Genomic DNA, 57,671 nt, shown 5'->3' with positions numbered 1-57,671 from the left:
CGCGTAGCGGAAATGCTCCTGCCTGACGGCAAACCGGAATATCGCAGACTGAAAATGTTCCTTCGCTGCCTGAACTGCGAATGGAACGACCCGGAGGTCATGGATACCGTATCAAACTCCTCATATTGGAACAAAATCGTCGTATTGGCGGCGCAGGAAGACCCCGGATGCTGGGGCACTGCGCTCTACATGTTGGACGATGCCACACAAGTATCCCCCGCCGACCCGAGAGCCCTTTACCTCAAGGCACAGCTACGCTTCAACTTGGATGCTCCAAAACGCACCACGACGGGATACATGGACGACAATTTCATGTTCGATGAGTTTTTCGAACCATCGGCCGATGACCCCACGGTGAACAGTTTCGGGGACAAACGTATAGACTGGGGATTACCTATGGTACAATGCTGCCTGAAGGATGAGCGCAACCTGAAATACATGCTCAACGACGGTACATTCAACAAGGAATACCGCAAAGCGTTCAAAAAATACTGGAAAAAACTCAAAGCCGATCCGGAACAATGCCGCAAGATATTGACCGATTTGGAGAAGTCCGCAGCCCCCCAACAAGCAGCGCAGCCGGCAATCCCCGGAGATGCCGAAAATGGCGGCGCAACTACGGGGGAACAGGACATAGGGACAGGAGACGCACCCACAACCACCTCGTCTGCCGAAGCGGCATCCGGAACGGAAATCCAGACCAACAGTGCCGACACGGCCAGTCCGCCTGCCATACCGGTACAACAACCCGCCGCAACACCCATGGAGGAATGAAATGAATATGAAAAAGGCATTATAGGTTCAAGATGACATAAACGGTTGGTAAAGAATAAAATGGCATAAAACAAAGGCAAAACAATATAACGAATACAAAACATGATGATGTACGAAAAATATACAATAATATGCACATGCCTATGCCTGTGGTACATATCACCGGGACAGGCGCACACGATGGTGACAGCGGTACGGCCTGTTGTGGAAACACCCGACAGCACGGCGACATCCTCCACACCGGAAACAGCCGACACCACTGCGATACGGCCAACCACGGAAACACAGGTTTCCACGGCAGTATCCACCTCCTCCAAACCCAAATTGGACCACACCGTGGATTTCAACCCCTTAGACTACCTGTACTCAGACCGTTACGTGGAAAAAGGCGATACTTTCCGCAACCGTTTCCTTGACCACCTGTACGTAGGATTCACGACAGGCTTCTCGCAAGTATCCCCAAAAGGCCAGCGGGCCATGAAGAACGGGATACCTTTCGGTGGCGTGGTTGGGTATGACTTCAACCGGCTACATGGCCTACGCGCCACGCTATTGCATACGAACTACGACATGAAGGACGGCAATGGTACCGTGAAACAATGGGAAGCCAATATAGACTATGTATTTCATCTGTCCGATTACCTTTATGGCTACGACAAACGACGCATATTCCGCATCTCTCCGACTCTCGGCGTGGGCTATATACATTCCGTTTTCCAAGGGGAGCTCGCTTCCATTTTTAAAGGACAGGCAGGTATAAACGTCGGTATAGGTCTCGGACGCAACGCCAAGTTCTTCATAGAACCGTTCTTTTCCGCACTGACCGACCAAGCCGACCATTCCGGCCATACGAACGTGTCAAAGTATGACATACAATACGGTGTGAAAACCGGCCTGACGGTCAATATGGATAATACCAATGACTTTTATAACAGCGAGGTGGTCTATACACGTGGATTTTTCTACGAACTGGCACAAGGTGTGACTTTTTATGACAGCGACGATTTGGGCTTCTTCAAAACGACCGGCACGGGCTACAAGATTTCCGTGGGCCGGTGGTTCGACCCCATCGTGGGACTCCGCCTCTCGGCCACGGCTTCCGAATATTATTGGAGCTACAACACCACGGCATCCACCGAAGCCCGCCCCTCCTACGAGACACGTTACAAGGGCAGCATGTTTGCCGGACGGCTCGAAGGATTGGTCAATCCTCTCAACTTCTTCCCCTATTGGCGGCAAGTACGCCATCCGTTTGAGATGAACATCGCCGTGGGAGGCGAATACGGTTGGCTGACCAAATACATCCCGGGAACGGATAACGGCCTGAAATGCAACTACGCCGGTTTCACAGGTGCCGCCACTTTCCTGTACAGCATGGACAAAGAAACTTCTTTTTTCGTGGAGCCCCGTGTGGTGGTGGCCAACTTCCGCGAACCATACGTGAATGTGGATCGCGAAGCATCCTTCACCGAAACTTCGGCCTCCATATCGCTCGGCGTGCGCGTCTGTGCAGCCAACCGGAAAGAACGCGCCTCGTGGCCCCCTTACATCTTCGAGCCACGCCTGTTCTCCGGCGTGCAAGTAGGAGGGCTAAAACACATGCGTTCGGTGAACACCGTGGGCGACTTCGCCCTGAACTACTCGGGACAGTTCTACGTGGGCTACCACCTCGGGCCTTACGTCTCACTCAAGGCTGCCATAGAGTATGAAACCCTCAACGAAAACAAGTATGGGAGTTATGTGGTGGATTTCATGGGCGTGGAGAAACAATTCACCGCACTATGGCAATACCGCTACAACCTGCTGAACATCAAACTGGCCTATATGCTTAATTTATCCAACGTCTACCAGAAATATGACTTAAACCGGAAGTTCAACCTCTTCGTGGAAGGCGGTGCCTTGTACAGCAAGTGCATGTCGGACAATGCCCGGATATACAGCGGCGAACTCGAAGTGGGTTCCTCCCCCCGTCCTCTGTCCGCCGCGAACCCTGGCGGAGCACCTGCATTGTTGCTCGGTGCCGTGGCGCAATACCGTATCAACGACCAATGGAGCCTGCTACTCGAACCGGAAGTCCATTATTACTTGAAAAACGGTTTCATCGGTGGTGAAGTATTGTCACCGTTCAATGACATAGTGGCCAAGGTTAGTCTCGGCACAAGCTACACATTTTAATAATTGTTTCTAACAGAAAAGAATATCCGTGAGGTTATCATTCATAAATTACATAATAAAAGACATCCCTTGGGTGGATGTCTTTATTTTTTCACGATATGCTCTTCATGACCCTGCAGAAACTCTCGAAGGAAGCATCGAGGCATCCCAATTGATAAGGAGCAAGATGCAAGGAGAAGGTACCCTTCACCGGCGTCAGGTCGAAATACAGCTTGGCCACGCTGGCCAGATTGAACGACAAGGCATCGCCTTTTTTCATCAGGAATTGGCAACAACGCACCAGAAGATCGCGTTCATGCTCCAACTGACGCATACACTGGAATAATAAATAATAACAGGACATTCCTCTGCCCTGCAACAAATATTGCACACGTTCGTGCGACGTATCTACATGAAGGCTTCCGAATAAATAAGACAATTCCTCCGTATCTTCCCCGAAGACCTCCACCATAAACCGGATGAATTTGGCACGGTCCAATTCCGTCCCGGCATCGTTCAGGAACTCCGCTACCGGCACATAGCCGTCTTGCCGCAATGTAAAACCGGTTTTTTGCTTCCGAAGGGGAACGGACTTGAGCAAAGTCACCAGAAAAGCTTTGGAATTACGCACCAACAGGAAACAAAACGCTTCCCAAAACACCGTATCCGAGACACGAGGCATGATTTGCATGCTGATGATTTCACCGGCCATACGGAACTCGCGATGGGACAAGCCGTCCAGATACACAGCCAATCCGTCCCAATCGCCCGACTCGAAATAGGATTCAAGACGTGCTAAAATCAACGGATTATAATATTTTCCATACGCCATAAGCCCGATAAAATAAAAAGGCGAAACTTTTCCGGTTTCGCCTTTGTGCTTTTTGAGCCTCTTGTCGGATTCGAACCAACGACCCCGAGATTACAAATCACGTGCTCTGGCCAACTGAGCTAAAGAGGCGGGTGGGAAAGCTTACTGCATCGCGCCGCTACAACCAACTACCCTTGCTGCGATCAAGCCCTGGGGGATTCGAAGGGAGCTGGCCGTACAGGACTTTCCCGTTTGCGGTTGCAAAGGTAGGAACTTTTTCTTTCCGTTCCAAACATTGGTATATACTTTTTTAATGCATTCCTGAAATAAAACTCATTTTCAACCGCTTAGATTTTACAAAAATAAAGAAGTTTAGTTCGCCGTATTCCGCTAATTTTTCGTATTTTTGCACGCTAAATGTAATATATGTCATAATGAATGCAATAAGCTACAAGCAACTCCGTGCTTTTGCCGCCCAATACGGTGCCGTGGTGGGCCTGATGTGGATTGTCAGTTTTGCTTTTTATATTATCGGGTTGACCCGTCCGCTCGTAGGCAACGTGGGTCTCATCATCGGATTGTTGTCCGTGGTGACAGCCGGTTTCCTGATACGGAAATTCAGAGGTGAAGTGTTTCCCCTTCGTTTCGGCCAGTCGTGGTGGATGGCGACGCTGATTTTCATGTATGCCTCCTTGCTCATGGCGGTGGCCCAATTTGTTTATTTCCGCTACATCGACAACGGATTGCTCCTCCAGACTTATTCCACCATCATGCAACAGCCCGAGGCTGTAGCTATGATGCAAAGCATGATGCCGGGAGAGGACGTGGCCGAAGTCAGCCGCCAAGTCATAGACCTGCTTAAAAGTATCTCTCCCATACAACTGACTTTCGAATTCTTAGTATATAATCTCATGTTCGGCTTCCTACTGGCCATCCCCACCGCGTGGATCGGATTGAGCGGAAAGAGCCGTACGACTCACAGTCAAAACCGATAAATATGGATATTTCAGTCGTAATTCCTCTCTTCAATGAAGAAGAATCCATCCCGGAATTATATTCATGGATTGAACGCGTAATGAACGCACACGGCTTCACATACGAAGTCATTTTCGTCAATGACGGCAGCACCGACCGTTCTTGGCAACTGATTGAAGATTTGCAGGAAAAGCATAGTTGCGTGAAAGGCATCAAATTCCGCCGTAACTATGGAAAAAGCCCTGCCTTATATTGCGGCTTCAAGAAAGCGGAGGGCGACGTGGTCATCACCATGGACGCCGACCTTCAGGACTCCCCCGACGAGATACCGGAACTTTACCGTATGATTGTGACAGACGGATTCGATTTGGTGTCGGGATACAAGCAAAAACGATATGACCCGTTGTCTAAAACGATCCCTACCAAACTGTTCAACGCCACCGCACGCAAGGTCAGTGGTATCAAAAACCTGCACGATTTCAACTGCGGATTGAAAGCTTACCGCAAGGAAGTCGTGAAAAGCATTGAGGTCTATGGGGAAATGCACCGTTATATCCCTTATCTGGCCAAGAACGCCGGTTTCGACAAAATCGGGGAAAAGGTGGTGCACCATCAGGCGCGCAAGTACGGCAAGACCAAATTCGGCGGCCTGAACCGCTTCTTCAACGGTTATCTGGATCTGATTTCCCTTTGGTTCCTATCCAAATTCGGGGTCAAACCGATGCACATCTTCGGCTTTTTAGGTTCTATCATGTTCATTTTGGGTTTCATTGCCACAGGGGTTATCGGCGTGAACAAGCTGTATGACATGTATTGCGGCAACGACTACCGTTTGATTACCGACTCACCCTACTTCTACATCGCGCTCACTACGATGATACTGGGTACGCAACTTTTCCTGACCGGCTTCTTGGGAGAACTCATCAGCCGCAATTCGCCAGAACGCAACAATTACTTGATTGAAAAAGAAATATAAAGATTACATCTTTTGAAGATGAAGAAACTAAAAGGTATAACCCTCACGTTGGTTTGCATCAGCATTTTCATTGCTGCCGTTTCCTGCGAATCTACCGACTGCCCGATAAACAATGTCGTTTACAGTACGTATGGATTCTATGCCGCCACGGATGAAGGGGAAAGCAAAATCCAAGTGTTGGACACACTGACGGTCACGGCTGCCGGAACGGATTCCATTTTGATTAACCGCCTGGTACGAGGAAGCGAAGTGGAACTTCCGGTAAGTTACAGTGCCGCAACCGACACGCTTATCTTCCACTTCACCGATACGGTGGGCCGTACGCGGAGGGACACCATTTGGATTGACAAAGAAAACATTCCGCATTACGAATCCCCTACTTGTCCGGCTTCGATGTTCCACCATGTGACCGCCGTCCGTTGGACCCGACTGCTTGTAGACTCCGTTTCAATTGTAAATCCGAATATCAATTATAATGTATCCGAGAATTTTAAAATATATTTCCGTAGCGGTAATTAGCCTACTTCTCCCTTTCGCTTCCTACGCTCAACAAACCGACAACAAGGAGCCTCAGGAAACCGTAGAAGACCTGACGAAAAAGGAAGCACCCATATTCGGAGGAGTGGCCCTGTCAGGCGACCTTGTAGGTGTCATTATGAAATCCCTCAATTCGGATTATTCGCAAATGGAAGTGGCCGCACATTTGAATTTCAAGGAGAAATATTTTCCGGTTTTTGAATTGGGATATGGGGAAAGTAACTGCGAGGGTGAGGAAACAGGCAATACTTACAAAACCAAGGCACCTTATTTCCGCATCGGTATGGACTACAACTTTACTAAAAAGTGGTACACTGGCAACCGGTTGTATTTAGGCTTACGTTATGCTTTCACGTCTTTCAAATACGATATAAGCTCCCCGGGATTCGCCGATCCGGTGTGGGGAAACGAAGTCCCGTTCGTGTTCAACGGGCTTTCGGCCAAATCCCATTGGGGAGAAATCGTGTTCGGCATAGAAACACGGATATGGAAAATTTTCCACTTAGGATGGAACGTACGCTATAAAATCCGCATGAGCCACAGCGAGGCCCCGCAAGGTTCTCCATGGTATGTGCCTGGTTTCGGCAAATACGGCAATTCATGTATCGGTGGAACATTCAATATCATATTCGACATTTAAACCCTGGCAAAAACATGCAAACATGTACATCACAGAAGCTATACTAATAGGATTGGCACTCGCCATGGATTGCTTTGCCGTAAGCATCACTTCAGGTGCTATTGTCAAGCACATCGTCTTGCGCCCAATGTTGGCCATGATCCTTTCGTTCGGCCTCTTTCAGGGTGCAATGGTATTGGCCGGTTGGTATGTCAGCACACTCTTCAGCCGTTTTCTGGCTCCCATAGACCATTGGATTGCTTTCGGATTGCTCTCTGCCGTCGGTATCCAGATGGTTCGGGAAGGCTTCGGGAAAAAAGAGGAAACCAAGTTCGACCCGCTAAGCTATAAAGTCATCCTTACACTGGCCGTAGCCACAAGCATAGATGCCATGGCCGTAGGAGTTTCCATGGCTTTTATGCCAATAGGTAGCAGTTGGGACACCATCGCAATGCCAACCGTCCTCATTGCCGCCATTTCGTCTGCCCTTACCATAGCCGGATTGGGAACAGGCATATTCATCGGACGCAAGATACCATGCTCCATGGCACCCGCCGGAGGTCTTATCCTGATAGGTATCGGTATTAAAATCATTGTAGAACATTTAGGTTTATGCTCATGAACGATAAAAGAAAAAAACTACGTTGGCAACTGCCATTTCTCATCCTGTTGGTTATCGGCACGATATATGCCATACGCAGCCCACACTCCAATATTCCTTTCCAACGGGAAGAAGGAGCAGTTTTCGGCACGTTTTACCACGTAACCTACCAATGCGATTCCAGTCTGCAAAAGGAAATTGAAGCCGAATTACGAAAAGTGGATGTTTCCCTCTCTCCTTTTAATAAAGAATCGGTCATCAGCCGAATCAACCGGAATGAGGAGGTTACCCCGGACAGCATGTTCGTCCACGTATTCCAACTGGCCAAAACCATCAGCAAACATACCGACGGTGCATTCGACATCACCGTCGCCCCGCTAGTCAATGCCTGGGGATTCGGCTTCAAAAACGGGCAGAATCTCACTCCGTCACAAATCGACAGTATCCTTTCGTTCGTCGGATTTGAAAAAGTGGCTTTGGAAAACGGAAAGGTCGTGAAACAGGATTCTCGGGTAATACTGGATTGCAGTGCCATTGCCAAAGGATACGGCAGTGATGCGGTAGCCCGCCTGTTCGACCGTAAAGGCATCCGGAACTACATGATTGAAATCGGAGGGGAAATCGTGGTGAAAGGACTCAGTCCCAAAGAGCAAAAATGGAAAGTGGGCATCAATAAGCCCATAGACGATTCATTGAATGTCAACAATGAAATCCAAACCATACTGAACGTCACGGACCTCGGTATCGCGACTTCGGGAAATTACCGTAACTTCTATTACAAAAATGGAAAAAAGTATGCACATACCATAGACCCGCACACAGGTTATCCTGTGCAGCACTCCATCCTGTCGTCCACCGTAGTGGCCAAAGACTGCGCCACCGCCGACGCATACGCTACGGCATTTATGGTCATGGGATTGGAACAGGCTAAAAAGATATTGCAGTCCACTCCCGACATACAAGCTTACCTTATCTATGCGGACGAGAAAGGGAAGAACCAAGTGTACACAACTCCGGCCCTCCAAACGATGATGGCCCGATAAAACAGACATATATGGAAAACTTTACATTGGACACTTTGACCGCCCTGCCATTGTTTCAAGGCATCGGAAAAAGTGAATTGGCACAATTTTCCACGTCTGTCCCTCACCGGATCGTCCAATATGCCGAAGGAGAGAACCTGGCAGAACAGGACCACCCCTGCCGACAGTTGATACTGGCTTTCCGGGGCACCATCGAAATGCGTACCCGGTCGGACAACAACCGCTTCGCATTCTACGAACGGCTACAATCGCCAGTAGCCCTGCAACCGGAAGCCCTGTACGGCATTACTCCACACTACACGCATACTTATACAGCACAGACAGACATACGCGCCCTGATCATTCCCAAAGACGGAGTGACCTTGTTATTCAGTCGTTTCGAGGTATTCCGGCTTAACATGATCAACCTCTTGTCCTCCTATATTTACCGTCAGGGAAGATGGCTGTGGCATAACCTTTCAGGGAATACGGAGAAACGTATCGTCAATTTCATTCACTCCCGCAGCGTATACCCTGCCGGGGAAAAAATTTTGGAAATCAGCATGGAAGACCTCGGATTACAAATCAATGAGCCACGCATGAATGTGTCACGTGCCCTGAACCGTTTACAGAAAGAAAACTTAGTCTTATTAAAAAGAAGGAAAATTATCATACCAGCCTTGGAGAAATTGATCCAGGCCTTCTAAAAATACAAGTATCGACATGGACATCATACAAGAAAACAAAACCGAAGAAAGGAAAAATCCGTTTTTCAGCTCTTCCTATGGAACGCCTCACGACACGGCACCTTTCAACCAAATACACCTCGAAGATTTCGAACCGGCTTTCATGGAAGGCATACGGCAAGATGACGAACTGACGGACACCATCATCCAAAATCCGGAACCTCCCACGTTCGACAATACCATATCATTCAGCGTTCCCGACAACCTGCTGAGCCGGGTGAGCAATGTGTTCTTCAACCTGCTGAGCGCGGAAACCAACGACGAGATGGACAATCTGGCGCAGAAAATGTCACCGATATTGACGGAACATGCCAACAACATCCTGCTGAACGAGAAACTGTTCGCCCGGGTAAAGGCAGTGTATGAAAACCACCGTGAATTGACGCCTGAAGAACAAATGCTTTTAGACAAGAGTTACGACGGCTTCATACGCAACGGGGCTAACCTTACGGCCGAGGACAAAGAAAAGTTCCGCGCACTCAGCAAGGAACTGAGCCAGTTGACTTTGCAATTCTCACAGAACAACCTGAAGGAGACCAATAAATTCCAACTCCACCTGACTGACGAAAAGGATTTGGCCGGCCTTCCGGAATCTGCTGTCGAAGCTGCCGCATTGGCAGCCAAGGAAAAGGATTTGGAGGGATGGGTCTTCACCCTGCACGCCCCGAGCTATAACCCATTCATGACCTATGCTGACAACCGGGAACTCCGCCGGAAAATGTATATGGCACGGAATACCCTCTGCACGCACGACAACGAATACAACAACCTTGAAATCGTCAAGCGTATTGTCAACCTGCGACGCGAACGGGCGCAACTGTTGGGCTACCCCACATACGCAGACTTCGTATTAAAGAAACGTATGGCTGAAAACAGCCAGAATGTCTACCAACTGTTAAACGACTTGTTGGAAGCTTACCTGCCCACGGCACGGGAAGAGGTAAAAGAAGTGGAAAGAAAGGCACGTGAAAAAGAAGGAGAAGACTTCGTGCTGCAACCTTGGGATTTCGGTTATTATGCCCATAAACTGCAATTAGAGAAGTACAATCTGGATGCGGAAATGCTACGCCCGTACTTCGAACTGTCACGCGTCAAACAAGGTATCTTCGGACTGGCTTCCCGCCTGTACGGCATTACATTCAAGGAAAATGCCGACATTCCGGTATACCATCCGGACGTGACGGCATACGAAGTGTTCGACAAAGACGGAACTTTCCTGGCCGTATTGTACACGGATTTCCATCCCCGGAAAGGTAAACAGAGCGGTGCCTGGATGACCTCCTACAAAGACCAATGGATAGATGAAGACGGCACCAACCATCGTCCCCATGTGTCCGTCACCATGAACCTGACCAAACCGACAGAGAGCAAACCGGCCTTACTCACTTTAGGAGAAGTAGAAACATTCCTGCATGAATTCGGACATGCCCTACACGGCATATTCGCCAATACGCGCTTCGAAAGTCTCAGCGGTACGAGTGTCTATTGGGATTTTGTGGAACTTCCGTCACAAATTATGGAAAATTTTGCCGTAGAACGCGATTTTTTAAATACCTTTGCCCAACACTACCTGACGGGTGAACCGCTTCCGGAAGAACTTATCGACCGGATTATCAAAAGCCGCAATTTCAACACGGCTTACGCTTGTATCCGACAGGTCAGTTTCGCTCTGTTGGACATGGCTTATTACACGCAGGACAAACCTTTCGAGGAAGACGTGCTTTCGTTTGAAAAACGTGCGTGGGAAGCGGCACAGTTGTTGCCGCAACCTGAAGAGGCCTGTATGAGCGTACAGTTCGGACATATCATGTCCGGAGGCTATGCAGCCGGATATTACAGTTACAAATGGGCGGAAGTCCTGGACGCTGACGCATTCTCCCTGTTCAAGGAAAAAGGTATATTCAACCGGGAAGTGGCACAAAGTTTCCGCGACAATATCTTGTCGAAGGGAGGCACGGAACCTCCTATGGCATTATATAAACGATTCCGCGGACAAGCTCCCACCATAGATGCTCTGTTAAAACGAAACGGTATCAACCCCATAAACAAAGCTTGAGAGAAAAAATGAAAACTCCGGAAGAAAAAAAGCATGAACTGGACCTGCGCTATTTGCGTATGGCTCGGATATGGGCAGAAAACAGCTATTGTGAACGACGCAAAGTAGGAGCCCTCATCGTGAAAGACAAAATGATTATTTCCGATGGCTACAATGGCACACCGGCCGGATTCGAAAACGTGTGCGAAGATGAAAACCACCTGACCAAACCTTACGTGCTGCATGCAGAAGCCAACGCCATCACCAAGATCGCACGGTCTGGGAACAACAGCGAAGGAGCTACCCTGTACGTCACAGACGCTCCCTGCATCGAATGCTCCAAGCTTATCATACAGTCCGGCATCAAGAAGGTCTTCTATGCCCGGCAATACCGGCTGACAGACGGCATCGACCTGCTTCAAAGAGCCGGTATAGAAGTACACTACCTACCATTGGAGACTCAGACTGAAGAACTTTAAAAAACATGTATTTATGAATCAGAATAGTTCATCGCGATTTACACCTATCCTATTGGCGTTATGCCTTGTGGCAGGAATATTGATAGGAACGTTCTATGCCAACCATTTCTCGGGAAACCGGCTGAACATCATCAATACGAACAGTAACAAGGTGAACGACCTGCTGCGTATCATCGACGACCAATATGTAGACACGGTCAATATGACCGACCTCGTGGAAAAAGCCATGCCCCGCATATTGGCGGAACTGGACCCGCACTCGGCTTACACCACAGCCAAGGAAACAGAAGCGGCAATGGAAAGCCTGAAAGGCAGTTTTTCCGGCATCGGCGTGTCTTTCACCAAACAAAACGACACAGCGCGCATCATCAGTGTCATCAAAGGCGGCCCATCTGAAAAGGTAGGATTGCTGGCAGGAGACCGTATTGTCAATGTGGACGGAAAAGACATTACAGGAAAAGACATCACAGCCGAAGACTGCATGAAACTCATGAAAGGCAAGAAAGCCTCCAAAGTCAAATTAGGCATCCGGCGTACGGGTGAAAAGGAGACACTTTACTATACCATCACACGAGGCGACATCCCGGTACACAGCATAGAAGCCACTTACATGCTCACCCCCGAAACCGGATATGTCAAAATCAAAAGTTTCAGCGAAACGACCTACCCCGAACTCTTGGTATCCTTGGCTGAATTAAACCAGAAAGGGTTTAAGCACCTGGTCATCGACTTGCGGGACAACACCGGGGGCATTATGCAGACCGCCATACAAATGGCCAACATATTCCTGCCCAAGAACCGTTTGATTCTCTACACGGAAGGACGCAAATTCCCACGTGAAGAATACAAAAGCGACGGGCGCGGAGCTTTCCCCAATCTGCCTCTGACAGTATTGGTCAACGAGGGATCGGCATCGGCCAGCGAAATTTTTGCAGGAGCCATACAAGACAATGACCGGGGAACCATCATAGGCCGCCGTACGTATGGCAAAGGATTGGTACAACAACCCATCGAATTCCGGGACGGAAGCATGATACGCCTGACCATCGCACGGTATTATACACCTTCTGGACGGTGCATCCAAAAGCCTTACGTAAAAGGACACGGAGAAGAATACGAGAATGACCTTATGGAACGTTACGAACGAGGGGAATTTTTCTCTCAAGACAGCATCAAACAAAAAGGCCCGCAGTTCAAGACTCGCTTGGGACGCACCGTTTACGGCAGTGGAGGCATCATGCCGGACATCTTTGTTCCGGAAGATACAGCAGACATAACCTCATACTATAAGGAAGCGTGGATAAGCGGACTAATACATCAATATGCATTTAACTTTGCCGACAGCCATCGTCCGGAATTGAATGAAATAGATACTAATGAGGAACTCGTCCGCTACTTAGACCAACAAAACGTAGTCCGCAAGTTTGCCGATTTTGCACAACAACGGGGACTTCGCAAAAGAAACCTGATGCTTTACAAGTCACGCAAACTTTTCAGAAGAAGCCTTTATGCTTCCATCATCAACAACGTGAAGGAAACAGAACAATTCTACGAATTCGTCAACAGTGATGACCCGGCAGTTGAACGTGCCATCAAGGTTCTGGAAGAAGGAAAAGCTTTTCCGGAAGCCCCACAGAAAACTGTAACCTCCCAATAATATAGAGACTTATTGGAAAAACTATGGCATTTGATGATGCCGTAGTTTTTCCAAAATTAATTATGCTTATGGATAAAAAAGAATTAAGGGCATCAATGACCCGAAATAAGAAAGAAACTTCCCGGGCGGCCATACTCGACCTTTCCGGCCCGATTTTGAGACGTTTGGCTGTACATCCGCGATTCATCGCTGCACGAACGGTTTTACTCTACCATTCATTGCCGGACGAAGTGGATACACAAGACTTCGTACGTTATTGGAGCTTGCGCAAATGCATCCTGCTTCCCACCGTAAAAGGTAAAGAAATCGAGTTGCACCGTTATGCAGCTGAAGACCGGCTCGAAGAGGGGCCTTTCGGCATCCAAGAATCCACCGGCGAGGTCTTTACCGACTACGCCTCTATTGATTTAGCCATTATCCCGGGAGTGGCTTTTGATGCAAAAGGAAACCGCTTGGGACGCGGACAAGGCTTTTACGACCGTTTGCTGACGCGGTTGCAACATTACGATATATATAAAATAGGTGTTTGCTTCGATTTCCAACGGGTAGAACATGTTCCTACCGAACCCCATGACATCCCCATGGACGAGATTCTTTGAATCGTTGTCAACGGAACACAATATTCTGAATGACTTGCGCTCCCACATACTCATTCAGTTTGCGTACCAATGCTTCCCTACCCATCATTAGGTTAGCCCTGAGGGCCGGTGACTTGAGATGGACGTATAACACTTGATTTTTCACGAAAACATCCCCTGTATACCGGGCAATAGCCTGCCCCATCACTTCGGACCAAGCTGCCGCCATCCGGGTCTCATTCAACGGTGTCTCCAACCCTTCCTGCCGGAGATATTGCCGGATGATGTCGCCTATGCATTCCGCCTTGTTCCGTCTCATGCCTTGATTTCTCCGTTTTCCACATAAAAGAGCTTGTAGTCTTCGTCCGTCTTCTCCAAAATACGATCCAGATGGTCTCGATTGGTATCCGTCACGAAGATTTGCCCGAACTGTTCGCCGGAAACCAATTTGACAATCTGCTCCACGCGGTCAGCATCCAACTTGTCGAAAATATCGTCCAACAACAATAAAGGAGTAGTACGGCTTCCCGTACGGCGCAAGAAATCAAACTGCGCCAACTTCAAAGCAATCAAATAGGTTTTGTTCTGCCCCTGAGAACCCTCCCGCTTTATAGGGAACTCTCCCAAGGTCATCTCCAAATCATCCTTATGGACACCATGCAGGGAATACCCCATAATCCGGTCCTTGGCACGGTCGCGACGAATGACTTCCAACAAATCCCCACGTTGGCCATGAGAAATGTAACGCAGCCCCACATGTTCTTTTCCACGGGAAATCCGCGCATAGAAATCCTGAAAGACCGGAACGAATTCCTCCACGTAAGCCTTTCGCTTCTCGTATATCTTCTCCCCTTCCTGAGCCATCATTTCTTCCCATAGCCCTATAAGGGCTTCATCGGGTTCCTCCTCCTGTTTCAACAACACGTTCCTCTGTTGCAAAGCCCTGTTGTAACGCACTAATGCATCGAGATATTCATGGTCATATTGCACGATTACCATGTCCATAAAGCGTCGCCGCTCCTCACTCCCCCCCGAAATCAAATCGGCATCGGCCGGAGAAACGAGCACTACCGGCACCAATCCGATATGCTCCGACAATCTTTTATACTCTTTCTTATTACGCTTAAAACGCTTTTTCTGTTTGCGTTTCAAACCGCAATATACCTCTTCCGGCTCTCCCGACTCATGCTCATACTCTCCCTGCAACATGAAGAAGTCCTCACCGTGCCGGATATTTTGGGAATCTACGGAATGGGTTGCGCTCTTACAAAAGGAAAGAAAATACACAGCATCCAACAAATTGGTCTTTCCTTCACCATTATGTCCGATGAAACAATTCATCTTCGGAGAGAAGGCCAACTCGGCCTGCGCTATGTTCTTATAATTCAAGACAGAAATTTTTTTCAGTATCATCCGTAGGTTTTCCCGTTAAATCACCCTGCAAAATTAAGGTTTATCCCCCGAATCCTAAAAATAATAGGCTATAAATTTCATCAAACGGGAGAATTTCGCTACTTTTGCTCCGCTTTATTCCCGTACCATGCACTACGGGACGAAAAACAGGAAATAATAATAAAACCATCAAATAAAATGACGAACAAAAAGACACAGCATGATTCACTCAACGTGGAACAGACTTTGATTTCTTCCGAGGCTTTCATCGACAAATACAAGAAGCCTATTATGTACGTTTTCATCGCCATCGTCGTATTGGTAGGCGGATACTTCCTCTATCGGAGTTTCGTAAGCGAACCGCGCGAGGCCAAAGCCAATGAACTGATGTTCAAAGGGCAGCAATATTTTGCTTCGGACAATTACGAAAAGGCGTTGAACGGTGACGAACAAGGCTTTCCCGGTTTCTTGAAAATCGCCAACGACTACGGAAGCACGAAAGCCGGCAATCTGGCACAACTCTATGCCGGATTAAGTTATGCCAAATTGGGTAAATATCAGGAAGCTGTTACCCGTCTGGAAGATTTCAAAAATTGCGGCGATGCCATGGTGTCTCCGGCTGCCATCGGTGCACTGGGCAACTGTTATGCAGAATTGGACCAATTAGACAAAGCGACTTCCACTTTATTGGAAGCAGCCAAGAAGGCGGACAACAACAGCCTCAGCCCCCTCTATCTGATTCAGGCCGGTGAGATTTTCGAATCGCAAGGAAAGAAAGACAAGGCTTTGGAATGCTACAAAGAAATCAAGACCAAGTATGTGAACTCCATGCAGTATGCCGAAATCGACAAATACATCGAACGTGTAAGCGAATAAAGTCCTAAAGCAGAAAACGAACATGGCAACGAATTTACATAACTTGTCTGAATATGACCCCAAGTCCGTCCCCTCGGCCCAAGGCATGCGCTTCGGCATCGTGGTCAGCGAATGGAATCACCACATCACCGGCTCGTTGTTGGAAGGTGCGCAAACCACCTTGCTCAAACATGGAGTCAGTGAAGAAGATATTTTGGTCATGACCGTGCCGGGCAGTTTTGAATTGGTGTTCGGTGCCGCCCAAATGGCTAAAAGCGGCAAGGTGGATGCCGTGATAGCCATCGGTTGCGTGATTCGCGGCGACACTCCTCACTTCGATTACATCTGCGAGGGAGCAACCCAAGGATTAGCAGAATTGAACACGAATGGCGATGTACCCGTCATCTACGGACTGCTCACTTGCAACAACTTGCAACAAGCACAAGACCGTGCAGGAGGCATTTTGGGAAACAAAGGCGATGAATGTGCCGTAACAGCCATTAAAATGGTGGACTACAAAAGACGCATCAAGGGCTAAAAAGCCATAACTTATATGAACGGCGGCCGTAATCTCTTAGGATTACGGCCGCCGTTCATATTTACGAGCACCATTATGAAACAAAGGACTACTTCTTGTTGAAAATCAAGTCAAGTCCTTGGCTACACATCCCGACTCAAATAATCAGGGTCTGTAGCCATATATACGAAAATGTTGGTGTCGATAAGCACCCTCATACTTTTACAACAAGAATGTAGGGTCATTCACAATCAGACTACCTTTTAGTCTCATAGCTGCCTCCCACGTCTTATTTACTCTCTTCGGAGGATTTTTCCTGTCCGCTTCCAAGATTTCTTCCACCTTACTTTTCTTCATCGGTTCCATTGCTTTTTCAGTATTTTCTTCCATAGTTACTTTCCTTCCATGGTTACTACTATGGCAAAGATAGTGAAACTCGTCCACATACGGATAACTTTTGAGAAAATAGTGCAAAGTGTTTGAGAACTAAAGGAATATGTAGTTTTGTTCCAGATTCTTCCATTTGTGGTTTTTGACCGTTTTTGAGGGAGTTAGGAAAACAAATCGCTACTTATCCGTTGCCTTTTCCTGATTGAAAAATAGGGTTGGAAATAGCTTCCATATCCACTTTTCATATCCTGTTTATCACTGCATGGAACGATGTTTCTTGCAATGTCTATAATGCAAACTTAGTCATATTTTTCTGTATTAGAAAAAAAGACAGGGTTTGTTTGTTAGGCGAAGGGTCTTATTCTTCGTTCCGCTATATTTTTCATGCCATTCATTTGCTCGCTATATAATAATTTTGCAAACAAAGAAATTGGTTATGAATCAGGCAAATGTAAGGGTTTCGTTCTACCTGAAAAAGAGCGAGGCGGATGCTAACGGGAACTGCCCTGTAATGGCTAAGTTAAGTGTAGGAAAATACTCTGAAGCGGCATTCAGTGTGAAGATGAAAGTGCCACAGTCACGCTGGACTTCCGGACGTGCTTCCGGCAAGAGCTTGGCGGCTAAGGAAATCAACAACCGGCTGGATGAGATACGTGCGATGGCTTTGAATATCTATATGGAACAGTCGGCTGTCCATGACGGAGTGACAGCCGATGAAGTGAAAAGCATACTGCTTGGAATGGCAGACGGGCAGGAAACACTTTTAGGATATTTCAGACGGTTCATTGGCAATTTTGAAAAACGCGTGGGAGTAAACCGAACGGCAAAAAGTTTGCAAGCCTATCGGAATGCTTACAACCATATAGAGAGATTCCTGCAAGTACAATTCAATCTATCGGACATTCCGTTTTCTGCATTGGACCGCTCCTTCATCGACAAATATGACCTGTACCAACTATCGTGAATACAAGGATTTGAACGACTACCTGTGTGGGAAAAGTATAAACCAATCGGCAGAACCGATAAAGCAGGAGAAGCAAGTCCAATCCGCAAGGCGGATGATGCAGCCACCGAAAAAGCGAGGGCTGAAGATGTAGGGAGAAGTACGCTTGCAGCCGCACGGAGGTATTTCCGCAAGAAAATACCATAGCTCAATAGGGCGTTTTCTTCACGCATTACTCCGTAACGCTAAAAACACCCTATCGAGCCAAAGGGAAATCCCTTTGGAAACCCTGTGTAAACGAGAGCTGAAACCAAACTCGTTTGGATTATGCCGAGTGCGGCAAGAGTTCATCCTTGAGATAAACCCCGTGAGCCAATACTACAGGCAGAGAGAAGACACATAACGATAACCGCAAAAATAGGAATAATATAGGATATTTTTCATTAGACATAAAGAAAGCAAAAGGTGCATCGGACACCACACAGTCCGACCATATAAAGATAATACCTAAAAACGCAGACCCTACAAGAACACATCTGAACAAGGTACTTGTCGAATACCCCGATGGCGTTCACGGCAGGGATGAAGCGATTGCCCACAGGTTGAACACGGCAGGCATCAAACGGAAAATCACGCACGACCAAGTCCGTGTCGTTCGGGTGGTTTTGTCGGGTACGCACGAGGATATGATGAACATACAGGAAAAAGGAAAGCTCGATGAATGGTGTAGCGACAGCATCCAATGGCTGTAAGCCACATTCGGCAAAGACAATGTGGTTGCCGCCCATCTGCACATGGACGAGAAGACACCGCACATACATGCAGCCGTTGTTCCTATCGTGACGAGTGAAAGGCGCAAAGCCAAGAAAGAACAAACGGACGGTAAGCGCAAGTACCGCAAGAAAACAAATTCCGTCCGTTTGTGTGCCGATGACCTGTTCAACCGCCAGACACTGATTGCCTACCACGACAATTACGCATGGGTGATGGCGAAATACGGATTGCAACGTGGGGTACGGGGGTCGGAAGCACGACACACCACCACCATGCAGTATTATCGGGACTTGAAAAAGAAGAATGAAACCCTTGAAACCGAAACCAGACTGTTGCAGGAGAAGAAAGCCGAGGCGCAGGAGGAATTGAGACAGGTAAAAGCGGAAATTCGCACCGACAAGCTCAAAAGCGCAGCCACCGATACGGCAACCGCCCTTGCAAGCAGTGTGGGTTCTCTTTTCGGAAGTGGAAAAATGAAATCGTTGGAACGCAGGAACGAGGACTTGCAAGACCGCATCCTTGAACTTGAAGACGAAGCCCGACAACGGGAACGGCAACAAGCCGAACAGATACAGGAGATAAGAAATACTTACGAGCAACAGCACCGCAAGCTGTCTGAGTTTACGGATTTTGTCAGACGCTACTTTCCGCATGTGGAGAAGCTGATGCCGACCATTAAATTTTTGCGTGATACGCTGAACTTTGGCGATGCCGTTATTAGGAAACTATGCACATTCAAAGATGTCTCCATTAAAGGCGAACTGTATTCTCGTGAGTTTAACCAACATTTCAGGGCAGACAAAACGATATGTTCACTTAAAGAGGACAAGGAGGGCAATTTCAACCTCAATATAGACGGTGTTTCATATGTCAGTTGGTTCAGACGAAAGAAAGACGAGTTTATGCAATCATTGGGAATGCCGACAAGAAAACAGGAAAAGGTATTAGGTTGTAAATCAAAATAAAGTCCGTGATGATTGAATGTAGTATCACGGATTTTTTGTACTTTTGTGGCATAATTGAAGACAAAATTATGTCTTGTACAAATAATCTCTTAGAAAAAGAAAAATTATGAGTAAACGGTCTCTCTTGTTAGCTATTATAGTGTTGATATTTATTAATTTAAGTACCAATGCCCAGCAAAGATTACAGCACCTTATTAATGAATTTAAATCATCTATAGAACTCCCCGAATATTATAAGGGGAAACAACTAATGACTCGAAGTCCATATGAGGTAAAAAATATGAATATTGAAAATGGTATTTTGACATTTCAGTACACTTCAGGGAACCAATCATATACTAACAGTTATTCTATCGAAATAGATTTGAGAAAAGTAGAAACTAAAAAAGGAGCAGGATATAATTACAATGCGTGGTTTGAAAATCCAGGAAGTGTTATTGTTCGAAAAACAGGTAATGAGCCAGAAACGATATTGGTGGATTGGTTTACTTTTTCTTGTAAATCAGAAGGTATGAGAGATAAGGTGTATAATGAGTTAGTATCTATGCAAGCTCCTTTTAAACCCAAAACAAATTCGCATCAAAAACAATCTTCAAATAAATCGCAAAAAACAGATTCGCAAACTCTTTCAGTTTCAAAAAAATCAAAATCGGGTAAATATGCGCAATAAAATTCTCTATACACTCTTGATGGCATTTATGATTTGTTGGTCATCATGTAACAATGGTAATACCGCATCAAAGCAATCCAAGTCTATTGTTGGTCTTTCATCTGACACATTGTCAATTGATAATGTATCTAATAAAAACATCTCCATATCTGTACAAAATGAGAGTGTAATATCTCTCCATTCAAGTCAAGAGAACTCAATAGTTGTATCACTGCTTGATGTTGCAAGAATGGTTAAAGATAAGAATGAGGTCGCTTTACTTGCTTTAAAGAATGATAATGTGCTACAAATCAAAGTCGTTGTTGAAAACGAAATAGACACAGTCTACAATTATAGTATTTCACCATACTATAATGAAGATGTTGTATTCTCGATTTCAGGACAATGTGCTCCATTGGTGCCTAAATTTTCTAATCCGACACAAACTATTGATATTAAAAAATGGCTATTTAGAAAAAAAGAACATCTAGATAACGAAAGCATACATTTATTATGTGGGTTAATTAATCAATTATCCAGAACCAATACAATTGAATATGTAACAAATTCTATTATTCCTGTTATTCATAGTTTCTCTGGGGTGAAATACAGAGTAAACACTTCTATTATAGCAGATTATTATGTATTGTACGCTTGCTCTTCAGCAAAAGAAATTGATGCATTTGTAGAAGATGTTGTATCTAACGATTTTGACCTATGTGTGAAAAACCCTAATGGGGAAATGGACTGTTATCGACAATCAGAAAGCAATGGATATAAATGTATATGCTTAGTTGCCATAAACAGCGATTGGAGTTACAAAATACAGCCATTGGGACTTATTGCTATAGATAATTCAGCTCCTGTCTCTACGTTATCTTCATATGAAGACAATGTTTCAAAGATTAATTTTCCGAATAATATGACGGTTCTCTTCCCATCCAACAAGCCACTAATCAATGGGGTTTGTGATGTGTCTATTACTAATTCAGCTGGTAATGGAATTGAATGTAATGTTTCCTTTCGGATTATATTTGCTGGGGATGTAAAATCGGTTACAGTTAAAAGAACTAAGAAACTTTGTTATGATAGTTGGACGCACAAAGTAGAAAACAAAGTTATAGATTTAATAGACAAGAGCAGTCCATATACATTCACATATATGTTACATCTTACAGATGGAGATAATTACATTCCAATCATTGTAGAAGACAATCACGGAAATAAGCGTGAGTTTGAACTTAATGAAAGGGCTGAATTTGTAAGAACTGATGCTCCTAACATCAACATTGACAATAACATCAACATTGACAATTTTTAGATTCTGACTACTGAACATAATAACTTATGGGTGGTGACATTGTTCTATAGGAGTATATATCATTGACTAAGTTTATGTATTTATCCTAAACATACTTACTATAACAACCGTGAATTGGTACAAATTCTTACATAATGCATGGAGTAGCTTTTTTAAGAAGAAAAAGAATAATGGAGAGGTAATTATGCCATACCTTAATTCTTTTGCGGAGAATCATAAAACAAGATTAGCTATTATAGAACGACATCTTCATCGGAAAGACTATAATTTTGGTAAATGGAAAGCAATTCTGATTCCCAAAAAAGATGGAGGTAATCGCCCACTAATCATTCCCAATAGTATTAGCGACAAACTCGTATTAAAAGCAATAAGCGACTATCTATCAGACTCATTATATTGTGTGTTTAATAGTGTCAGCTCTATTAGTTATGCTTATCAAAAAGGGAAATGTACACGAGATGCTCTTATTCAATTAAAACGGATACATAATCCCGAAAACATCTTATTAAAAATCGACATTAAGCACTTTTTTGATGAAATAGATAAGGCAATACTTATTCAACTGTTAGATGAATATCAAATAGATGATTATGTGAAACGTTTGATTTTCAAATGTATTAATCCTATTATAGACTACTCAAACCTAAAAAAAAGTGACATTGAAAAGTTTCCAAAAGGTGGAATGCCTCAAGGGAATCCGATTTCTTCTGTATTAAGTAACTTATATCTTTATGAATTAGATAAGTTAGCAATTTCTAAGGGCTGGAAAATGGTTCGGTATGCAGATGATATGGCATTCTCTGTGTCCAATATTGGAGAAGCCAAGTTAATTCTATCTCAAATTGAAAAATACCTATTAGAGAGGCGTAAATTGACCATACACCCTTTAAAAACATCCTCTGATGCAAAGACAGCTATTTTCCTAAATCCAAAGAAAAATAGCATGAAGTATTTGGGCGTAATTTTTAATGGTCAATATTTATTCCCAACAAAAGAATGCTATAATCAATTAATTGGAAAAATAAAAAGCATACTCAAAGACGCATTGACTTCCAAAGAAAAAGAAGTAGCTATTAAAAAGGCTATTGCTCAATGGTGTGGTTACTATGCATTTACTGACATTCCCAATAACCAGATTAAATGGATGAATAATGTTATTAATTACCAAATTGGCAAATGCAAATTAGATATACCTAAGGTCAATATAGCTGATGCTATTTATAAGACAAGGAAACGTCAAAATAATCGACTTGTTTCAATATTTTATCCTATACAATTTGGAGAAGAGTATGGATGGTTGAATATCTACAGTTAAAAAGTTTATTGTGGATGTTAGATTCACTTTTATTTTTTACTTTTGTACTCAATAGAGTTACTTGAGTGCAATTCAAAGCAGAATACAGCAAGAAGAACGGTTGGCAATTCATTACCTCAAAATCGGGTTATCTACCCAAAGCCCTTATTATAAAGGGATAAGGATTATATTCCAAATTTAGATATAAATCACGATTTATATGCCAGTGGAATAAGAAAAAATCAAGACCACCCCTATCTTTATGGCGTGGAGGTCTCAGTGTGTGAGCCTCAAAGTAAATGTTTAACGAGCTCTTAGTCTCAAAATGTAATAGCCTATGCGGATAGTATGTGGTCTTGACGTACACAAAGATAGTGTATTTGTTTGTATTCTCAACGAAAAAGGTGAGAAATTTGAAGCTAAGTATGGTGTTTTGACACCTGAGTTGGAAGAGCTGCACCAACTTCTCCTTACTCATGAAGTAAAGGAAGTTACTATGGAAAGCACGAGTATTTACTGGCATCCCATTTGGCGCATTCTCAGTGATATAGAATGTCTGAAGTTGGTCAATCCCTACTTCATCAAGCAGCTTCCCGGTCGGAAAAGTGATGTCCGTGATGCTGCCTGGATAGCTGAATGTACCATGAAGGATCTCATCCGTGGCAGTTTCGTTCCGGATGATATAGTGCAGCGTATGCGTCAGTATAACCGACGCATTTTTGACTTGAACAAGGAGAAGGTCTATAAACTGACCAAACTGGACACCTTGCTCCAACGCTGCAATATCCGCATCAGTAACTACGTATCTTCTACAGACAGCAAGAGCTACAAAGATGTGGTCAAATTACTATCTGAGGGGATTGCCGATGCGGAAAAACTGACAGAGGCTATCCATGGACGGACGTTGAAACGTGTCGGGAAAGAGGTGATTGCTGCCGCTCTGACAGGAGTTGTCAACGAAGTGGACATAGACCTGATCCGCCAGTACAGGGAGGAAATCCTTATGGACGACAAGCATCTGAAAGAGTGCCAGGAAAAACTGACGGAAATCTGCAGGAAGGAATTCCCAAAGGAGTTCGAGAACCTTCAAACGATACCCGGTGTAAAGGAACGTTCGGCAACCTCCATACTCTCAGAATTAGGAGCCGATATGAAAATGTTTCTGACAGCATCTGCATTGGTGTCGTGGTGCGGACTCAAACCAAGGAATGAAGAAAGCGCAGGAAAAATCAAATCGCGTAAGATAACGCATGGTAACAAGTACATCAGGAAGACTTTGATTGAATGCGCATGGGGAGCCAACCGGACACAAAACTGCTTTTACTCGAATTTCAGTTACATACAAACTGTCGTCAGAAGGAAGAATGCCATGAAAGTGAAAGTGGCCATAGCCCGGAAAATGCTCGTTGCCATTTGGCATGTGCTGAATGAAGGAGTTGCATATCATGATTATAAGAAGCCTGAAGCTATAGCAGACGGCAACTCTTAATATACCGCTTATTGTAAGGCCAGTATCTTTGTGGTAGCATAGACTCCGTTTTGCAAATTGACTGATGCTTTAAGCGGCTTAGGATGCCAGTGTTAGGAAATAAAGCCTGAAGAGGAAAATGATATTTATTGCATTGTATATCAGACTGCTCTTGATAGAACGGTCAATACAATCATGCTCCTTAACACCATAAATTAAGTAAAGGAGCCATAAAGACAGGGATAATCTTTATCTTTTCATAGAGGAAGATACAAAAAATATAAGAACAGGGAACAATTACCCTGTTTTTTCGTTCGTTTTAGTTCTGCGCCAAACGATTTTTCAATCTCAGCCGAACGATTTTTCATTCTCCTGAGAATGATTTTCCGTTCTGTGGCAAACGATTTTCCGGTTGACGGAAGCCTTTTAAGCAGACAACAACAACATACAAACTCCCCCTCCCCTACGTACAAGTATTTAAATGGGAAAAGGGTTCGCATCCTTCATACATGCTGTAAACCAATCTGTTGCGGTGAAACTTCTTCGACAAGTGCCCTCACCTAACGTTCACGTCACGCAATATGTGCATGTTTATAATCCTTGAAACACAAACTGTTAAGGTGAAGGGGCATTATACTGTGCAAAAAATATTAAACCGAGATGGGCAGGATCCCCCGAAGGTCGTCCACGATAGCCACGTGGGGATAAGTTTTCAATTCCTCACACGTGGTCATGCCATGCAATACACCGGCAAAATCCGTACCGGCGGCCTGTGCCGTTGCGGCATCCACTACGCTATCCCCTACATACAGCACCTCAGATTTCCCGCCATCGGAAGCACGTCCGATGGCCAACAACAATCCTTCTGGGTCCGGCTTGGCCGCTGTCACATCCTCTCCGCCCACGATGAAATCCACAAGACCGTCATGTCCCGTTTTTTCAAACAAGTCGAGGATGCGGTAACGGAATTTGGTGGACACAATACCCAACACGGCTCCTTGGCTTTTCAAAGTTTCCAAGACCTCTATCGTCTCCGGGAAAAAGAAAGTATTGGCAGTCATGTGGACATCGGCGGCCTTTACATATTCACGCTTGTAATCCGCCAACGTTCCCGCCTCGGTAATTCCCGTCAGGATGGAAAAAGATTCCTCCAACGTCTTCCCGATGGTGCGCTTGATTTCCGTATCCGTCACTCCGGTGTGCCCGTGATTGTCGAGCACATGCCGGAAACAAGTCACAATGCCCCGTGAAGAATCGACCAAGGTATAGTCGAAATCAAAAATATAAATAGTATAGCGTTTCATATCTTACGAAAAACAGTATTAAAACAGATTCAGTTTCTTTTGCCGGGCTTCCTCTATCGAGACGGTCTCTACACGCCGCGTTCCGGCACTTTCACGCAAACGTTCCTGCTCTTCGCGCAACTCGCGGAAAGCCTCTCCCTCCGTGTCGGGATTCAGGAAACGGGCAGCCGTCAGCGCGTTCTGCGAGGCATCCTTCATCCAAATGACCGGCCCGTCGTACACAGGAGCTATCTTCAATGCCGTATGCAAACGGCTGGTTGTGGCCCCGCCGATCATGACCGGAATGGACAGCCCGGCCCGCTTCAATTCGCCCACCACATGCACCATCTCTTCCAGGCTCGGCGTAATCAGTCCGCTCAGGCCGATGATGTCGGGGTGCAGTTCCTTGGCTTTCGCCACAATCTCTTCTGCCGGTGTCATGACCCCCAAATCCACTATCTCATAGTTGTTGCAAGCCATGACCACCGATACGATATTCTTCCCGATGTCATGCACATCTCCCTTCACCGTAGCCACCAAGACCAATCCCGCACGTGCTGCCCCCTCTTTTTTCTCGGCCTCGATACGGGGTTGCAGGATGCCCACGGCTTTCTTCATCGTACGGGCTGTCTTCACGACCTGCGGCAAGAACATCTTACCGGCCCCGAACAGCTCGCCCACGGTATTCATCCCCTTCATGAGCGGCCCTTCGATGATGTCTACGGCGTGCGGATAAGACTGTGCCGCCTCCTCCAAATCTTCCTGCAAATAGGAATCTATACCTTTCACCAAAGCATGCTGCAAACGTTCCTCCACACTGCCGCCACGCCAGGCATCTGTCACAGGCACCCCGCCGCCTCCCGCTCCAGACAGCCCGGCCTTCGCCGCTTCTGCCTCAGCTTTCAGCTTATCGGCCAACTCTATCAACCGCTCCGCCGCGTCAGGCCGACGGTTGAGCACCACGTCTTCTATGACCGTCAGAATGTCGGACGGAATATCGCCATACATCACCGACGTGGCGGGATTGACGATGCCCATGTCCATCCCCTCACGGCAGGCATGGTAGAGGAACACGGCGTGCATCGCCTCGCGGATATAGTTGTTGCCCCGGAAAGAGAAAGAAAGGTTGCTCACCCCGCCACTTACATGTGCTCCGGGGAGGTTACGGCGAATCCATCCCGTAGCACGGATAAAGTCCACGGCATAGTTGTCATGTTCCTCCATTCCCGTGGCTATGGCCAACACGTTAGGGTCGAATATGATGTCATGGGGATTGAAACCGACCTCGTCCACCAACAAACGGTAAGCCCGTGCGCAGACTTCGATCTTGCGTTCATAAGTATCGGCCTGCCCCTTTTCATCAAAAGCCATCACGATGACGGCCGCCCCAAGGCGTTTCACCTCCCGGGCATGGGCCAAGAAAACTTCCTCTCCTTCTTTCAACGAGATGGAATTGACGATGCTCTTGCCCTGCACGCATTTCAGTCCGGCTGTAATCACGTCCCATTTGGAAGAATCTATCATGACGGGCACGCGGGAAATCTCCGGCTCGGAGGCCAACAGGTTCAGGAACGTCACCATCTCCTGCCGGGCATCGAGAAGCCCGTCGTCCATGTTGATGTCGACGACCAACGCACCATCCTCCACTTGCTTGCGGGCGATTTCCAAAGCCTCTTCGTAGTTTTTCTCTTTGACCAACCGCAGGAATTTGCGAGAACCAGCCACATTGCAACGTTCGCCCACATTGACGAACCGCACTTCAGGCGTCAGTTCAAACTGCTCCAAACCACTCAGGCACAAGGTTTCGGCTCTTCCGGCCGGCACATGCGGACGCCCTTGCGCCGCCAAAGCCGGAAAACGGGCGATATACTCGTCCGTCGTACCGCAACAGCCCCCGATGATATTCACCCAACCTTCGTCCACAAAGAATTTCATTTCCTCTGCCATCTGGGTTGGAGTCTGGTCGTACTCACCCATACTGTTGGGCAGTCCTGCATTCGGATAGACGGATATATAATAAGGTGAACGATGAGCCAAAACTTGCAGGAAAGGAATCAGGTCGTGCGCCCCAAAAGAACAGTTCAGCCCCAAGGAAAAAATATCGGCATGAGATACCGAAGCCAAAAAGGCCTCCATCGTCTGGCCGGAAAGCGTACGTCCGCTCTTATCCGACACCGTAACCGACAACATGAGCGGCACTTTGCGTCCAACGGTTTGCATGGACGCTTCCGCCGCATAAATAGCGGCCTTGGCATTCAGCGTGTCGAAAATAGTTTCGATGAGCAAGGCATCCACACCGCCTTCGAGCAAGGCTTCCATCTGTTCCCGATAGGCAGCCACCAATTCGTCGAAAGCCAGGGCGCGGTATGCCGGATTGTTCACATCGGGACTCATCGAGCAGGTTTTGTTGGTCGGTCCCACCGAACCGGCCACGAAACGCGGTTTTTCGGGATTGAGGGCCGTGAACTCATCCGCAAGTTCACGGGCTATCCGGCAAGCTGCCAAGTTGATTTCACGACAATAATCCTCCACGTGATAATCCGCCATCGACACCCGTTGCGAACTGAACGTATTCGTCTCGATAATGTCCGCCCCGGCCGCGAGATATTTACGGTGGATATCCCGAATCACATCGGGACGCGTCAGCGACAACAGATCGTTGTTACCGGCCATCAGTCCCGGAACATCCCTGAAACGCCCCCCCCGGAAATCAGCCTCTGTCAGGCCATACCGCTGAATCATGGTGCCCATGGCACCATCCAATATCAATATCCTCTCCTTAACAATCTCTTCCAACCTCATGATTTCAAACTCTAATACCTTTTTACCTGCCGGTCTATCTCGCGCCGGTCTTCCTTTTCCTTCAACGTCTGCCGCTTGTCGTATTCTTTCTTACCCCGGCACAAATACACATCCACTTTGGCACGTCCGTTCTCGTCGATAAACAACAAGGTCGGCACCAACGTGAAGCCGGGACTTTTCATTTCCTGCTGCAATTTCCGGATTTCCTTGCGGTTGAGCAAAAGCTTCCGGTCGCGCCGTGCCGCATGGTTATTGTAAGAACCGTACGAATACTCGGCCACGTACATGTTTTTCACCCACACCTCTCCGTTATGGATGAAACAAAAAGTATCCACCAGACTGGCCTTGCCCGCCCGTATGGATTTGATTTCCGTACCGGTCAGCACGATGCCGGCCGTATATTTGTCCAACAGCAAGAAATCAAACGATGCCCGTTTATTCTTGATGTTTATTGATTTGGTCTTATTTTTCTTTTCTGCCATCTTTTTCCCTCCTTACTCTTTCACTACCTCGGCAAACAGCTCGAGATGCTCATCCACATAACAAGCCAATGCAGCCGTGACTTCTTCTTCCATTTCCACAAACCCGTCATCCAAGTCGTCAAACTGCGGATACGCCTCAAACAAAGCCATAAAGTCTTCGTCCGAACAGTCCTTCGTCAGTTCTTCCTTGTATTTGTCATACAGCCTCTTTCCTTTATATACCAGTTTGGAGAAATCATGCGCCCCCATCAGCCGCATGGCTTTCGCAAAAGGATTGTCGAAAATAAACGGCCCGTAGCCGTTGTGTATCAATTGGATAAATCCTCCGTCCATCACCTCCTCACGAAACAGGGCATAGGCCAACAATGAAATTTGTTCCCCATTGAGCATCCCCATGTTCCCGGCACTCAACTCTCCACCGATAACCTCCCGATAACGGTCAATGAAGACCTGCAAAAACTCATCCATTCCTTGTGCAGCCGCCTCGCGCAACCACGCATCGCTGATTGTTATTTTTTCTTGTTCCATTCCTTTGCGTCTTGAATTTGCAAAGATAGTGAAAGACGAGCGCAGTTCCAAGCCAAAAGCTTGCTTTTGAACGAAAGACTGCCGAGCCGCATCCTATTTTCGCATTGGCAAAGAAAATCCTAAAAATATTCCGCCTTTTATTTGTACGTTCCGCAATGTTGTCCTATATTTGCAGTGTACTATTATACTAATACACTAATTAATTTATAAAACATTGCCTTATGCTGACCATTGAACACCTTTCATTCGGATATTCCAAACGGAAAAACCGCGTGTTAAACGACTGCTCCCTCCATCTCGAGGAAGGCAAGATTTATGGGCTTTTAGGGAAAAACGGGGTCGGAAAGTCCACCTTGCTCTACCTGATGACCGGACTCCTTACACCGACAGAAGGACATGCTTGCCTGAACGGCACAGATGTACGCTTGCGCCGTCCGGACACATTGAGCGACTTCTTTCTCATCCCCGAAGAATTCGACCTTCCGGACTACAACCTGAAAAAGTACGTCCGCCTCAACGCTCCTTTCTATCCGCATTTCGACCATGACAACCTGCTCCGCAATCTGGAAATGTTCGAACTACCGGAAGACATCAAGCTCGGCGAACTTTCGATGGGACAAAAGAAAAAGGCACTCATCTGCTTTGCCTTGGCCACCCGTACCTCGTGGCTCATCATGGACGAACCGACCAACGGACTGGACATCCCCGGCAAAAGCCAATTCCGCAAACTCCTCATCCGCGAAATGAACGAATCGCGTGGTATCGTGATTTCCACCCATCAGGTGCAAGATGTGGAACAACTTCTCGACCACGTGGTCATCTTAGATAACGCCCGCGTACTGCTCGATGCGTCGGTAACTGAAATCTGCCATAAATTATATTTCACGCAGACCGACAATGAATCGGAAACCTCCGAGGCTTATTACGCCCTCCCTTCTTACAACGGGCACAGCGTCATGCTCCCGAATCCGGAAGACAAGGATTCGGAAATCAACTTGGAACTCCTTTTCAACGGTACCCTGGCACACCCGGAAACCATCTGCCCCTTGTTTAATGCTGAAAAATAAAAGGATATGGAATCACAGTTTTTCAACCGGAAACGCTTCGCAGCCTTGCTTCACGCAGACTGGGCTATCCTATGTACACGCAGCCTCGTCATCCTCACCGCAGGCTACTTGTTACTCTCTGTCATTCTCACGGTGTCTTGCCTCAAAGTATATTCGGAAAACGCCACCTTGCTACAGACCCTCCCAACGGACATGTTAGAAGAAAAGTTCGCCCACCTCACTGACACAGCCACTAACCAAAATGCTGCGTTCGTCACCGTTACGGCATTCTTTTTCCTATTCCTTATATTCACTCCGTGGCTATGGAATGCGCCCATATACAACAAGGGACAGCACATCAGGTACTTGTTACTCCCTGCCTCCACGTTCGAGAAGTTCGCCCGATGGTGGCTCTATACCGTTCCTCTTTCGATTTTAGCAGGCGTTCTTATTATTTTGGCGGCAGACATCACCCGTGTCATCATCTGCAACATGGTCTTCCCGGATTACAGTTTCGCCCGCCCCCTACTCTTTACTTCCGGACTTCATACAGCCTCCTCCGGCTTTGTACTCAGGATGCTCCTCACGACCGGCCTTTTGGGCCAAGCCATTTCTGCCCGGAGCGAAACAGGACGGACACCCCTGCGCCGCGCACTCGGCAAATGCCCAATCCTGTTGTTGCCCCTCCTTTTGATGATTGGAGTCTCGCTCATTGCCGGAGGCGACCCTGACACTTACCCCCAACAGCCCGGAGCTGCGACTGCCGAAGTGGTATGGCATGCCTTTTGGCTTGTCGTAACCTCCCTCTTTTGGCTGTCGGCCTACCGCAGAATGAAAAAGAACGACCTCAAGTACCAATATGCACTCAATCCGAAAAGCGTATGAATTTCAAGGAAAGCAAACCCATTTACTTGCAAATCGCCGACCGCATCTGCGATGAAATACTGCAAGGACGGTACGCTGAAAACGACCGTATCCCTTCCGTGCGCGATTACGCCGCCACGGTGGAGGTGAACGCCAATACGGCCATGCGCTCTTACGACTTCCTGCAATCCCGCTCTGTCATCCGCATGCAACGCGGCATAGGTTATTTCGTAGAACCGAGCGCATCGGAACGCATCCGTTCGTTTCGCAGGGAAAGTTTCATGAATGAAGAACTCTACGATTTCTTCCGGCAAGCCCGTTCCATCGGCATCACGGCAGAAGAACTCGAAACCCTTTACCGGCAATATTTATCAGACACCTTAGACCCTATGTACAACCTTTAAAAACACTCATCATGAACAAGAATACATTGAACGCCCAACGCCTCCTCCGATATTTCCGCAAGGACTGGAGTGAGAACAACATGCAGTTATACTATTATTTCATCATTCCTTACGGCATCATGACCCTGCTATTCAGTTGGATGGACTTTTCCAAAACGCATTCTGTGGTCGTGGCATTGGAACAAGTGCGGCAAGGCATGGAAACCGACAACAACAGTTACCAACAAATCATAGAAAATGCGTTGTCGGGAAAAGACGACTGTTGGTCATTCATTACCTTAACGACCATTTTCTGTTTTTATTTCTTCATGGCCTACGTTGGCAGCACCTTTTTCAAAACATCAAAATACCGGAAAGATTACATCACCGACCTGACACTCCCGGTTTCAAATGCAGAGAAGTTTATCATACGGTGGGGCAGAATCGCAATCATACCTTTCCCCGTCTTTTGTTTAGCCACCGTATTGGCAGACTTCACCCGTATCGGTTTCATCCATTTCCTCTATCCCGAAGTCTCGTTGTCGTTCCCTGTCCCATGGTCAAGTAGCGAATGTGAGGTGTACCTGCCCTTAGCCATCCTCCAAGCCTACAGCCTGCAAGCCTTGTTCATTCTGGGCGGTACCTATTGGCAGAAGAAACCTTTCCAAAAAACGCTGAGCCTCGTGCTGCTCACGTCCTTGATATATTATTTCACCTATTTCTGCACCGTATTTTATTTTATCGGACCGGATTTCGTTTACCATAATACCGCACAACAATGGGTATACGGTTGGACATTCGGTGTCCCCGCTTTCCTCGTCCTGTTGGGCTACCTGTTGACTTACCTCCGCATGCGCCGTGCCACGCTTCTCCCGTCGTGGAAAGACAAGACTACGTTAGTGCTCTTTGCAGCCTTGCTCATCGGACTGGGGCTTTGCGTTTGGATGCCGAACTTCATTATGAACCATTTCGCCTTCGAATAAAAGCGGAAGGCCTCATAAAGACATCGTCCCACGAAATTACGTCTAAAAGGAATAACGCGTGTATATTTAACACCTTTTTCGCCCGTTTTCTTGCCCGTACAACATTTTATTCATAGTTTTGCCGCCGAAAATGACAGAAAAACATTACAGTTAAAAGAACAACAGTCACATGAAAAAACAAACCATCATTGCCGCTCTCTTATTAGCTACGACCATGAGCCACGGAAAGGCGGCACCGAATCGAACCGAAACACCTGCTAATTATGAAGGCTATCTTTTCGCTTATTTCGAAGGCAGAGGAGATGCCAAACAACAGGAACATTTGCGTTTCGCCCTCAGTGATGACGGAGTGAACTGGCGTGCACTCAACGGAAACCGCCCGGTCATCGCTTCCGACACCATCAGCGAAAGCGGGGGTATCCGCGACCCGCACATCCTGCGCGGCGAAGACGGACGCTTCTACATCGTGGCCACGGACATGAATACCGCCAAAAACGGTTGGAACGAAAACCCGGGCATCGTACTCCTGAGTTCGGACGACCTGCTTCATTGGAAGCATGCCAAGATCAATCTATCCAAGGATTATCCGAAACATTTCGGTGATGCTTATTGGGTATGGGCCCCTCAGACCATTTACGACCGCAAGGCCAAAAAATATATGATTTATTTTACCTTGCAACGCAACGACCGCAAAAGCCTCATCACCTATTATGCATATGCCAACAAGGACTTCACAGGCTTTGAAAACGAACCCAAACAGCTCTTTTCGGCCAAATACGGCAGCATAGACAACGACATCATAGAACGGGATGGCACTTACCACCTTTTCTATAAAGGCAACACCAAGGACGAAAATGGCAAGGAAGTGAAAAACGGCATCCAACAAGCCACTTCGAAAAGCCTGAAAGGCAAATGGAAGGAAGACTTCAGGTATGTAGACGCTTACGCAGGAAAGACACCCGTGGAGGGGTCGAGCATCTTCAAGCTGAACGGGAAAGACGAATACGTGTTGATGTACGACATGTACACCAGCGGACGGTATGAGTACCAGACCAGTACCGACCTTTACCATTTCTCCGAACCCAAAGCGTTCACCAAAGACTTCTTCCCGCGCCATGGCTCCGTCATTTCGCTGACCCGCGACGAACTGCAACGCCTACAGGAGAAATGGGGCTACGTGGTGACCTACCAGTTTGAAAGCCACGGCAACCCCATCATCCGCCACATGCACACAGCCGACCCTGCCGCGCTCGTCAAGGGCGACACGCTATGGCTCTTCGCCGGACACGACCTGAACGGCAACCAAAACGGCTACGTGATGAAAGACTGGCAGCTGTTCTCCACCACCGACATGAAGCATTGGACGCAACACCCCTCCCCTCTGAAAATCGATGAATTCAAATGGGCAGAAAGCAAACAGGCATACGCCGGGCACGCAGTTGAACGCAACGGCAAATACTATTGGTATGTCAGCACCAACTGGTGCGGTATCGGCGTGGCCGTATCCGACAAAATCACCGGCCCTTACAAAGATGCCTTAGGCAAGCCGCTGCTCACCAACAAAGACTGTTTCGATTCCCGCCACAGTTGGGCTTGTATCGACCCTGCCGTATTCATAGACGATGACGGCCAAGCCTACCTGACATGGGGTAACCGCGAATGCTATATCGTAAAACTGAAAGACAACATGATAGAAACAGAGGGAGAGGTGAAACGCATCCATATCGACGAAAGCCATCCTTTCACTGAGGCTCCGTGGATACACAAATACAATGGCAGATATTACCTCACATACGCTAGCGAATGGCCGGAAAAAATAGCCTATGCCGTAGCCGACCACATTGAAGGCCCGTATGAAACGAAAGGGATAATCTCAGAAATAGCCGGGAACAGCAACACGACCCATCCGGCCATCGTGAACTTCAAAGGACAATGGATTTTCATCAGCCACAATGGCGGCCTGCCCACCGGCACCAGTTACAGCCGCTCCATCGTGGCCGAACCCATGGAATACAATGCCGACGGCAGCATCAAGCCGATTCCTCCCACGGCAGAAGGCGTGAAACCGTTGTAGATTTCCCTTACCTCAAAAGCAAATCCCCGTGAAGACCGGATAAAAGTTGAAGTCTTCACGGGGATTTGCTTATCTATGCCGTGCCCACTGGTATAAAAAGCACATCAGCCATGCCTCGGTTGTGCCAACATCCATTTGAAGTATTCCTCATGCTCGTCCACTAGCTTCTCCCATGAATAATCACGCCGTATCACTTCCAAGTTACGTCCCGTATATTCCTTTTTATAGGCAGACACCGCCTGGTCTATTCCGTCCAACATCTCCATGGCAGCATCCGTGGAACCATAATATAAGGCGTTTTCACCCAAGACCGCACGGTTGAAGATATTGTCATGAGCCAGGATAAAGCAGCCGGAAGCCATGGCTTCCAACAAAGAAGGGTTCGTTCCGCCCACACTATGCCCATGGAAATAAGCATAGGAATAATGACGGATGGAGTTTAATTTACGAAAATCATATATACCACCCACAAAGCGGATATTCCGGTCATCGCCGTAGCGTTCCACCAGATGTTTTCCATAAGGCGTATTCGTCTTGCCTACAATCACCAACGGGCGTTTGCCATACTGGCCTGAAGCCAAATATCCCTCTATGGCCATGAAAAGGTTGTTTTCCGGTTCCAAACGGGCCACCACGATGAAATAACCATCCGCTTCCAAACCGAACTCCTTTAATATGTCCTCATCGTAATCCTCATGAATGTCAGCCCCGTATGCCAAGAACTTGCTTTCTTTTCCATATTTCTCCTTATAATAATCATGTATACCCATATTGTCCGCAATCAGGAAATGGCTATGCTTCACTGCCATACGTTCTTCCCAGAATACGAACTTCTGCACCCATCTGTTAAACTTCGTACGCTTGTATTCCAACCCGTCCATGTTCGTCGTAAAAAGCGGATACTTGATACGCTTCACATTGAACCAGATATAAGCCGGAACGATGCTCGTATAGCCCGCTTCGTAAATAATGTCGAACTTCTCCTTCTTCAAGGCATCGCGCAAAGACAGGAAATCGTAAAAGAAACTCCCCACGGAACTCCCTATCCATTTCTCCGGGCTATAAATATGCTTTATGCGTACCCCCTTATAATCAGGCTCTCGGTAAGGATGGAAATGCGGAGAGTACACCACGACCTCATGCCCCCGCCGGACCAATCCCACGGAGATATATTCTGCAAACTGCTCGAAGCCCCCGTAGTTGTTCGGTATGCCACGGGTGCTGATAAATGCTATTTTCATATAATATGTTTATGGATTAAAAATCGATGAACATAACCCCTAATTAAATGGTTATGATTGAGGTTGTTTCAGTTTGTCATAGCAACCATCAAAACGTTATAAAATGTGCCTCAACTGTTGAAAAAAAACTTTAAAGCTATTGGTTTCATAAAACTGTTCGATGTCTTGCTGCATGTATGCCTTTATTCCATTATAGCATATCTCTTTATAAACAGTTGACAAAGCTGTGATGTTACCTTTTTCCACTATATACGAAAATGAAGGGTATTGCTGCGAAAACGACTTAAAATATGGAATGTCTGTCAATATCATCTTCTTTCTAAAATACACCGCAGCTTCCAAAATTCCACTTTGCGACACTTCTTCGTATGGCAACAACACGATATCTGTATTGTCAAAAAGATAGTTTAGCTCTTCATCCTCAATGAAACGCAATATTGTAGAACACGATACAAGCTCTTTTATTTCGCCTATCCTTTTCTTGACAATCAAATGTGCATCATTACCTGCAAAAATGAAATGCAACCGTTTCAGGACATCAGCTTCCGTCTTCTTTATAGAATCAAACACAAAGTTAATGCCCTTACTTTTTCTCATATGTCCAAAAAATAAAATGTTGATATGATGGGACGAAATTGAGTTTATAACGCTCTCATTCAACTCAAGCGTATTGTAACTTTTTGGAAACTCGTATTTAAAATGCGGAACGTAAAGACGCTTGCCCCCAAAGCTTATCCTGTCTAAATACCTCTCACTACGTTCCGAATGATAAATCAAAGCGTAAATATGTTTATAAAGCATTTCAAACACTTTAGTGTATTTTCTATTACCTTCTTTATCTAACGAAACGAACTCATGCACATCTAAAATCGGCTTAGGATGAAATACCAACAGCAAACATATCAACACCATGTCAACCCACTCGCCAAAAGCCATATACACATATGCCGACTTTCTGTTCCTACATACGTCTTTAATAAACACAGGTAACAACTTTAGCAAATTAAAAATCTTTTTCACCTTGTTACCTTCGTAGATATTAGTAATAAAAGGTTTACCCTTACCTATGGAATAGTTGGAATGGATTTCTGCATCAAACCCATTACTTCGCAATTGGCTATAAAATGCAGTATCGTAGTAATCCATACCCGACTTTTGTCCTATTACATCAAAAAGAACTATTTTCATTTCACAGTTACCTTTACACTATTTTTATATGTATAAACAAACAGACCCAACAACACCCATGTGAACAAGAAATAACCCGGCATATGGAAACAACAGTTAATGATAAAAAATACGAATATCACCTTAAATGTAGTACCTTTAACCTTAAATATAGTGTACAGGAAAACAAGGGCGAAACCACAAACACCCACAATGCCAAAGTCGAAATATATTTGCCCCGGCCAGACATTGATTGTAATATCATAGTTCCTGTATGGAAAATCATCGGCAATACTCCCCAAACTGCCCCATCCCATGCCGAACATCTCCCTGTGGTACCATTGCACCTCACCCGAAATATTCATCACATCCAACCATCTTGGATTATTGTCACTATCCACAAGATCGTAAACGAACCTTTCGGGCAAAACATTTATCAATATGGATGTATCTGTAAAACAAACAAGTAAAAGCAAAACAAATGGGATTAAGCTCCAAGCTTTACGATATTTAGCCACACAATATACATAATGCATGGCAAAACACAACAAAAGTATTCGCGACTGAATAAATAAAAGGGCAATAAATACTACTAACCTATATCTTGAGGACACGTTAAGACCACACCATTGGCTCATTACATCAACCATCATATAGGCAAACACGATATAAAAAGCAAGCCAGTTTGGATCGTTGAAAAACAAATCCGGACGTCCCACGGCCAAAAAGCCCTCACCCGGCTGACTTATGGGCACAATGTGAATTAGGGCACCAAGCCATTGAAGCAACGTCAACACACACAGAAACAACACAAACTTTTTAAGAAAAAGCAAGATCTGTCCTATCCTTGACTTATGGATTTCCAAAAAGAAAAGAAAGAAATAGAACACTGCAAAATTAAGTATCATGGAAAAGAAGATACGGATAGTGCCACTTTGAAACTTCGAGGTGAAATAAGTCAGCCCTCCATAGCACAGGGCAGAAAACAAAACAATGAAATACTTGCGATATTTCTTCATCCGCACCACGACCTTGATATGCCTGAAGACTATGACATACATAACAGGTATGCAAAAGTGTAACAGTCTGAATTTTCCTACCGGTGTCGCAAACACGACATCATGAAAAATGGAGAGCAACACGAACATCTTGAAGAAGAAAAACTCAATTCTAAGCATTTTTAAGGAACAAATCGAATGATTTCACTACTGTTCGAATATTTGTCTCATCCGTAAACAAAGGAGAGCTTACAGGCGGGTCAACCACCCCGGGGAAACTACTCGCGATGATATAATGGCTATATTCCTCTACCGACATTTTCATCTCGTTTTCAGTTTGTTTCTTCTCCAACAGGTCAAAATAGTTAACGCAAGATTTTAAATCATCTATTGATGTGTTGTATACCCCTTTTAACTTGTCGTAAAAGATGTGGGAGAACACAAATGCAGGCTTTCCCTTAAGGGCCGCCTCCAAACCTATGGTTCCACTGTTGGTAAAGATTGCCTCTGACAGGTCTATCAATTCATGCGAATCTGTATATTCGTTAATAAAGTATATGTTTGGGTATTCTTTACAGTGCTTGTAGAACCCATAACTCCTATTGCCTATGGCATTGGAGTGTTCCTTGACCAACAGGATGTAGTTATCAGGCATTATTCGCCAAATGTTTTTTATGATTTGTAGTTGGTCTTCATAGTAACGACCCACTACGTCTACCGAAGCTTCAGGTTGCATGTGCAGGGGGTAAAGGAAGAATTTCTTTCCTCTGACATCATCTATGTTCAAACGTACCCATTTGCCATATTGTCGCTTGTTGATTTCTTCTCTTACAGCCTTGACATAACGCTGTTTCCTATCAACTATAAGGCAAGGCGAATCTTTGTCAATGTTTTCCTCTGTCACCATACGCTTTATCCGGGCAAATTTGCTGGCAAGCGACATCGATTTTTTCACCTCCACATCAACTTCCGCTACCCTTTGAGGACGGACAGCGATGATAGGAATGCGGTAATTGGCTACATCCCCCTTGTTGATGTTAATACACGTTGGATGAAATGTATCTTGAAATTCCGTATCCATAAATGTGAACCTGCCATTCGGAATCCGAATCGACTGTGGATGCAAATAGTCGCATATCCCTGAAAACCTGTCACGGCATATTCGGTTCATAAGTATCTCATGGGCATATGTCATCTCTCCAAATACATATCTAATGTGGGCTTTCGTCACAAAATCAACGAAAGGGCATTGGATATTCCGTAGAAACTGCAGCCCCCAGTCTCTTTCGTTCCCCAACGCACGATCGTTATAAACTAGCTCGTTAAGTTTATATTCTCCTACTGGCTCTCCTACAACTTTAGCCACGTCTCTGTTTAACAACAGAATATTGTTTTTGGAATTATTTTCCAACAAAAAGTCGTAATATTTTTTCTGGAAGCATATCCAGTATATACCATAACCCATTTCTGACAAACCTTTGGCTATCATTGAAAACAGGTATGTTTTTTGAAAATTTGAGATAAATGCTATGTTCATAATTATAAATATTAAAGAAAGTCCACATTGTTTTTTGAGACCAAAGCAGCCTTGCCAACATAAACTTTTAAATGATTAACTATTGATGTGTCTGCCAAAATTGATTTTGCAGCCTCGACAATTTCATCTATGTGTAAAGGCAAAGTGTTCACATCAAAAAAAGGATATGGATAATCTAATATTTTATAAAGAGCTTTTGTCTTATGGCTGTCAGACCCAAACAACAATAAAGGTGTATAGCTTAAACTAGCCAGTATTGATGCATGCCATCTTCCTGAAATGAATAACTTGGAATGTTTAAATACAGCGTACAGCCTATGATAGTCACAGTTGGAAAGATTAATTATAGGCATATTGTGTTTTCTTGACAATCGCTTATATGCACAGTCTATTTGCTTATTCTTACCATTAAAACCATCTAACAGCACAACTTGCACATCCAATGCCTGTAGCCTTGGTATGAGCTTGTCGTAAAATTGTTCAACATCCCAACGTACAGAACTTTGATATTCAGTCTCGTTAAATGCACTTGTATCTCCAAGTACCATATAATTGTTGGCTAAATTAAAAGCCTGCTTAATATCATAGACCACGCTTTCATCCTCTTCGTATGAAAACAAGGCATCAGGAACGTATTTGCCATTGGATATTCCATGGTCTGCCAACTTGGGAATAGACAGAGGCTCTCTTAAATACAGGTAATCAAGATGTGGCAAAGTATGAATTAACATTTCCCATGCATCATTGTTGCCAGGATCAACCGTTAAATTAACTAGTGCTGTAGTCTTATTATACTTTATCTTAGAAAGCCATGCCATATAAATGGTGTATCTTCCACCTCCGTTGTATACGCCATGTTGGTTGACACCATTTACGATTGTACCCTCTCCGTTTATAATGACTATATCGGCCCACTCCAGCAACTCTTTCTCATACTGCAATATATTACCCCCGTCCATTTTATTAAAATAAGTTTCAAATTGCTTATACAAACAAGGAACGTGGTATAAATTCATGTAACTCTCAATGCTGTATGGTAATGGGGGAGTGCGCCTAAAAATATTTCTAACATGCTGCATTTTTTGCCAAACGCGCAATGGTATCTTTTTTCTAATCCTGTATTTTAATGTTTGATTGAATCCTGCTTTTGGCGTAGAATGATCATAACTTCTCCTGTCGATAATTTTCATATCGTCATTGGCTGAAACCTTTGAATTTATCAAATCAATCAAACATTCTGTGGTAGCAATGCTACCATAATTAGCGGCAGAACGATAGTCTCCAATAAAAAGTATATTCATAAAAATTATTTTATAATAATGTTTCTATCCATTCTCTTACACATCCTTCACCACCTCTTTTTGTCATCACCTTGATTCCATTAATTTGCTTGACATTTTCACATGCGTCAGCCGGACAGGCTTTTATTCCTACGGCCTGTAGCAACCCGATGCAGTTCACGTCATCGCCAATGTAAGCCACTTCTTCAAGTGTTATGCCGAGTTGATGGCATATTTCAATGGCTGCCTCCAATTTGCCACCATTATGCTTACCTTGGCTGAGAAAGTCCACTTGCAGTTTCTTGGCTCGGTTGGCTACTAACTTAGTATCCTCTGAAGTAATTATACCAGTCTTAATGCCTGCCTCTCTTAACATCTGTAACCCCATTCCATCACGTGTGTTGAACTTTTTTAGCTCATCTCCAGCCTCCGAATAGTACATGCCTCCATCGGTCAATGTCCCGTCTACATCGCAGAGGAAAAGCCTCACAGGTTTCTTTCGTACAAGCTCCCTTGCTAATACATGCTTACGCATCAAGTTCTCCAAAACAATCCAATCATCCGGTTCGTCTATCTCAGCAGCCGTGTACGCAGGCATTTCATAGATGCCGATGTGCCCACTAAGGCGGTTGCCCGACGAAAGGATGTTGCCGACCGTGTTGATATAGAAAGCCCCATTTTCCATCAGCATCCCATCGAAATCCTGCCTGCGAGGACGGTTGTTATAGTCGTAGTTCATGCTTGTACCGTCAACATTCCAAAAGAAACGGTAATTGCGCACACAAGTAAGAATTGAGTCAAACTCACCTTTACGATACATAGCCAACGCCTCCGCAAAATGCTGTGTCCCAGTCAATGGCGATGTAGCTTGAACCAATATAAACACACAATCACTTGGAAGTTGGGCATAGTTCGCATACTCCAACATCACACTCTCCGTACTTGCAGTATCACAAGCATTTTCTACAGAACGGCGGTATACCTTAGTCTTGTTATACAACTGGTTACTAACTACTTCTTCTATCTTGTCAGAATCAGTAGCCACGATTATTTCATCCACTTCGTTGCACTGCTCTAATGCCTCAATACTCCAACATACGAGCGGCTTGCCACAAAACGGTTTGATGTTTTTGAGGGGAATAGACTTACTTCCCCCTCTCACGGGTATGAATGCAATTACCATTTCACTTGATTCTTTTTCAGTTTGTTTCTTTGCACTTTCTCTATATCCAAAATTTCTTCCTGCTTGTAGGTCAATGCTTTGGCAACCGCACGGCAATCGCGTACCAACTTACGCACACCGTCTGGTTCCAAGGAAGCTGCATGGTCAGTGCCTTTCCATGTTCTGTCAAGCGTATAATGACGTTCTACCCATTCTGCGCCAAGGGCTACGGCAGCAGAGTCCACAGCAATGCCCAAGTGGTGCCCGGAGAAGCCTATCGCCTTCACCCTGCTTGCATACAGCTCGCGCAGGCGAGTCAGTTCCAACAGGCAGATGTCCTCAAACGGGACAGGATAACCCGAAGTGCAGTCGTAAACCACCAAGTCCTTGTTCCTGCCTTTGGATTCGAAGAAGCTGATTATCTGCTCCTCTTCCTCGCGGGTGGTCATACCAAACGAAAGGTGAATTTCGCCGCCGAAGTTATTACAGAGATATTCCAACAGCCCCTTGTTCAGATTGCATGCCGAAGGCACCTTGATAAGGTTGGGCTGCAGCGTGCAGATTTCCTTGGCGGAAGTGATGTCCCACACAGAGGTGGAATACTCTATGCCGAACTCGTTGCACCATGCCTGTAACTGACGGTGCTGCTCCAAGTCGAACTCCAAGAACTCACGGTGCGCACCATAAGTTGAGCCGTATGAATTTTCCGGATGAGGATGTGGGGCATTATATTCCTCGGGAGTAAGCAGCTCCTTGTTGCAACGTTTTTGGAACTTGACCACGTCTGCCTTGCAATACGTGGCAGCGGTCATGATCATTTCTTTTGCGATTGCCATATCACCCTTGTGGTTGCAACCAATTTCAGCAATGATTTTTGGTGATTTCATTTTTTTTAAGTTTATTGTTTATTACGATTAATATTTTGGATTTCTCATCGCGTGACAGACCATAGCAAAATATTGATAATATTGTCCAAATGGTGGCGATTAAGCAGAACGCAGTCACTCCTAACCAAGTTTGCCCAATATATTGGTTGACCCAATAAAGAGGTACTTGCGACAGGACGGTAGTAATCAGAACAGGGAAAAGAACCCTTGTTGAATATTCTCCAATCGGTAATTTTACAGTTTTATAGGCAAAATATATTATTATCACAAAGACCATAACCGACAATAATATTGATATGTAATACACTACATGAGGAGATGAGCCGAACCACAGCAATAGATATGAAAGCGGCAAGTTTGCAAAAAGAACCAGGCTTGTAAAGAATTGTACTTTACCTATTTTTGCTGATGCATAAATGGCATTAAGCACTGGGGTGGAAAATGCATCAATTATGCAATTCACCAATACCAAGCGGACAAACACATCTGTGTATTGGGGTACCTCTCCAAGCCATTTTGCTAAAATGAAGTCTGTTCGGAATATGATTATTGAAGAAATAAGCAGCAGGAGAAAAAACGCAACTTTTGAAGACATATACACGAGCGAGAACATACTACTAAATTCGTTCTTTTTGTACGATTGGAATATCTGTGGGCGAACTGCCAAATATACGCTATTCGTGAAATTAATTACTGCATTTTCTATTTGATAGGCAATGCCTCGTGCAGCATTTACCACCGGACCGAAGAACATATTCAGTATGATGTTAACTCCTTGTCCTTTCAAAGCTGCCGCCAAAGTCTTGAATAAGTTCCAAAAAGCAAAAACAATCATACTCCTAACGTCTTTTGTAAGAGCAAAAATCCTTATAGAATCCACATTAGTTTCCTCCTTATATTGCCATTTGCAATACAACACATAGTAACCTTGCGTACATATTGTTACTATAAGAATCAACATAGAATAGACTATCAAGTTGTCAGAATTAAAGCAAGAAATCAACAATGCCGCTATTAACTTTAGTATCGATTCTACAATAGCCACTATGGCAAATAGAGTCATCTTTTCATAGGTTATTACTAATGCGAAAAATGGTGAAGCAAATAGCGTCATCAAGAATGACATGATAGTGCATTGCAACACCCAATGGGCTGCTGCCAATCGTTCAACAGGTATTCGCATGACATTATTAAGCATATAAATGCCTACTATTTCAACCAATATGAAAACAACAAGAATCAATGCCACATACATCCAAAGCGAGTCAGAAAACGTTTTCCTTACTTTTTCAATCCCACTTGGAATACTGATAGACAAATACCTCTGGGTTGAACTTGCCAATGAGTGAGATATAAATGTAAACAAAAACACTATACCACCAACCACATTGTATATGCCATAGTCCACTTCACCCAATTCCAATAAAACAACCCTTACTGAATAAATCGAAACGACAATAGATAGTATCTGACGAAAGTATAAAGCAACGGTATTCTTAACAATTCTATTTTTATTAATGGTACCCATATTTTCGACAAGCATTCATATTTAGACAATCCTTCTTGAAAGGGCACTTTACAGTGTCCGAAACAGAGTTAAGTAAAAACAGGTTTTATTATGGTAAGCAGCAGACATTTCAAATTTCACATCACTGCCATAATGAAGCGAACTATTACGCTATGCGGTAAACTTTGGATGATACGTTCGACAAGGTATTGAAAATATCAGTCTTTCCATTGTTCAAACAAATCATTCACTATATTTATACAACTATATGATTTTGAGCAACTTTATGCATTAGACACTTATTAATAACACTCCACCTACACAGGAGTTTTCCAAAAAACATCCTTCATCCTTCAGGATGTACATTAATTCTCTCATTACGTTGAAGTTACAGGCTGAAGGATGTTTCAGACATCCTTCAGCCGTGTTTCATTTCCTTTAGTAGAGAACGGAAAATCAATCGACTGAGAATGAAAAATCAGTTGGCTTAGATTGAAAAATCATTTGGCGCAGAACGTTTGACGGCTTTCTGCCATGAAAGGGAACTGAAAGATGAAATTTTATCGTTCAGTTTCTAATGTATTGTATGATAGATATTTAACATACATCCTGAAGGATGAAGGATGTTTTTGGAAATTCCCCTGGGTGTATTTTAGTTAGCGATTACCCAATCTTTCAGGGTGTGCCGTTCCATGTCGAAGTTGATGCCGACTTTCACCACGGGCAAGCCGCACAGGACGAAGCGTTCAGGATAATTCTTCAGGTCGATCTGCTGCATGGCGGCCTCGGCAGATTGGTTCAGTTTCAGTTCCACGACGTAGAGCGTGGTGGCCGTGCGCATCACTAAGTCCACCCGTCCCATTGGGGTACGTACTTCCACGTCCACATACGCGCCAAGGAGGCTGAAAATGATGTAGAGCATCTGTTGGTAATGGCCTTCGTAGTCCGTGCGGTCGCAATAAGGAACGGTGGAGAGGAACGTCTGCAACAGGCGCAACATCCCGTCCATGTCGCCGCGCACCAAGGCACGAGCCAAATTGACCACCGTGGTATTGGTCGTCTGCGTGTCACGTGTCACATAATAAGGTATGAGGCTGCGCATCAGGCCTATCCTTACTTCCGCATTCGGGATGTCCAACGTATAAATTTGGAACATTTCATCGTACCCCTTGATGGTGACATAGCCACTTTGGTACAACAAGGGCGTGATGCTTTCCATTCGTTCGGTCGGTGCGTCGAAATCGGCCGCCACAGCCTCGTTACCTCCTATCCGGGAGGGCAATACACCGAATTTGTTCAGCATTTCGATGAGGTATGTGGGCGTGCCGCTGCCGAACCAATAAGAATCCAACCGCCCGTCAGCAAAAGCGTTCAGCAGGCTGAATGGGTTATAGATGTCAGGCGAGGGCCAGGTGAAATGGTAACCGTCGTAATGGGCTTTTAGCTTCTTTACGACCTCTTCGCAATTTACGTTCAACCGTCCGGCCAAAATGTCCAAATCCTCGTCCATCTGTGTGGCCATCTCCTCTTCCGTGATGCCACAGATAGCGGCATATTCCGGCAACATGCTGATGTTTTTAATGTTGTTCAGTTCACTGAAGATGCTCCGTTGCGAGAACTTGCTGATGCCCGTCAGGAAGACGAAGCGCAGGTAAGGGTCGCAGGCTTTGAGCGGACTATAAAAATTGCGCATGACGTCACGCAGGACGGGCAGGTTCTTTTCTTCGTGCACCACATCGAGCAAGGGCGCATCGTATTCATCGATGAGCACCACTACTTGACGGCCTGTCTGTTCGTAAGCCCTTTGAATCAGTCCCTCCAAACGTTGGTTGACTTTGACGTCCCCTTCACCGCGCCCGTAAAGGGCTTCATATCTCAGCAGTTTCTTCTCCAGTTCCAAAATCAGGCCTTCCTTGTCCACGTGCTTGGCCGTGCTCATATCGAAATGCAGGACGGGATATTCCGTCCACTCCGTTTCCAACCTCTCCAAAGCCAAACCCTTAAACAGTTCTCTACGCCCTTCAAAATAGGCTTCCAAAGTACTTGTCAACAGCGACTTGCCGAAACGGCGCGGACGGCTCAGGAATATGTAATTTGAGTCGGAATGCGCCATACGGTAGACGTATTCCGTCTTGTCTATATACAAGTAATTACCGTTCCTTATCTTTTCAAACGTTTGTATACCAATAGGATAAAGCCTTTTCAAAAAATCCATTCCAAGTCCTCCCTTTTATTTCATTTCCGTTCCAACACGTACCTTTCAACATTCCCGGGAAATCCATAACATCTTCTCTGAATCCGTACACCAACCGGATACTTCATCCAAGCCTTTGTCATAACGCCCACGTAAAGGTAGAAAAATCAAACAGACATTCCAAACTTTCCGGCTATAAATATTTATCCCCGATGCCCCAACCATTCGTCATAATCATCTAACCACTGCAAAAGCTGCCGCTTGCTTTTCTTCATATCGGGTTCCTTACGCCATGGGACGATTAAAGCATGCGCCTCATGGTAATACATATTATTATCCGTACAACCATACAACGTAGCCAACAACAAGGCACGGGATTGCTCCGCTTTCAGCAAAGGCAGGATGGTGCGGGAAAAAGCTTCCAACTCCCCCCTCTCTTCCCGATTCCCCAATACCGTATGAGCCATCAACAAGATGGAGGCCAACTTGCAACGCATCACATCGCTATCCATCTGCAACTTACCGTAGGCACGCAAGGCCTCTTCTGCCAAAGCCCGGTCGGCATCCGTCACACCGCTACGGGAATGGTAATTCCGCAATGCCTTATGAAGCCCCTGGAAAATACGTTCATTGGACAACTTCGTATACACATGTTTGCCGCTTTCGTTCAGCCCGATGATTTCATATTGTCCGGCAGACACACGCATTAAAGGCACCCACAAGCATCCTTCTATGCAAACCACTACTTCCTTATGCCCGGCACCGGGCTGGACTGCCACCACGGCTTCTACTCCTTTAAACTCCCCTTCCGTAATCCGGACTCGGTCGCCTTTCACCAGGCGTCCTGACTCCGGCACATACACTGGAAGCTCGCCACGGTATGCTTCCGCCACCCAACGAAGGTTCCTCATTTCAGCGTCAGAAAGATAGGGATAATGACTTTCGCCACCGCTATGAACGCGCGGTAAAAAACTATAGGCATGCAAAGCACTTCGCTGCCTTCGGTAAATTTCGGCTTCCGTAGAACGGATGAATACATAATTGTAAAGCAAAGGACGTTCCGTAGGCACGAATTCCCCTCCCTTTCTTTTCACCTCTATATATTTAGGTGCAAAATATTCCAACATCGCTTCATCCCTCTTCACACTCCGGTCAGCCTCCATACGCAATGCACGAGCCGGATCTCCCCTGTGCCTCACGGGAAGTACCAGAATATACCAACGTACAGCATGGCTTCCCATCCCCTTACGAGATGAAACTATCTTACCCATAAATACTTGATGACCATACCGGTAAAACTATATATTTTACTGGTTTTTAGATATTTACATCAAACAAACAGACATTCCTGAAAATTTGTATTCTCCCGTTTGCCTATGGATTGCCTCCGATGCGACGCTGTTTACATATCAAATGAAAAGCACTCTCCAAAACAATCGTTCCCACAAGAGGAGGACAAATCACGAGACAAAAGTATAAAAAATAATTCATTTGGCATTTCTATTTTAAAAGTTTTTTCATTCTCATGTAAATTTACGGTAAAGCAATACTCCCCCAATATCAGTCCAAACACCCCATACCTCATATAAGTGATAAAAATCATGAACCGCCCCCAAAAAGTTGGTACCGGCTTTTAATGAAATACTAAAAATTGATTATCTTTGCAGCACAAAAAGATGAGGATTTTTAATAAGAAACTCATTATATTACCTATAATAAATTAGTATAATTATGGTTTATTCACACGAAGTAGAAAACATGTGTTGTGTTGCCAAAGGCCCGAACCACGGACCAGCCCCCATTCCAGAAGAAGGCAAATGGGTACAGGCAAAGGAGATTAAAGACATCTCAGGTTTGACTCACGGTATCGGATGGTGTGCCCCCCAACAGGGTGCCTGCAAGTTGACACTGAACGTAAAAGAAGGTGTCATCCAAGAATGCCTGGTGGAAACTATCGGTTGTTCGGGTATGACCCATTCGGCTGCCATGGCTTCTGAAATCCTTCCGGGCAAGACGATTCTGGAAGCATTGAACACCGACTTGGTTTGCGATGCCATCAACACAGCCATGCGCGAATTGTTCCTCCAAATCGTTTACGGCCGTACACAGTCTGCTTTCTCCGAAGGCGGTTTGATGATCGGTGCCGGATTGGAAGATTTGGGTAAGGGGCTGCGTAGCCAGACCGGTACCCTTTATGGTACTTTGGCCAAAGGTACACGTTACTTGGAATTGACTGAAGGTTACATCACCAAAATGTTCCTCGACAAAGACGATCAGGTATGCGGTTACGAATTCGTACACATGGGTAAATTCATGGAGGCCATCAAGAAAGGTGTACCCGCAGACGAAGCTTTGAAGTCTGTAACAGGTACATACGGCCGTACAAAACCGGAACAGGGAATCGTTAAATCTATTGACCCACGTAAAGAATAATAAGGAGGAACCAGATTATGATTAGAGAAGTGAAATTTGAAAGTCAGGACCGTCGCATCAAGCAGATTTTGGCTGCATTGAACGAAAACGGTATCAAAGATATTGAAGAGGCTAACAAAATCTGTGAAGAAGCTGGTTTGGATCCTTACAAGACTTGCGAAGAAACCCAAATGATTTGTTTCGAAAATGCAAAGTGGGCTTACGTGGTAGGTTCTGCCATCGCATTGAAGAAAGGATGCAAGAACGCAGCCGACGCTGCCGAAGCTATCGGTATCGGCTTGCAGGCTTTCTGTATTCCGGGTTCTGTGGCCGACGACCGTAAAGTAGGTATCGGACACGGAAACTTGGCAGCCCGTCTGCTCCGCGAAGAGACGCAGTGTTTCGCCTTCTTGGCCGGCCACGAATCTTTCGCTGCTGCCGAAGGTGCCATCAAGATTGCCGAAATGGCCAACAAAGTTCGTAAGAACCCGTTGCGTTGCATCTTGAATGGCTTGGGCAAGGATGCCGCCATGATTATCTCACGTATCAACGGCTTTACCTACGTACAGACGAAGTTCGACTACTACACGGGCGAACTGAACGTAGTGAAGGAAACCGCATACTCAGACGGTCCTCGTGCTAAAGTAAAATGCTACGGTGCAGACGATGTGCGCGAAGGTGTGGCTATCTTGTGGAAGGAAAACGTAGACGTATCCATTACGGGTAACTCTACCAACCCGACCCGCTTCCAACACCCCGTAGCCGGTACGTACAAGAAAGAACGAGTATTGGCAGGCAAGCCCTACTTCTCAGTAGCTTCAGGTGGCGGTACAGGCCGTACCTTGCATCCGGACAACATGGCTGCCGGACCGGCTTCTTACGGTATGACGGATACGCTCGGCCGTATGCACTCAGACGCTCAGTTTGCAGGCTCTTCATCCGTTCCCGCCCACGTGGAAATGATGGGCTTCCTGGGTATCGGCAACAACCCGATGGTAGGTTGTACGGTAGCTTGTGCCGTAAATGTGGCTTTGGCTCTGAACAAGTAATCAGAACTGTCCATATAGAAAGAATAAAGGGGATGCTTAACATCCCCTTTATTCTTTACCTATTAGGTCAAGCTTACTCAATAAGCCAACATGTAATACACATTATCTCCTTCGCGCTCTTGCCTAATCTTATGCTCCAGCATCAGCCGGGCAATGCTCAGACATAATTCCGTAGTTCCTAACTTACATTGGTTTTGTAACTCGTCGAACGTGCAGCGCAATGCATTCGACAATGTCTTGTAAACGCTCATACTGCGTGATTTGATGGTTTTCTCGTCTGGTATCATAATGTTTCCTTGTTGTTGATTGCAAAGAAACGAATTAAAATCGTGTCCTCAACAAACCTCTTTATAATAGATGTTCCTTTTACCCATTTTTCAGAAGAACAAAAACCGCTTTGCATTATAAGAGCAATAACACCCTTTTAAAAACTTAAAAATAACCCCAAATAGCAAGGTATGTTAAAATCCCCTTTCATAAAAAATCCGGTTCTTCCCTGAACCCATTTATCAGGAAAGAACCGGAAAGCCGCCTTCGTCCACCGTAAAAATACGGCAAACGATCAATAGTTCTCCTTCTTCACTTCGAAGTAAGCCTGCGGATGCAAGCAAGCCGGACAGGTCTGCGGAGCTTCTTTACCCACATGGATATAACCGCAGTTGCGGCACTGCCATACCGTCTCTCCGTCCTTCACGAACACCTTGAATTCCTCCAGGTTCTTCAACAATGCCAGGTAACGCTCTTCGTGGCCTTTTTCCGCCACAGAAATCATACGGTACATCGCAGCAATGGCAGGAAAACCTTCTTCGTCTGCAATGTCCGCAAACTTAGGATAATCCAATGACCACTCTTCGTGTTCTCCGGCAGCCGCAGCCTTCAGGTTCTCCATGGTGGTTCCGATGACACCGGCCGGATAACTGGCCGTAATCTCTACCATGCCGCCTTCCAACCACTTGAACATACGTTTTGCATGCTCTTTTTCCTGATCGGCCGTTTCCGTAAATATAGCTGCAATCTGTTCATAACCCTCTTTCTTTGCCGCACTGGCAAAGTAAGTGTATCTCATTCTGGCCTGAGACTCTCCGGCAAAAGAAACCATCAGGTTCTTTTCCGTACGTGTACCCTTAATACTCTTTCCCATAACTTTTTTAAATTTTGAATTTAAACCTATAATGTTTCTAACGATTCAAAGATACGGATAAAAACGTTCATATTTGTAATCATTACAGCATATTTTCCTTAATTCTATGTTAAAGAATGCTATGCCGCACAGCTGAAGGCCGTGCGGCATGGCCTGTCAGTCGATAGTTACCTTACGACTCTCCGTCCGCTGACCTTGGGTCATCTTAACCATGTACATACCAGACCTGAATCCATTCCTTTCCATATACTCCCCGACCTCCGACGGCATGCAGGTAAAACTCCCCGCACGTGCTCCATCCAACGTATAAACCACGCAATCTACCGGTTCACCAGAAACCACCCCCGTAATACCCGTCGCAGTTTTCACCTTCAAGATTCCGTTCTCCAATGCAGAAGTATCCCATTCCAAACCCTCTCCGGGGCTATCCAAATCCAACGTGCAGGCAGATGAAAGTGCCGTCCGGTTTGCGACCCACAGTTGGAACTCATCACCGGCTTCCAGTTCGAGCCCTTCACGTACCGACACTTCCAACGTACCACGCAGGGAGAACGAGCTTATTCCTTCCAAGGTCGTACAGCGTACCTTGGAAGCCACATTGAACAGCACCTCCCCACCGGTACTTACCGTGAGCCTCTTGCCTGAGAAATCCAACGTCCCTGAGGAAGCCCCCTCACGCGTTCCGGAATACAAGCGTCCGCCACGTTCCACCGTGACCGAAGCATTGCCCAATTTACCCATGCCACACAAAACCGCACCGTCCTCAACCGAGAGTTCTCCGCTTCCCAACATGGCATTTTCTGCCGAACGGTCATTCAGGCAAAGTGTGCCTTCCTTCACGGCCACTTCGCCCGTATTGTCCCATACTCCGCTGACCGTCATCTTGCCGCTGCCCACTTTCTCGAACTTAGAATTGGCTGTCACGGTTCCGGCCCAAGCGAAATCATCGTCACATCCCACCTGCCACGTGTTGAAACCCGTAGCCCCGTCATTGGCAAAAGAGGCATAACCGCCCAACGTGCCCTTTCCGGCCAATTTCCCAATACGGAAAGTCCGCCCCGTGTTTTGCACCGTCACGCCTGCAGTTATGTTAAGCGTACCGTCCGGCATGCCCGAAGACGTATTGAGCGTAAAACGCGGATAGCTGTCGGCCATGTCGGCCGTGGCATTGATTGTCCCTGTAAACAGGCTCAAATTGACGGCCACCGGCGTACGTGTGGCAAACCAACCGTTACCATGTTCCACTGCACAATATATCGTAAGCGTACCTTCGCCCGTAATCTTATTATTATAGGTAGAACGGTTGGCCAATGACCACGTACCATTACCGCCTTCCGGCACATGGATGGCATAACTTGAACCTGTATTTTCATACAACGTACCGGATATGAATTCTACCGTCTGTGCAGGCCTGTCGCAAGCCACGCACTGTACGGTTCCACCGTTGATGGCAAGACGTTCCAACGAGGGATTGGCCGTGTTCAGTTTCATCCATCCGTCTCCTTTTTTGGTGAGTAACGTACCCTCCACCGGGGTTTCGACGATGAAATCCTTGAGGTTTTCGACGCATCCCCCGTCTTTGCCTTCCATCTTCATGGGAGAGCCTTGGGTAACGGTCTCCGTCGTCTGCAACGTGGCACCGTTCTCCATGACAAAAAGATTGGCCGACTCCACCACACCGCCCAGACCTCCGTAAGCCCGTGTGGAGTTGCTCAACATATTCACCGACACCGTACCGCCGCTGATGCGCGTACCGCCTGTATACGTATTGTCATTGCTGATGGCCAACACGCCACTGCCACGTTTCACCAATGCCATATGCCCTGCCAGAAAACCGTTCCCGTTGAAAACATAGCTCTCACTATTGTCCACAGTGACGCTTTCGGCTTCGATACTGCCGGAAAGGCTCACATTCTTGCGTTCAGCCGTATCATCGAACAGAACCCTGTCACCCGTCACAAAAAATACGGGATCGGATTCCTCTGCCAAGGTGAAATTCTCGCTTTGGCCAAAGTCCCAAATATTGCTGTTCAAACCGTTCCAAACCACATCGGATGCAGCACGCACATCGCTTAGGGAAAGGTAAAGCATCCCATCCTCCAACACCAACCTGGCACTCATTTGCGAACTGATACCCTCGATGAGGATACTGGAAAAATCCCCCTTGACCGTAGCTGCCGTACCTATCGGATACCGTCCGGGCTGCACTTCTTCGCCCCGGAACTCAAACACCGGCGCCAAATACTTCGGCCCGTATTTCCACGACTTCGTCTCGACGGTAAGCACCTTGGTATCGAGACGGTCGGAAGTAAAGTCATTCTTCAAATCAAAGACCATGCGCGAACCGAAACCCAACGTCACGGAGTCTGACGTAAGGGTTCCGACCTGTCCGTCATCACCCGGAAAGACAGTGGCGTTATAGTCCGCCTTGATGCTACGGAATGTACCGGAGGAACGGAGCGACGTATGGCGGTTGAGCCAAAGGGAAGACTGTTTCATCGTCCCGTTGAAAACGAGTGTCCCGTTCCATACATCCGTATTGCCGCTATGGGTCATCTCCACGTCCGGCAGCACCAACGTGCCTTCACCCTGTTTTACCACCCGCGTGAATCCACTGAACCCGCTGCCCGTTACCGTACAAGTATAATAGTCATTATCAATAGGCACGTCTTTCGTGGTACAATCGCTCGAAGCCGTCCCTTTCACCCACGCAGGCACGTTGAACATGGCCACCCACGGTTCGGCACCGGACTCCACGGATACCGACATGTCCGCATTGTCAAACACAAGAACCTGACTGCCGTTGTGTGCCGTAGTAATACTTCCTCCGTTTGCAATCTGCGTACGCCCTTCCGTGGTGAGCGGCGGCGGAGCCACGGTGATGCCCTCCAGTTCGCCCAAGAAATAGCTCAAGTGGGGAGGCTGATTGTAACCGATGGTTTCCCACACCATGCCCTGCCGGTATTGATGGTCGTGCCAAAGAGTGGGGATACGGAATTCCGTCGGGTAGTTGGTCGTATAAATCAGCAAGTCTTTCCCGTCGCGCACGAGCAGTTCCTCACGCCAGTCTCCGAAGAGGTCGCCCGTGGCGCATGCGTTGTTTTTGCTCCAGTTATTCATCGCACCATTCCCCAAGAAGATGCGCCCCACACCAGGCTTGTCAATCTTGGGTTGGCGTTCCGTCCCCGGGCTGTTGAGTACCTCGCTACACAAGTCGCCATCCCAATAGATACGGAAATTCAAGTCCCACCCCGCCACGTCGGGCAACGGCTTGTCTGCCGTGAGGCTGATGACACCCGACTGGCTGCTTGCCCCTTGGCAACCCGGATAATCCTTATAGAACTTGCCGGCCAACGCACGCCCGTCGTCACTGGTACTTTGCAAACGGTAATACAGTTCCGACGTGGTGGCATTCCGGTAGTTCATGGCCGGGGAACTTTCGTTGCAGGCAAACATCTCCTGTCCGAAGCGGTAAGGATCCAAATCGGTACAATGTTGGGCGTCGCCATGCCCGAGGCCGGTAGTACTCAATCCCTTTCCATTATCATCGATTATCATTGAACCGAACACGATTTCATCCCGTCCGTCCATGTCCACATCGGCCACGCCGAAGTTGTGGTAACCTTGTCCGAACCACGGACCTCCCACACTACATACCCAATTCCAACGTTCCGTCAGCTTATGCGTAGCAGGGTCTACGTCGAAAGTATAAAACTTGTGACGCGTGTAGCAACCACGTCCGACGAAAATGGAAGGATGCCGGCCGTCCAGATAAGGCGCACCGAAATAGTGCTTGGTGGCACGATGCCCCGTGCCGTCGCCCCAGGCTGCCGTCCAGTCCGTCTCGCCCGGTTCCAACCGTTTGCAAGGGTAAGGCATCCATTTCTCGCCGTTTTCCCCGATTTCGTACAACTTGCCCGTGGCTCCCTCCATATAGAGCAAATATTCGTTATCGGGCATGGAATATTCGGTATTGTTAATCCTACGGATATCATGGGACATATTGCCCACCTCCGTGACCGTGCCGTCCGGATGATGGACAATCATGTTGTCAGCTCCACGCATCAATACTTCAGCCTTGCCGTCACCATCCCAGTCGAAAGCTACGGCATCGAACTGTTCATCGGGTCCCGATTGCATGTTCGGGCCGATGTCGATGTACCACAGCCGCTCCCCCTTGACGTTGTACACCTCGATGCGGTTGTAAGCCGAAGTATTGGCCACGTCCGTCACTCCGGGCGTTCCCGTATAAAGACGCTTGGCGATAATCTCCGGCATCCCGTCTCCATCGACATCGGCCAACACGGCATCGTTGAACATATAGTTTTCCGTCAGGTCCTCGCCGTTACGTCCTTTCATTTCCGCGCCCGGCACTCTAAGGAAGCCTGTATTCTGTCCTGTAAGGGAATAGAAACTGAATTCCTTGAAACGTTTGACGGGGCCACACTGTTCCCCCTCCTTGCCTTTCACCACGGGAGCCACCGTATATCGGGTTTCGGCCGTTCCTCCCGTATGGACATAGTTACTCGCAGACAGCCCTTTGGCCACCAACTCACCGTCGGCATAAAGGTTGTAAGCCACATCGTAGTACTCCTCACCCAACACACGCCAACTCACGAAGTTTCCACTTCCGCTTTGGGTGACAGTGGCCACAAGGCCGCGTCCCAGTTTGTCCATCGTCCGTTGGGCACACAAATCCATTGTGCTGCTTCCTAAAGCCAAGCAGCAAGCAAAAAACAAAATCTGTTTCTTTTTCATGGGGTTTATTTTATTAGGTTAATTCACAAGATGATACAAAAATACATAAATAACTCAACAAACCACTACGTTTGGGGACTTTTTATCTGAACTTTTTGATTTTGTCAACAAAAACCAATAGCACCTGCTTCCTCTCCAAGAAAAATCCATCAACCAATAACACATTCATAACCAACACTATACAAACTCACAAAAACAACCGCAGAACGGAAAATCAATCTCAGCCGATTGATTTTCCGTTCTGCGCCAAACGATTTTCCGTTCTCAGCAGGACAGCGTCACACCTTCCGCAACCCCGTCCTTTCTGTAAAGGATACTAACTTCACGTCAAAGGACTCCCTTGCTCGAAGGCAGCTCGTAATGATAGATGTCGCGCCGTACCGCCATCTTGAGGCTCCGGGCCAGAGCCTTGAAAATTCCCTCTATCTTATGGTGCTCATTCACGCCTTCGGCCTTGATATTCAAGTTCATCCGCGCCGCGTCGCTCAGGCTCTTGAAAAAATGGAGGAACATCTCGGTGGGCATCTCGCCCACTTTCTCACGACGGAATTCGGCATCCCACACCAACCAAGGCCGCCCACCGAAATCGAGAGCCACGCTGCACAGGCAGTCGTCCATGGGCAGGCAATAGCCGTAACGCTCGATGCCGCGCTTGTCGCCCAACGCACGCAACAGGCACTCTCCCAAAGCCAGGGCCGTGTCCTCTATCGTGTGGTGCTCGTCCACCTGCAAGTCGCCTTCCGTGCGGATATACAAATCCATTCCGCCATGCTTGCCGATCTGCTCCAACATGTGGTCGAAGAATCCCAACCCCGTGCGGATGTCGCATCGGCCGCTGCCGTCCAAATCCAAGCGTACCTCGATATCGGTCTCCTTGGTCGTGCGGCGCACACGGGCTTTACGTTCTCCGGCAAAAAGGATTTCAGCAATGCGGTCCCAACTGTCCACGTAACGGATGCGCTCGTCCGTGAAGGACTCCTCGTCCTTCTCCTTCAGGATCAAGGCACGGCACCCGAGGTTCAAGGCCAACTGCGCGTCGGTCTCGCGGTCACCGATGACCCAACAGGCATCCATGTCGTAACCGCCCGAAGTATAACGCCCCAACATGGCCGTACCTGGCTTGCGTGTGGGCAAATGCTCTTCCGGGAAACTACGGTCTATCAACACGTCGTCGAACGTTACGCCCTCTCCCTCCAAGGTGCACATCATCAGATTGTGCACCGGCCAGAAGGTCTCTTCGGGGAAGGCATCCGTGCCCAAACCGTCCTGGTTGGACACCATGACAAACTCATAATCAAGTTTCTGGCGGATAAATGCCAGATTGCGCATCACGCCCGGCACGAACCCCAGTTTCTCGAACG

48 protein-coding genes, 1 tRNA gene and 3 pseudogenes (2 of these 52 only partly in view) are annotated in these 57,671 nt (G+C 46.4%); 29 read left to right on the top strand and 23 right to left on the bottom strand.

What is annotated here, in order from left to right; genetic code table 11:
• Both E0E47_RS00985 and E0E47_RS00980 read left to right on the top strand, forming a co-directional pair.
• A protein-coding gene (locus tag E0E47_RS00985; RefSeq protein WP_130892621.1) for a hypothetical protein crosses the window boundary here: on the top strand, positions 1-774 show its 3' end. It extends 1,917 nt beyond the left edge of the window; only the last 774 of its 2,691 coding nucleotides appear in the window; its start codon lies off the left edge, out of view; it ends in the stop codon at positions 772-774.
• A 102-nt stretch (positions 775-876) separates the two neighbouring features.
• On the top strand, positions 877-2,949 hold the full coding sequence (locus tag E0E47_RS00980; RefSeq protein WP_232038281.1) for a hypothetical protein: 2,073 nt from the start codon (positions 877-879) through the stop codon (positions 2,947-2,949).
• A gap of 91 nt (positions 2,950-3,040) precedes the next feature.
• Here the strand turns inward: E0E47_RS00980 and E0E47_RS00975 are convergent, their stop codons facing one another.
• A complete protein-coding gene (locus E0E47_RS00975) occupies positions 3,041-3,760 on the bottom strand; it encodes a hypothetical protein (protein ID WP_008624855.1) in 720 nt (239 codons plus the stop codon).
• Between the two features lie 55 nt (positions 3,761-3,815).
• Positions 3,816-3,889 (bottom strand) — tRNA-Thr (locus tag E0E47_RS00970).
• A gap of 284 nt (positions 3,890-4,173) precedes the next feature.
• Between E0E47_RS00970 and E0E47_RS00965 the strand changes: the two genes are divergently transcribed.
• The 11 genes from E0E47_RS00965 (at position 4,174) to E0E47_RS00915 (ending at position 13,985) form a co-directional block, all read left to right on the top strand.
• Positions 4,174-4,734, top strand: coding sequence for a DUF4199 domain-containing protein (locus E0E47_RS00965; RefSeq protein ID WP_008624854.1), 561 nt, complete (start codon positions 4,174-4,176; stop codon positions 4,732-4,734).
• 2 nt (positions 4,735-4,736) lie between these two features.
• Entirely contained in the window at positions 4,737-5,690 is a 954-nt protein-coding gene (locus E0E47_RS00960) for a glycosyltransferase family 2 protein (RefSeq protein ID WP_008624853.1), read from the top strand.
• 18 nt (positions 5,691-5,708) lie between these two features.
• Positions 5,709-6,209 (top strand): DUF6452 family protein, encoded by a 501-nt coding sequence (locus E0E47_RS00955; RefSeq protein ID WP_130892620.1) that lies wholly within the window; start codon positions 5,709-5,711, stop codon positions 6,207-6,209.
• On the top strand, positions 6,166-6,867 hold the full coding sequence (locus E0E47_RS00950; protein WP_130892619.1) for a DUF6048 family protein: 702 nt from the start codon (positions 6,166-6,168) through the stop codon (positions 6,865-6,867). Before E0E47_RS00955 ends, E0E47_RS00950 begins: the two co-directional genes overlap by 44 nt.
• Positions 6,868-6,889: 22 nt before the next feature.
• Positions 6,890-7,468: a manganese efflux pump MntP gene (locus E0E47_RS00945; protein WP_008624849.1), complete on the top strand. Its 579-nt coding sequence runs from the start codon at positions 6,890-6,892 to the stop codon at positions 7,466-7,468.
• Entirely contained in the window at positions 7,459-8,490 is a 1,032-nt protein-coding gene (locus E0E47_RS00940) for an FAD:protein FMN transferase (RefSeq protein ID WP_130892618.1), read from the top strand. Before E0E47_RS00945 ends, E0E47_RS00940 begins: the two co-directional genes overlap by 10 nt.
• A gap of 11 nt (positions 8,491-8,501) precedes the next feature.
• The gene (locus E0E47_RS00935) at positions 8,502-9,176 is read left to right on the top strand and encodes a Crp/Fnr family transcriptional regulator (RefSeq protein ID WP_008624837.1); all 675 of its coding nucleotides are present in this window, start codon (positions 8,502-8,504) and stop codon (positions 9,174-9,176) included.
• Positions 9,177-9,192: 16 nt separating this feature from the next.
• A complete protein-coding gene (locus E0E47_RS00930; protein WP_130892617.1) occupies positions 9,193-11,271 on the top strand; it encodes a M3 family metallopeptidase in 2,079 nt (692 codons plus the stop codon).
• A gap of 8 nt (positions 11,272-11,279) precedes the next feature.
• The gene (locus E0E47_RS00925; protein WP_008624835.1) at positions 11,280-11,729 is read left to right on the top strand and encodes a deoxycytidylate deaminase; all 450 of its coding nucleotides are present in this window, start codon (positions 11,280-11,282) and stop codon (positions 11,727-11,729) included.
• 13 nt (positions 11,730-11,742) lie between these two features.
• A complete protein-coding gene (locus E0E47_RS00920) occupies positions 11,743-13,386 on the top strand; it encodes a S41 family peptidase (RefSeq protein WP_130892616.1) in 1,644 nt (547 codons plus the stop codon).
• Positions 13,387-13,448: 62 nt separating this feature from the next.
• Complete coding sequence (locus E0E47_RS00915) at positions 13,449-13,985, top strand: 5-formyltetrahydrofolate cyclo-ligase (RefSeq protein WP_130892615.1); 537 nt, start codon at positions 13,449-13,451, stop codon at positions 13,983-13,985.
• Between the two features lie 7 nt (positions 13,986-13,992).
• Here E0E47_RS00915 and E0E47_RS00910 read toward each other — a convergent pair whose 3' ends face one another.
• Positions 13,993-14,283 carry a DciA family protein gene (locus tag E0E47_RS00910; RefSeq protein WP_008624832.1) on the bottom strand — a complete coding sequence of 97 codons (291 nt, stop codon included), beginning with the start codon at positions 14,281-14,283 and terminating at the stop codon, positions 13,993-13,995.
• The gene (gene recF, locus E0E47_RS00905; protein WP_008624831.1) at positions 14,280-15,377 is read right to left on the bottom strand and encodes a DNA replication/repair protein RecF; all 1,098 of its coding nucleotides are present in this window, start codon (positions 15,375-15,377) and stop codon (positions 14,280-14,282) included. Before recF ends, E0E47_RS00910 begins: the two co-directional genes overlap by 4 nt.
• 177 nt (positions 15,378-15,554) lie before the next feature.
• Here recF and E0E47_RS00900 point away from each other — a divergent pair, with 177 nt between their 5' ends.
• Together E0E47_RS00900 and ribH are read left to right on the top strand one after the other, a co-directional pair.
• Positions 15,555-16,232 carry a tetratricopeptide repeat protein gene (locus E0E47_RS00900; RefSeq protein WP_130892614.1) on the top strand — a complete coding sequence of 226 codons (678 nt, stop codon included), beginning with the start codon at positions 15,555-15,557 and terminating at the stop codon, positions 16,230-16,232.
• 22 nt (positions 16,233-16,254) lie between these two features.
• Positions 16,255-16,749: a 6,7-dimethyl-8-ribityllumazine synthase gene (gene ribH, locus E0E47_RS00895; RefSeq protein WP_130892613.1), complete on the top strand. Its 495-nt coding sequence runs from the start codon at positions 16,255-16,257 to the stop codon at positions 16,747-16,749.
• 201 nt (positions 16,750-16,950) lie between these two features.
• Here the strand turns inward: ribH and E0E47_RS17195 are convergent, their stop codons facing one another.
• Positions 16,951-17,118: a hypothetical protein gene (locus tag E0E47_RS17195; protein ID WP_172604622.1), complete on the bottom strand. Its 168-nt coding sequence runs from the start codon at positions 17,116-17,118 to the stop codon at positions 16,951-16,953.
• Positions 17,119-17,554: 436 nt separating this feature from the next.
• On the opposite strand from E0E47_RS17195, the pseudogene E0E47_RS00890 reads away from it, so the two are divergent.
• The 7 genes and pseudogenes from E0E47_RS00890 to E0E47_RS00860 all read left to right on the top strand — a co-directional run.
• Positions 17,555-18,070 (top strand): annotated as a pseudogene (locus E0E47_RS00890) (phage integrase SAM-like domain-containing protein); the annotation flags it as partial.
• A gap of 4 nt (positions 18,071-18,074) precedes the next feature.
• Positions 18,075-18,215 (top strand): annotated as a pseudogene (locus E0E47_RS17470) (toprim domain-containing protein); the annotation flags it as partial.
• A gap of 274 nt (positions 18,216-18,489) precedes the next feature.
• Positions 18,490-19,800: pseudogene (gene mobV / locus E0E47_RS00880) on the top strand (MobV family relaxase).
• Positions 19,801-19,906: 106 nt separating this feature from the next.
• Positions 19,907-20,470 (top strand): hypothetical protein, encoded by a 564-nt coding sequence (locus tag E0E47_RS00875; protein WP_130892612.1) that lies wholly within the window; start codon positions 19,907-19,909, stop codon positions 20,468-20,470.
• Positions 20,460-21,770, top strand: a complete 1,311-nt coding sequence (locus E0E47_RS00870) for a hypothetical protein (RefSeq protein ID WP_130892611.1) — start codon at positions 20,460-20,462, stop codon at positions 21,768-21,770. Before E0E47_RS00875 ends, E0E47_RS00870 begins: the two co-directional genes overlap by 11 nt.
• A gap of 109 nt (positions 21,771-21,879) precedes the next feature.
• Positions 21,880-23,085, top strand: coding sequence for a reverse transcriptase domain-containing protein (locus tag E0E47_RS00865; RefSeq protein ID WP_130892610.1), 1,206 nt, complete (start codon positions 21,880-21,882; stop codon positions 23,083-23,085).
• 316 nt (positions 23,086-23,401) lie between these two features.
• A complete protein-coding gene (locus E0E47_RS00860) occupies positions 23,402-24,553 on the top strand; it encodes an IS110 family RNA-guided transposase (protein ID WP_130892609.1) in 1,152 nt (383 codons plus the stop codon).
• Positions 24,554-25,182: 629 nt separating this feature from the next.
• On the opposite strand, the gene E0E47_RS00855 is transcribed toward E0E47_RS00860, so the two are convergent.
• Genes E0E47_RS00855 through E0E47_RS00840 form a run of 4 tightly spaced genes read right to left on the bottom strand, consistent with a single transcriptional unit; the run spans position 25,183 to position 29,627 of the window.
• Complete coding sequence (locus E0E47_RS00855; protein ID WP_130892608.1) at positions 25,183-25,836, bottom strand: HAD family hydrolase; 654 nt, start codon at positions 25,834-25,836, stop codon at positions 25,183-25,185.
• An 18-nt stretch (positions 25,837-25,854) separates the two neighbouring features.
• Positions 25,855-28,617: a methionine synthase gene (metH, locus tag E0E47_RS00850; RefSeq protein WP_130892607.1), complete on the bottom strand. Its 2,763-nt coding sequence runs from the start codon at positions 28,615-28,617 to the stop codon at positions 25,855-25,857.
• A gap of 11 nt (positions 28,618-28,628) precedes the next feature.
• On the bottom strand, positions 28,629-29,099 hold the full coding sequence (smpB, locus tag E0E47_RS00845) for an SsrA-binding protein SmpB (protein WP_008630252.1): 471 nt from the start codon (positions 29,097-29,099) through the stop codon (positions 28,629-28,631).
• 12 nt (positions 29,100-29,111) lie between these two features.
• On the bottom strand, positions 29,112-29,627 hold the full coding sequence (locus E0E47_RS00840) for a DMP19 family protein (RefSeq protein ID WP_130892606.1): 516 nt from the start codon (positions 29,625-29,627) through the stop codon (positions 29,112-29,114).
• Between the two features lie 221 nt (positions 29,628-29,848).
• Between E0E47_RS00840 and E0E47_RS00835 the strand changes: the two genes are divergently transcribed.
• The 5 genes from E0E47_RS00835 (at position 29,849) to E0E47_RS00815 (ending at position 34,977) form a co-directional block, all read left to right on the top strand.
• Positions 29,849-30,694, top strand: coding sequence for an ABC transporter ATP-binding protein (locus tag E0E47_RS00835; protein WP_130892605.1), 846 nt, complete (start codon positions 29,849-29,851; stop codon positions 30,692-30,694).
• 6 nt (positions 30,695-30,700) lie between these two features.
• Entirely contained in the window at positions 30,701-31,558 is an 858-nt protein-coding gene (locus E0E47_RS00830; RefSeq protein WP_130892604.1) for a hypothetical protein, read from the top strand.
• Positions 31,555-31,941 carry a GntR family transcriptional regulator gene (locus E0E47_RS00825; protein WP_130892603.1) on the top strand — a complete coding sequence of 129 codons (387 nt, stop codon included), beginning with the start codon at positions 31,555-31,557 and terminating at the stop codon, positions 31,939-31,941. Before E0E47_RS00830 ends, E0E47_RS00825 begins: the two co-directional genes overlap by 4 nt.
• A gap of 11 nt (positions 31,942-31,952) precedes the next feature.
• On the top strand, positions 31,953-32,903 hold the full coding sequence (locus tag E0E47_RS00820) for a hypothetical protein (RefSeq protein WP_130892602.1): 951 nt from the start codon (positions 31,953-31,955) through the stop codon (positions 32,901-32,903).
• Between the two features lie 169 nt (positions 32,904-33,072).
• Positions 33,073-34,977, top strand: a complete 1,905-nt coding sequence (locus E0E47_RS00815; RefSeq protein ID WP_130892601.1) for a family 43 glycosylhydrolase — start codon at positions 33,073-33,075, stop codon at positions 34,975-34,977.
• A gap of 104 nt (positions 34,978-35,081) precedes the next feature.
• Here the strand turns inward: E0E47_RS00815 and E0E47_RS00810 are convergent, their stop codons facing one another.
• The 10 genes from E0E47_RS00810 to E0E47_RS00760 all read right to left on the bottom strand — a co-directional run bounded on the left by E0E47_RS00810 (position 35,082) and on the right by E0E47_RS00760 (position 48,221).
• Complete coding sequence (locus E0E47_RS00810) at positions 35,082-36,218, bottom strand: DUF1972 domain-containing protein (protein ID WP_130892600.1); 1,137 nt, start codon at positions 36,216-36,218, stop codon at positions 35,082-35,084.
• 96 nt (positions 36,219-36,314) lie between these two features.
• Entirely contained in the window at positions 36,315-37,406 is a 1,092-nt protein-coding gene (locus tag E0E47_RS00805) for a glycosyltransferase family protein (RefSeq protein ID WP_130892599.1), read from the bottom strand.
• Entirely contained in the window at positions 37,403-38,563 is a 1,161-nt protein-coding gene (locus tag E0E47_RS00800; protein ID WP_130892598.1) for a hypothetical protein, read from the bottom strand. Before E0E47_RS00800 ends, E0E47_RS00805 begins: the two co-directional genes overlap by 4 nt.
• Positions 38,556-39,920, bottom strand: coding sequence for a capsular polysaccharide export protein, LipB/KpsS family (locus E0E47_RS00795; protein WP_130892597.1), 1,365 nt, complete (start codon positions 39,918-39,920; stop codon positions 38,556-38,558). The genes E0E47_RS00800 and E0E47_RS00795 overlap by 8 nt, the downstream gene beginning before the upstream one ends.
• 11 nt (positions 39,921-39,931) lie before the next feature.
• Complete coding sequence (locus tag E0E47_RS00790) at positions 39,932-41,221, bottom strand: polysaccharide pyruvyl transferase family protein (protein WP_130892596.1); 1,290 nt, start codon at positions 41,219-41,221, stop codon at positions 39,932-39,934.
• Between the two features lie 10 nt (positions 41,222-41,231).
• Positions 41,232-42,383, bottom strand: a complete 1,152-nt coding sequence (locus E0E47_RS00785) for an N-acylneuraminate cytidylyltransferase (protein ID WP_130892595.1) — start codon at positions 42,381-42,383, stop codon at positions 41,232-41,234.
• On the bottom strand, positions 42,377-43,249 hold the full coding sequence (locus tag E0E47_RS00780; protein WP_130892594.1) for an N-acetylneuraminate synthase family protein: 873 nt from the start codon (positions 43,247-43,249) through the stop codon (positions 42,377-42,379). Before E0E47_RS00780 ends, E0E47_RS00785 begins: the two co-directional genes overlap by 7 nt.
• The gene (locus E0E47_RS00775) at positions 43,224-44,777 is read right to left on the bottom strand and encodes an MATE family efflux transporter (protein WP_130892593.1); all 1,554 of its coding nucleotides are present in this window, start codon (positions 44,775-44,777) and stop codon (positions 43,224-43,226) included. The genes E0E47_RS00780 and E0E47_RS00775 overlap by 26 nt, the downstream gene beginning before the upstream one ends.
• Positions 44,778-45,408: 631 nt before the next feature.
• A complete protein-coding gene (locus tag E0E47_RS00765) occupies positions 45,409-46,971 on the bottom strand; it encodes an ATP-binding protein (RefSeq protein ID WP_130892592.1) in 1,563 nt (520 codons plus the stop codon).
• A gap of 182 nt (positions 46,972-47,153) precedes the next feature.
• Positions 47,154-48,221 (bottom strand): transcriptional regulator, encoded by a 1,068-nt coding sequence (locus E0E47_RS00760; RefSeq protein ID WP_130892591.1) that lies wholly within the window; start codon positions 48,219-48,221, stop codon positions 47,154-47,156.
• A 460-nt stretch (positions 48,222-48,681) separates the two neighbouring features.
• Here E0E47_RS00760 and E0E47_RS00755 point away from each other — a divergent pair, with 460 nt between their 5' ends.
• Both E0E47_RS00755 and E0E47_RS00750 read left to right on the top strand, forming a co-directional pair.
• Entirely contained in the window at positions 48,682-49,383 is a 702-nt protein-coding gene (locus tag E0E47_RS00755; protein WP_008619330.1) for an iron-sulfur cluster assembly scaffold protein, read from the top strand.
• A 17-nt stretch (positions 49,384-49,400) separates the two neighbouring features.
• On the top strand, positions 49,401-50,411 hold the full coding sequence (locus tag E0E47_RS00750; RefSeq protein WP_008624754.1) for a GGGtGRT protein: 1,011 nt from the start codon (positions 49,401-49,403) through the stop codon (positions 50,409-50,411).
• Positions 50,412-50,488: 77 nt separating this feature from the next.
• Here E0E47_RS00750 and E0E47_RS00745 read toward each other — a convergent pair whose 3' ends face one another.
• From E0E47_RS00745 to hisB, 4 genes are all read right to left on the bottom strand, one after another.
• Positions 50,489-50,698 carry a hypothetical protein gene (locus tag E0E47_RS00745; RefSeq protein ID WP_130892590.1) on the bottom strand — a complete coding sequence of 70 codons (210 nt, stop codon included), beginning with the start codon at positions 50,696-50,698 and terminating at the stop codon, positions 50,489-50,491.
• Between the two features lie 275 nt (positions 50,699-50,973).
• Positions 50,974-51,552, bottom strand: a complete 579-nt coding sequence (gene rbr / locus E0E47_RS00735; protein WP_118146495.1) for a rubrerythrin — start codon at positions 51,550-51,552, stop codon at positions 50,974-50,976.
• A gap of 156 nt (positions 51,553-51,708) precedes the next feature.
• On the bottom strand, positions 51,709-56,310 hold the full coding sequence (locus E0E47_RS00730) for a rhamnogalacturonan lyase family protein (protein WP_130892589.1): 4,602 nt from the start codon (positions 56,308-56,310) through the stop codon (positions 51,709-51,711).
• Between the two features lie 327 nt (positions 56,311-56,637).
• On the bottom strand, positions 56,638-57,671 hold the 3' portion of the coding sequence (gene hisB / locus E0E47_RS00725) for a bifunctional histidinol-phosphatase/imidazoleglycerol-phosphate dehydratase HisB (RefSeq protein WP_172604621.1). It continues 70 nt past the right edge of the window; 1,034 of the gene's 1,104 nt are visible here — the last part of the coding sequence; its start codon lies off the right edge, out of view; its stop codon occupies positions 56,638-56,640.

The sequence above is a fragment of the Paraprevotella xylaniphila YIT 11841 genome (assembly GCF_900683745.1).
In the GTDB taxonomy this organism is placed as follows: domain Bacteria; phylum Bacteroidota; class Bacteroidia; order Bacteroidales; family Bacteroidaceae; genus Paraprevotella; species Paraprevotella xylaniphila.
The sequence above is the reverse complement of the archived record's forward strand: the minus strand, read 5'-3'. Positions and strand labels throughout refer to the sequence as shown.

Excerpts from the sequence above, each read along its gene's own strand:
- E0E47_RS00980 (WP_232038281.1), top strand. The coding sequence starts at position 877 with ATGATGATGTACGAAAAATATACAATAATATGCACATGCCTATGCCTG.
- E0E47_RS00975 (WP_008624855.1), bottom strand. The coding sequence starts at position 3,760 with ATGGCGTATGGAAAATATTATAATCCGTTGATTTTAGCACGTCTTGAA.
- E0E47_RS00965 (WP_008624854.1), top strand. The coding sequence starts at position 4,174 with ATGAATGCAATAAGCTACAAGCAACTCCGTGCTTTTGCCGCCCAATAC.
- E0E47_RS00960 (WP_008624853.1), top strand. The coding sequence starts at position 4,737 with ATGGATATTTCAGTCGTAATTCCTCTCTTCAATGAAGAAGAATCCATC.
- E0E47_RS00955 (WP_130892620.1), top strand. The coding sequence starts at position 5,709 with ATGAAGAAACTAAAAGGTATAACCCTCACGTTGGTTTGCATCAGCATT.
- E0E47_RS00950 (WP_130892619.1), top strand. The coding sequence starts at position 6,166 with ATGTATCCGAGAATTTTAAAATATATTTCCGTAGCGGTAATTAGCCTA.
- E0E47_RS00945 (WP_008624849.1), top strand. The coding sequence starts at position 6,890 with ATGTACATCACAGAAGCTATACTAATAGGATTGGCACTCGCCATGGAT.
- E0E47_RS00940 (WP_130892618.1), top strand. The coding sequence starts at position 7,459 with ATGCTCATGAACGATAAAAGAAAAAAACTACGTTGGCAACTGCCATTT.
- E0E47_RS00935 (WP_008624837.1), top strand. The coding sequence starts at position 8,502 with ATGGAAAACTTTACATTGGACACTTTGACCGCCCTGCCATTGTTTCAA.
- E0E47_RS00930 (WP_130892617.1), top strand. The coding sequence starts at position 9,193 with ATGGACATCATACAAGAAAACAAAACCGAAGAAAGGAAAAATCCGTTT.
- E0E47_RS00925 (WP_008624835.1), top strand. The coding sequence starts at position 11,280 with ATGAAAACTCCGGAAGAAAAAAAGCATGAACTGGACCTGCGCTATTTG.
- E0E47_RS00920 (WP_130892616.1), top strand. The coding sequence starts at position 11,743 with ATGAATCAGAATAGTTCATCGCGATTTACACCTATCCTATTGGCGTTA.
- E0E47_RS00915 (WP_130892615.1), top strand. The coding sequence starts at position 13,449 with ATGCTTATGGATAAAAAAGAATTAAGGGCATCAATGACCCGAAATAAG.
- E0E47_RS00910 (WP_008624832.1), bottom strand. The coding sequence starts at position 14,283 with ATGAGACGGAACAAGGCGGAATGCATAGGCGACATCATCCGGCAATAT.
- recF (WP_008624831.1), bottom strand. The coding sequence starts at position 15,377 with ATGATACTGAAAAAAATTTCTGTCTTGAATTATAAGAACATAGCGCAG.
- E0E47_RS00900 (WP_130892614.1), top strand. The coding sequence starts at position 15,555 with ATGACGAACAAAAAGACACAGCATGATTCACTCAACGTGGAACAGACT.
- ribH (WP_130892613.1), top strand. The coding sequence starts at position 16,255 with ATGGCAACGAATTTACATAACTTGTCTGAATATGACCCCAAGTCCGTC.
- E0E47_RS17195 (WP_172604622.1), bottom strand. The coding sequence starts at position 17,118 with ATGGAAGAAAATACTGAAAAAGCAATGGAACCGATGAAGAAAAGTAAG.
- E0E47_RS00875 (WP_130892612.1), top strand. The coding sequence starts at position 19,907 with ATGAGTAAACGGTCTCTCTTGTTAGCTATTATAGTGTTGATATTTATT.
- E0E47_RS00870 (WP_130892611.1), top strand. The coding sequence starts at position 20,460 with ATGCGCAATAAAATTCTCTATACACTCTTGATGGCATTTATGATTTGT.
- E0E47_RS00860 (WP_130892609.1), top strand. The coding sequence starts at position 23,402 with ATGCGGATAGTATGTGGTCTTGACGTACACAAAGATAGTGTATTTGTT.
- E0E47_RS00855 (WP_130892608.1), bottom strand. The coding sequence starts at position 25,836 with ATGAAACGCTATACTATTTATATTTTTGATTTCGACTATACCTTGGTC.
- metH (WP_130892607.1), bottom strand. The coding sequence starts at position 28,617 with ATGAGGTTGGAAGAGATTGTTAAGGAGAGGATATTGATATTGGATGGT.
- smpB (WP_008630252.1), bottom strand. The coding sequence starts at position 29,099 with ATGGCAGAAAAGAAAAATAAGACCAAATCAATAAACATCAAGAATAAA.
- E0E47_RS00840 (WP_130892606.1), bottom strand. The coding sequence starts at position 29,627 with ATGGAACAAGAAAAAATAACAATCAGCGATGCGTGGTTGCGCGAGGCG.
- E0E47_RS00835 (WP_130892605.1), top strand. The coding sequence starts at position 29,849 with ATGCTGACCATTGAACACCTTTCATTCGGATATTCCAAACGGAAAAAC.
- E0E47_RS00830 (WP_130892604.1), top strand. The coding sequence starts at position 30,701 with ATGGAATCACAGTTTTTCAACCGGAAACGCTTCGCAGCCTTGCTTCAC.
- E0E47_RS00825 (WP_130892603.1), top strand. The coding sequence starts at position 31,555 with ATGAATTTCAAGGAAAGCAAACCCATTTACTTGCAAATCGCCGACCGC.
- E0E47_RS00820 (WP_130892602.1), top strand. The coding sequence starts at position 31,953 with ATGAACAAGAATACATTGAACGCCCAACGCCTCCTCCGATATTTCCGC.
- E0E47_RS00815 (WP_130892601.1), top strand. The coding sequence starts at position 33,073 with ATGAAAAAACAAACCATCATTGCCGCTCTCTTATTAGCTACGACCATG.
- E0E47_RS00810 (WP_130892600.1), bottom strand. The coding sequence starts at position 36,218 with ATGAAAATAGCATTTATCAGCACCCGTGGCATACCGAACAACTACGGG.
- E0E47_RS00805 (WP_130892599.1), bottom strand. The coding sequence starts at position 37,406 with ATGAAAATAGTTCTTTTTGATGTAATAGGACAAAAGTCGGGTATGGAT.
- E0E47_RS00800 (WP_130892598.1), bottom strand. The coding sequence starts at position 38,563 with ATGCTTAGAATTGAGTTTTTCTTCTTCAAGATGTTCGTGTTGCTCTCC.
- E0E47_RS00795 (WP_130892597.1), bottom strand. The coding sequence starts at position 39,920 with ATGAACATAGCATTTATCTCAAATTTTCAAAAAACATACCTGTTTTCA.
- E0E47_RS00790 (WP_130892596.1), bottom strand. The coding sequence starts at position 41,221 with ATGAATATACTTTTTATTGGAGACTATCGTTCTGCCGCTAATTATGGT.
- E0E47_RS00785 (WP_130892595.1), bottom strand. The coding sequence starts at position 42,383 with ATGGTAATTGCATTCATACCCGTGAGAGGGGGAAGTAAGTCTATTCCC.
- E0E47_RS00780 (WP_130892594.1), bottom strand. The coding sequence starts at position 43,249 with ATGAAATCACCAAAAATCATTGCTGAAATTGGTTGCAACCACAAGGGT.
- E0E47_RS00775 (WP_130892593.1), bottom strand. The coding sequence starts at position 44,777 with ATGGGTACCATTAATAAAAATAGAATTGTTAAGAATACCGTTGCTTTA.
- E0E47_RS00765 (WP_130892592.1), bottom strand. The coding sequence starts at position 46,971 with ATGGATTTTTTGAAAAGGCTTTATCCTATTGGTATACAAACGTTTGAA.
- E0E47_RS00760 (WP_130892591.1), bottom strand. The coding sequence starts at position 48,221 with ATGGGTAAGATAGTTTCATCTCGTAAGGGGATGGGAAGCCATGCTGTA.
- E0E47_RS00755 (WP_008619330.1), top strand. The coding sequence starts at position 48,682 with ATGGTTTATTCACACGAAGTAGAAAACATGTGTTGTGTTGCCAAAGGC.
- E0E47_RS00750 (WP_008624754.1), top strand. The coding sequence starts at position 49,401 with ATGATTAGAGAAGTGAAATTTGAAAGTCAGGACCGTCGCATCAAGCAG.
- E0E47_RS00745 (WP_130892590.1), bottom strand. The coding sequence starts at position 50,698 with ATGATACCAGACGAGAAAACCATCAAATCACGCAGTATGAGCGTTTAC.
- rbr (WP_118146495.1), bottom strand. The coding sequence starts at position 51,552 with ATGGGAAAGAGTATTAAGGGTACACGTACGGAAAAGAACCTGATGGTT.
- E0E47_RS00730 (WP_130892589.1), bottom strand. The coding sequence starts at position 56,310 with ATGAAAAAGAAACAGATTTTGTTTTTTGCTTGCTGCTTGGCTTTAGGA.